Here is a 57,671-nt window from a genome sequence, read left to right as displayed (position 1 = left end):
CGCACTGGACCCCGACGGGCGCACGGTGGCGGTGAAGGTCCTGCATCCCCACGTCGCCTCCGACGGGTTCGCCATCACCCGCCTCGCCCGCGAGGTGGAGACCATGCGCCGGGTGCGCGGGGCCCACGTCGCCGAGGTGCTGGACGCCTCCCTGTCGGGGGAGCGGCCCTACATCGTCACCCGGTACGTCCAGGGCAGGCCGCTCAGCGCGGTCGTGGCCAACGACGGTCCGGTCGCGGGGGCCGACCTGCTGCGGCTCGCCCTGGGGCTGGCGGAGGCGCTGGAGTCCGTCCACGCGGCCGGGGTCGTCCACCGCGACCTCAAACCGGCCAACGTGATCGTCTCCGAGCGCGAGCCGTACGTGATCGACTTCGGCATCGCCTGCGCGCTGGAGTCGGCCTCGGTCACCGCCTCGGGCGCCGTCGTCGGCACGCCCGGCTATCTGGCCCCCGAGGTGCTGGAAGGCCGGGAGGCCGGACCGGAGGCCGACGTGTTCGCCTGGGGGGCGACGCTGGCCTACGCCGCCTCGGGGCGGCAGCCGTACGGGACCGGGCCGGCCGCGGCGATCGCCTACCGGGTCGTCCACCGCGAGCCCGACCTGACGGGCGTGCCGTCGTGGCTCGTCCCGATCGTGGAGCGCTGCCTGAGCACCGATCCGGTGGACCGCCCGGAGACGGCCGAGCTGGCCGGGCTCCTCAAGGAGGCCGCGCCGGTGCTGGACGGGATCGAGCCGGCGCGGCCCGCGCTGTCGGAGGCGCCCACCCAGCAGTGGCGGCCCGGAGACCGGCGGGAGCGCCGGCCCGCGCGGGAGAGCCGCAGGGGAGAGGTGGACGACCCGCGCGCCGCGCACCGCGAGAAGCTGCACCGCCGCTGGGTGATCGGCTCCGCGGTGGTGGTCGGCCTGTTCGCCGCCGCGGCGCGGGCCAACCTGCCCGAGGTGTCGCTCCTGCTGCTGGTGCTCTACGGCATCGCGCTGCTCGTGGACGCGGGGTTCGGGCTGCTGGGCAGGTCGCGGCGGCGGCTCGTGGTGGATCTCGCGGGCGGCGTCGGGGCCGTCGCGGTGTGGGCGCTGCTCAGCACGCTGTTCAGCACTGTGACGCTCCTCATGGCCGTCGGCACGGTGGTGTTCTTGCTCGTCATGCTGGTGGTCGCGAGCTAGGAGAACCAGTCGGCGCCGACCTCCTGGATGGTCCGGCTGCCCCGGGGCACCACCAGCGCCTCGCTCAGCACCTGGTTGACGTGGTGGGGGTTGTTGACCATGCCGAACAGGAAGAACGAGCCGCCGTCCGACGTACGGAAGCCGAAGACCGCCCCGTGCCCCTCGAAGGCGACGTACGCCCCCTTGTTGACGGCGGGGAACGCCTTGCGGCTGTAGCTGTCCTTGGCCAGGCGATAGCCGGAGGCGCCCTCTTTCTTCTCGTTGTTCCAGAAGTTCAGATATTCCTGGGTCACGGCGCGCGCCATGTCGTTGTCCATGTCGGTGATGTAGCCGTCGGCGTCGAGCCGCGGCTTGGGCATCCGCCGGCCCCAGTGGAGCGGGGTCGCGACGGCCAGCTTGAACGGCTGCCCGGGTGAGCGGAAGAACGCGAGCACGTGGGGGCGGGCGTGGCCCTCGGTGTCCTTGTAGGTCGCCTGCGCGATGAACCAGTCGCCGATCGACGGCTGCAGCTCCGGCCGGGGCAGGTAGATCCTCGGCGTGCCGATCACGTGGATCGGCCTGTGCCCCGGCTTCGAGCCGAAGATCTCGTGGTTGCGTTCGAGCACGCCCTCGTGCAGCGCCGCCTCGATGAACAGCGCGTCGAGCAGGTCGTTCTTGTTCCACCATTTGCGCTTGCGCAGCGTCGCGTTGTATTCGCCCACCCACTTCGTCATGGCCTGCCTCGCCTCGGGGAGCGTCAGCCCCGTCCCGGCGGTGGCGGTGTTAGCGGGGGTGGCAGAGGAGGTGGGGCCGGCGGACGAAGTGCGGGCGGTGCTCGACGCCGGCCGTGGTGACGCGGGCGGGCTGGGCGCGTCGGCGCGGTGCGCGATCATGTCGGTGACCACGCCGCAGCCGGACAGGCTCACGACCATGGCCACGATCACCCACATCCTGCGCACCGGCGGCACCCCCCCAAGATCGGCCCGCAGAAATGCCAACATATCGGACACCGGAGCGGGGGTGAGTTCCGGCCGTGGGGCCTCCGCGATGCTTCCGGAACATAGTTCGGTAGGGTGGCAGTGGGCGTGACCGGGTTCTGGGTGATTCCTCAGCCGAAGGACGCGGCCGTAAAAACCTGGAGGTTTGCACCTAAGCTACCGATGGGTAACATACGCCTGGGGGGACCAGGGTCAGCTCGACACCCGGGCCACCTGCACAGGCGCGCCCGCTAGCACCTGGCAGTCTTGCATCACGTGCGCGTACCCCGCGCCACGTACCGAGAACCGCGGCGTCAGCCGTACGGAAAGGGGAGGTCGGCCACCGGCCATGAACATCGTCGTCTGCGTGAAGCAGGTCCCCGACACGGCGACCGAGCGCAAGCTGAGGTCCGATGACAAGACGCTCGACCGCGACGCCGCCGACGGCGTCGTGAACGAGCTCGACGAGTACGCGGTCGAGGAGGCGCTGCGGCTCAAGGAGGCCCATGGAGGCGAGGTCACCGTCCTCAGCATGGGCCCCGCCAAGGCGACCGAGACCATCCGCAAGGCCCTGGCGATGGGCGCCGACAAGGCGGTGCACCTGCACGACGACGCGCTGCACGGGTCGGACGCCCTGGGCACCTCCTACGCCATCTCCCAGGCACTGAAGAAGATCGGCTTCGACCTGGTCATCCTGGGGTCGGAGTCGACCGACGCCCGCACCGGCATGCTCGCCGCGATGCTGGCCGAGCGGCTCGGCGCGCCGCAGCTCACGCTCGCCCGCAAGGTCGAGGTCGAGGGCACGGCCATCCGGGTCGAGCGGATCACCGACTACGGCTACGACAAGGTCGAGGCGTCGCTGCCGGCCGTCGTGTCGGTGGTCGAGAAGATCAACGAGCCGCGCTACCCGTCGTTCAAGGGCATCATGGCCGCCAAGAAGAAGCCGGTCGAGACCCTCGGGGTCGCCGACGCGGAGATCGCGGCCGACCAGGTGGGCCTCGCGAACTCCTGGAGCGAGGTCGTGGACTTCGCCGCCGCCCCGCCGCGTGCCGCGGGCACCGTGATCAAGGATGAGGGCGACGGCGGAGCCAAGGCCGCCGAGTTCCTCGCGTCGAAGAAGTTCATCTGAGGGGCCCCGTGATGAGTGAGATTCTGGTTCTCGTCGAGCACGTCGACGGTGACGTCAAGAAGGTCACCCTCGAACTGCTGACCCTGGCCCGGTCGCTGGGCACCCCCGCCGCCGTGTGGGCAGGCCCCGGCTACTCCGACGCCGCGAAGGCCAGGCTCGCCGAGTATGGCGCCGAGAAGATCTACGTGGCGAACGCCGACGAGATCGGCGACTACGTGGCGGCCCCCAAGGCCGAGGTGCTGGCGCACCTGGTGACCGAGCGGTCCCCGGCAGCCGTCTTCGTCGCCGCGACCGGTGAGGGCAAGGAGATCGCCGGCCGCCTGGCGATCAAGACGGACTCCGGTGTGATCTCCGACGCGGTGGGCGTCGGCGAGGGCTTCGTCGCCGAGCAGTCCATCTTCGGCGGCGGCGTCAACGTCCACAGCCGCGTGACCAAGGGCACGCCGATCATCACGGTCCGCCCGAACAGCACCGCCCCCGTCGCCGCCCCCGCGGCCGGCGCCGAGGAGAAGGTGGAGGTCGCGCTGTCGGACGCCGCCCGCGCGGCCAGGATCGTCGAGCGGGTCGTCCAGGAGAAGGGCGCCCGTCCGGAGCTGACCGAGGCCGCGATCGTGGTCTCCGGCGGCCGGGGCGTGGGCTCGGGCGAGAACTTCGCGATCATCGAGAAGCTCGCCGACGCGCTCGGCGCGGCGGTGGGCGCCTCGCGGGCCGCGACCGACGCGGGCTGGTATCCGCACCAGTTCCAGGTCGGGCAGACGGGCAAGACCGTCTCCCCGCAGCTCTACATCGCGGCCGGCATCTCCGGAGCCATCCAGCACCGGGCCGGCATGCAGACCTCCAAGACCATCGTCGTGATCAACAAGGACGCCGAGGCGCCCCTGTTCGAGATCGCCGACTTCGGTGTCGTGGGCGACCTGTTCCAGGTCGTCCCGCAGCTCACCGAGGAGATCGAGAAGCGCAAGTGACGCGCCCGGCCCGTGCCGTGTGAACGCGCGGCACGGGCCGGAAGCCGGCCGTTCTCAGGGGCGCAGCAGCACCTTGACGGCCCGGCGCTCGTCCATGGCCCGGTAGCCTTCGGCGGCCTGCTCCAGCGGCAGTTCGAGGTCGAAGACCCTGCCGGGCCTGATCGTGCGGTCCCAGATCAGCCGGATGAGGTCGGGCAGGAAACGGCGCACCGGGGCCGGGCCGCCGTGCAGGTGCACGGCGGCGTAGAACAGCTCCAGGCCGGGCAGCGCGACGCCGTGGGCGACCCCGACGTAGCCGATGTGCCCGCCGGGGCGAGTGGAGCGGACGGCCTGCATCATCGACTCCTGGGTGCCGACCGCTTCGATGACCGAGTGCGCGCCCAGCCCGCCGGTCATTTCCTTGATCTTGGCCACGCCCTCGTCGCCGCGTTCGGTGACGATGTCGGTGGCGCCGAACTCGACGGCGAGCCTCTGCCGGTCGGCGTGCCGGCTGAAGGCGACGATCCGCTCCGCGCCGAGCTGCTTGGCGGCCAGCACGCCGAGCAGGCCGACGGCGCCGTCGCCGACGACCGCGACGGTCTTGCCGGGGCCCGCTTCCGCGGCGACCGCCGCGAACCAGCCGGTGCCCAGCACGTCGGAGGCGGCCAGCAGATCCGGGATCAGGTCCGCCCGGGGCATGCCGGGGGTGGCGACCAGGGTGCCGTCGGCCAGGGGAACGCGGGCCCGCTGCGCCTGCGTGCCGATGGAGGCCATCGGCACCGCGTTGACGCAGCGGGACTGGTAGCCGGCCCGGCAGATCTCGCAGGTGTTGTCGGAGGCGAAGAACGAGCCGACCACGAACTGGCCCGGCTCGACCGACGTGACCTCGTCGCCGATCTCCTCGACCACGCCGGCGTACTCGTGGCCCATCGGGACCGGCCCGTCGCGCTTCTCGACGCCGCGGTAGGGCCACAGGTCCGAGCCGCAGACGCAGGTCGCGGGCAGCCGGATGATCGCGTCGGTCGGCGCGAGGATCTCCGGGTCCTCGCGCTGCTCCACCCGGACGTCCCCGGGGGCGTACATCACTACGGCTCGCATCTCGTGCACTCCTTCGCGAGTCCTTCCCGGCGGCCCGCGCCTTCCGGCGGAAAAGCGCCCTGGCATCTCCAATGCCCACCGGGCCGGGGTCATGGCCCGCCGTCCGGGTAAAACCCCTGGCCCGGTGGTGGAGGCGCGGTGTGGAGATGTGAGTGCGAGGGTGCGGTGTGGAGGTGCGGTGCGCGGGCCGTGGGCGTCAGGCCGCCGCGCGGAGGCGCACCTCCTCGTCCGTCTCCTCGCGCGCCGGCCGCACCGGCAGCGGGATGATCTCCGTACGCGACGCGGGCAGGAGCCGTGCGGCCACGGCGATGACGACGCCGAGGACGACCGCCACGCCCATCGCGACCCGCAGCGAGGCCGCGCTGGACAGGAAGCCGATGACCACGGGCCCGAGCAGCAGGCCCGCGTAGCCCATCGCGCTCGCCTGGGCGATCGCCGGGCCGGGCTCGCGGGTCGCGGTCCCCGCCAGAGACAGCGCCATCGGCGAGATCGTCGCCACCGACAGCCCGATGAAGAACAGCCCGGCCACGGCGGCCATGGTGACCGGCGCGGCGATGACCGCGAGGAACGCGAGCGCGGTGGCGGCGCCGGAGAACATGATCAGCCCGCGGGCGCCGTAGCGGCCGCGCAGCCGGTCGCCGGCCAGGCGCGCGAGCAGCATGCCCGCCTCGAACACCGGGTAGCCGAGCGCGGCGACCGCCTCGGAGGCGTGCAGCGTGTCCATCAGGTAGAGGCCGTTCCAGTCGGCGACGACGCCCTCCGCCATGAACCCGGCGAAGGTGACCGCGCCCAGCAGGTAGACGACTCCGGGCAGCCTGCGCCGGGGCCGGGACGAGGACCGGCCCGCCTCGCCCGCCTCGGGCGCCGGGTCGGGCAGGTGCATGCGGCCGAGCGCCAGCGCCGCCGGCACCGAGAGCAGGGCGACGACCAGGATGTGGGCGGTGAGGGACAGCCCCAGGGCGATGGCCGCCGTGCCGACCAGGCCCGCCGAGATCGCGCCGACGCACCATCCCGCGTGCATGCCGCTCATGACCGGCCGGCCGTACGCGCGCTCGACGGCCGAGCCCTGGGCGTTCATGCCGACGTCGACCGCGCCGAACGCCATGCCGAACAGGGCGGCGGCCAGGGCCAGCACGGGGAAGGACGGCGCGAACGCGACGAGGACCAGTGACGCCGCGCACAGGGGAGCGGCCGCGCGCAGGACGCCACGGCTGCCGATCCTGGCCAGCACGACGCGCATGAGCTGCATGGTGAGCAGCGCGCCGATCCCCCAGCTCAGCAGGGTGAGCCCGACGGCCGACTCCGGCAGGTGGAGCCGGTCGGCCAGGGCGGGGAGGCGCACGGTGAAGGTTCCGCACATCAGGCCGGCCAGGACGAAGGTGAGGACTGCCCCGTGACGGGCCTTCCTCAAAGCGCGGGTCATCACAGCTTCCTTTCCAGGTGAGTCAAGTGGGTTTCCAGGCCCGGATTTACGGGCAGACACCAGCAGGTCGCCCTTTCACGGCAGAGCCGGAAGGAAGGGCGACCACCAGGTGAAGGTCAGAGAGCCGCGAGCGGCGCGTTACAACAGGGCGAGCAGCTTGGCGCGGATCGCGGTGTAGTCGATGATCCCCGCGCAGTGGGTGGCGACCTCCCAGACGCCCTCACAGGCCAGCCGTACGACCTGAGAGGTCAGGGGGTCGGGCTCGTCCTCCAGGCCCTGCCGCATCCAGCGGTTCATCGCCCCGCGCAGCGGCGCGAGCAGTTCGGGGTCGCCGGCCGCGCCCGTCACCACGGCCCATCGTCGCAGCCGGCCGGTCTCCAGGGCCTCGAACGTCGCGGCGACGTACGCCCGGGTGTAGGTGCTCTCCGACTGCGCCTCGATGAGGGCGTCGAAGTCGGCGATCAGGCGCTCGATCATGCCTTTGACGAGCGCGTCCTTGCTCGCGAAGTGATAGAGGAGACCGCCCTTGCTGACCCCGGCGCGCTCGGCCACCGCCGCCAGGGTCAGGGCCTGGGCGCCCTGATCCTGCAGCAGGCCCTCGGCCGCGTCCAGCAGTTCATCTCTCCTCACGGCGTCTACTGTACCGTCTGGACGGTTAAGTTGCGACTCGTGCCCGGGATCTCCGCCCGCCCGGATACGCTTGGTGGGCTGGATCACGTGTTTGGGAGGGGTCGTGGGAGCTGCTTATCTGGACCATGCCTCGACCACGCCGATGCTGCCCGAGGCGATCGAGGCGATGACCGCCCAGCTCGGTCAGGTCGGCAATCCCTCGTCCCTGCACGCGGCGGGCCGCCGGGCCCGCCGGGTCGTCGAGGAGTCGCGCGAGACGATCGCGTGCGCGCTCGGCGCCCGGCCCAGCGAGGTCGTGTTCACGGCCGGCGGCACCGAGGCCGACAACCTCGCCATCAAGGGCCTGTTCTGGGCGAGGAAGCGGCCCAGGATCCTCATCAGCTCGGTCGAGCACCACGCCGCCCTCGATCCCGCCCACTGGCTCGGCGACAACCACGGCGCCCGGGTCGAGCTGCTGGAGGTGGACGAGCGGGGCCGGGTGCATCCGGAGACGCTGCGCGAGGCCATCGCCCGCGACCCGGACGACGTGGCCCTGGTGAGCGTCATGTGGGCCAACAACGAGGTGGGCACCGTGCAGCCGGTGCGCGTGCTGGCCGGCATCGCCCACGAATACGGCATCCCCTTCCACACCGACGCGGTGCAGGCGGTCGGCCAGCTCCCGGTGTCGTTCGCCGAGTCCGGCGTGGACGCCATGACCGTCTCCGGTCACAAGGTCGGCGGTCCCGTGGGCGTCGGGGCGCTGCTGCTGGCCCGGGGCGTCGATCCGGTGCCCGTCCTGCACGGCGGCGGGCAGGAGCGCGACATCCGCTCCGGCACCCTGGACGCGCCGGCCATCGCCGGGTTCGCCACGGCGGTCGAGACGGCCGTCGCGCGGCAGCCCGCCACGGCCGAGCGGCTGTCGGCGCTGCGCGACGACCTGATCGAGCGCGTACGGCTGGCCGTGCCCGACGTCGTGCTGAACGGCGACCCGGTGAACCGGCTGCCCGGCAACGCCCACTTCTCGTTCCCCGGCTGCGAGGGGGACGCCCTGCTCATGCTGCTCGACGCCAAGGGCGTCGAGTGCTCCACGGGCTCGGCCTGCTCGGCCGGGGTCGCCCAGCCGTCCCACGTGTTGCTCGCCATGGGCCAGGACGGCGCGCGCGCCCGCGGCTCGCTGCGTTTCTCCCTCGGTCACACCTCGGTGAAGGAGGACGTCGACCGGGTCGCGGGGGTCATCGGGCACGTGGTCGAGCGCGCCCGCCGCGCCGGCCTGTCATAACCCGCCCTGATCGTCCCTTGATGCCCGCGCCTCGACGGCTTCCCCGGCAGCGCGTACGAGGCGACTCGCGGGGCGTTCGTCCCGCCGGTCAGCGAGCAGCGGCCGCGGGCCTCGGCGCTGCGGGCCGTCGTGCGCAGACCTCCATCTCGAACTTCATGCGGGGATCGGAGAGTCCGCACACGAGCATCGTCGCGGCTGGGCGGACGTCGCCGAAGCAGCGGCGCAGGGTCGGCCAGCACGGCGCGAAGTCCGCACGGTCGGGCAGCAGATATCTGACCCGGACGACGTCGGCGAACGAGCAACCCGCCTCGGCCAGCGCCGATTCGACGTTGCGCAGGCACTGCTCGGCCTGCTCGACCACGTCGGCGGAGATCGTCATGGTCGCGTAGTCGAACCCGGTCGTCCCGGACACGTGCACCCAGTCGCCGTCGATCACCGCCCGCGCGTAGCCGATCTCCTCTTCGAAGGTGGATCCACTCATGATCATGCGTCGCTCGGTATCCTCGACGTGTGCCGCAGCGCGGGTTTCGAACCCCGCCTCGGCCGGCAGGCGATCGAATGGCAGACGGTCTGCGCGCTCGTCGAGGCAGGACTGGGAGTGTCGCTCGCCCCGGCGAGCATCCGCCGGATCCGCCTCAAAGGTGTCGCCTACCGCCGGATCGAGCCGAACGACGCACGCACCGCCGTCGCGGCGGCCTGGCGTCGCGACGACCGGAACCCCCTGGTCACAAGATTCCTCGAGGTCGCCCGCGGCGAAATCCCGACCGGCCGGAGCGAGGCCGACCCGTGATCACGCCCGGCTATCGGGCCGTACGGCGCAGCAGCGCCCGCTCCAGGCGGAGGAACGCGCGGATGCGCTGTGACGAGCGCAGTTGGTCCAGGCGGGTCTGGAGGCTGTCGCCCACGTCGACGAGCAGTTCCTCGTCCGCGAAGCGCTCGACCTCGGGGAACATCCGGAGTTCCTCGTCCAGGTGGGCGTGTGACACCAGCACGTCGTGCAGCACGCCCAGCTCCCGGTCGAACCGCTCGCTGCTCGGGTCGGCCCGCACGAGCGCCGCGAGCTGGTCGGTGAGTTGGCGGTGCTCGGACCACGCCGCCGCGATGGCCGGAGTGATGTCGCGCACGGCGGGATAGAAGACGTCCTCCTCGATCCGTTCGTGCATCCACAGCTCGTCGAACAGCTCGTCGGTGAGCGCCCGCCGCCGTCCGGGCTCGGAGCGCGGCGTCTCCGCCAGCTCCCGCAGGAGGCCGCGCAGCACCTCGTGGTGCTCCACGAGCACCCGCGTCGCCGTCTTCCGCTCCTGCAGGGAGGGCGCCTCACGCACCTCCGTGAGCGCCGATGACCTTCTCCTCACGGCTGCACCTCCTGCTGGTGGACCAGCGCGCTGCCGGGCGGCGCGGTGGCCACGACCGGCGCGCGGCGCACCTCGATCCACCCGTGGCGTACGCGGGTCTGGAAGCACGGCGCCGGTGCGGTGGCCGGGCCGTTCAGGCTCTCCCCGCTGGACAGCTCGAACTGGCTGCCGTGCCAGGGACAGGTGAGGGCGCCGTCCCGGAGCCAGCCGTCCGACAGCGGGCCGCGCAGGTGCGGGCAGGCGTTCTCCAGGGCGTGGATGCGGCCGTCCGCGCGGACCAGGACGACCTCCACGTCGCCCGCCCGCACCCGGCGGGGGCTGCCGTCGGCCAGGTCGCGCTCGGCCAGCACGCGGGTGAAGCGACGTGGTTCGTGCTGCCCGACGCTCTGGTCGACCCCGATCCGGTGGCGGAAGACGAGCGTGCCGCCCAGGAACCCGCTGGCCATGATCAGGGGATAGCCGAGCAGGGTGGCGAGCCGTCCCCGCAGGTGGTGTCCCCGGCCCCGCTGCAGCCACGACCAGCCGTACAGGCCGAGGGCGACCGTGTTGAGCGCGCCGTGGACCATGCCGATGCGCCGGGCGTTGTCGTGCGTGTACTGCCAGTCGTGCAGGCCGGTCGCCATCGCGGCCAGCGCACCCGCGATGCCGACTCCCACGGCCGTGCGCGCCGCGCGCTTCTGCCCGGTGAGGTCCAGGACCAGCGCCGTCGTCCAGGACCCGATCGGGATGTCGGTGAGCGCCGGGTGGAGCGGGTGCCCCAGCCAGACGCCGTGCAGGAGGCCGCGGGCGCGGCCTTGGGTGACCCCGAGAAGGTTCTCGGCGAAGCCGAGGCCTTGTTCCAGCCGATGACCGGGCCGGTCGAGGCGGCCGTCGCCTTCGATCGCGTTCAGCAACCGGTCCAGTGTGCGCTGAGCCATGTCCGACCCCAATCCCTCGCCGGATCGGCCCCGCAGCCTGCGGGGAACGGGCGGAACGCGGGCGCTCGCCCGCGCGTCGCGTCTTATCGCGGGGTGCCCGCCCGTTATGGCGTGAAACGCGCTCTATTCCCGGTTCAGGTCAGGAAGTGGGCCACCGCGCTCCAGGAGGGGTCCTCGGCCACGTCGACGTGGGCGCGCCCCTCCTTCCACCCGGCGGCGACCTCCTCGACGACGGACGGCACGGCCGCCGCGGGGTCGGCGTAGAGGTGCATCACCCGGCTGCGGTCGGCGCTCAGGTGGGCCACCAGGACGGCCGAGCCGAGCGCGGCCAGCCGTTCGTTCAGCCGCTCCTCGAACTCGCCCAGCGCGTCCAGGGAGGCCCCTGCCGGCAGCCCGTCGCCGTCGGCCTCCCGGTAGGGCAGGGTGACGGTGATGTGCTGGTCGAACAGCGGGAAGTCGACCGGCCTGAGGGGATAGCGGGCGGTCGCGGTCAGCCGTCCGCCGGTGGCGGTGCGGCCTTCGAGGAGCGCCCACTGCTCCTCCTTGAACTCCTCCGCCACCTCGGCGACGACCGAGGGCAGGTGGATCGCGGGGAGCGCGTCGATCGGCTCGAACTCGGCGGCCACGATCTCGCCGACCCAGCGGGCCACCTCGTCCTCGCCCAGCAGCCAGTCGAGCGCGAGGAAGGCCGCCTCCGTCCGGGTGTCGTCGTCCACGTCGGGGAAGATCGGGTGGAACGCGGTGACGTCCACGCGCGGCGAGCCCGGCGGCACGCGCAAGGCCACCACCAGCCGGTCGAGCCCGAACTCCCGCCCGCCGACGTCGACCGTCAGATCGGCGGCCTGCGGGTTCGCCTGCCGCGACGGATAGAACTCCCACATCGCGTCCGCGGGCGGCGCGGCCAGGGCCCACCGGTGGGCGAACGGCCGCAGCTCCGGGTCGTTCGACGCGCTGACGACCAGGGCGTTCACGGCCATGCGGCCGGGAGCGATCTCCCAGACGAGGGAGGGGTGAAGGGCGGTGACGGCGGGGCCGATCATCTCGAACAGGGCCTCGGGGTCCTCCGCCTCGACGTGCGCGTCGATCTGGGGACGTGCCTCGTCCCACCAGGTCCAGAAGGCCGCGATGGCCTCGGCGGGGTCGGCGGACTCGCTCTTGCGCCCGAACAGTCGCATGACCCCGCATCCTCCCAGCCCGCCCGCCCCGATGCCAACGCGGGCGCGGCTCCGCGGGCGGTAACCTCGAACTGTTATGGGTTCCACACGAAAGCTTCGCGTCCTCGCGGCCATGTCCGGCGGGGTCGACTCCGCGGTGGCCGCCGCTCGGATCGCCGAGGCGGGGCACGACGTGACCGGCGTCCATCTGGCGCTGTCGTCCAACCCGCAGTCCTATCGCACCGGCGCGCGCGGGTGCTGCACCCTGGAGGACGCCCGCGACGCGCGCCGGGCGGCCGACGTCATCGGCATCCCCTTCTACGTGTGGGACATGGCGGAACGCTTCCATCGCGACGTGGTCGACGACTTCGTCAGCGAGTACGCCGCCGGGCGCACCCCCAACCCCTGCCTGCGCTGCAACGAGAAGATCAAGTTCGAGGCGGTGCTCGACCGGGCGCTCGCGCTCGGCTTCGACGCCGTCGCCACCGGCCACCACGCGCGGCTGGAGGACGGCGTGCTGCGGCGCAGCGTCGACGACGCCAAGGACCAGTCGTACGTGCTGGGCGTGCTCACCCGCGAGCAGCTCGCGCACGCGATCTTCCCGCTGGGCGGCTCGACCAAGGCGCAGGTGCGCGAGGAGGCGGCGCGGCGCGGGCTGACCGTCGCCGACAAGCCCGACAGCCACGACATCTGCTTCATCGCCGACGGCGACACCCGGGCGTTCCTCGCCGAGCGGCTCGGCGCGGCCGAGGGGCCGATCGTCGACGCGCTCACCGGCCGGGTGGTCGGCAGCCACCAGGGGGCGTACGGCTTCACGATCGGGCAGCGCAAGGGCCTGCACATCGACCAGCCGGCCGCCGACGGCAGGCCCCGTTACGTGCTGTCGATCGAGCCGGTGTCCAACACGGTCACCGTCGGGCCGCGTTCCTCCCTGGAGGTGACCTCCATCGTGGGGGAGCGGCCGGTGTGGAACGGGCGGCTGCCGGAGCCGCTCGCCCCGATCACCTGCACGGTGCAGCTTCGGGCGCACGGCGAGGTGTACGGCTGCCGTGCCCAGGTGTCCGGCGGCGAGCTGCACATCCAGCTCGACCGCCCGGCGACCGGCGTCGCGGCGGGGCAGGGGGCCGTTCTGTATGACGGGGATGCCGTCATCGGCTCCGCCACGATCGCCTCGGCCGTCTGAGCTCAGGAGATCTCGACGGACTCCCCGACGGGGATCCGGCGGAAGTCGGCCTTCTGCCGGCCGGCCTCCATGCCGAGCCAGTTGTCGATCAGCGTCGCGCCGATGTCGTTGACGAGCCCGTCGTGGGTCGAGTACGCCCGCGCGGGCCGGACGTAGCGCAGATACATGATCATCTCCGCGCCCTTCAGCCACGGCGCGTTGGTCGGCACGAGCAGCGTGGGCACGTCCGCGCCCGGAGGCGTGAGCGCGTCACCGGGATAGAACACCTCGTCGTCCACGAAGAAACCGACGTTCTGCACGGGCGGGACGTCGGGCAGGTTGACCGCGTGCCACTCGCCGACCGCCCGCACATGGAATCCCGCCGTGTCGAAGGCGTCCCCATGGGTGACCACCTGGACCTTGCCCGGGACCTGACCGAGCTGGTCGGCGACGGCCTGGCAGGTGTACACCTCCAGGTCAGGGCTCGCGTTCTTGAACAGGTTGACGTCCACGTGGTCGAAGTGCTCGTGAGTGATCAGCACGGCGTCCGCGCCGTCGAGGAGCCCTTGACCGCTGAACGAGCCGGGGTCGATGACGAGGGTCCGCCCGTCCTTCTCCAGCCGCCAGCACGCGTGACCGAGTTTGGTGAGTTTCATAATCCATAAGCTAGTCACCGTGAGCGAGTATCCGTGGAGCGAGGCCACGGCAACAGGGGTGGGGTCCTATCCGGGCGAGGACCACCTGGAGGCGGTCAGAACGGCCTTCGGCGAGCTGCCCATGCCCTACCTGCCCGAGCTGCCCGCCCGTGGCGTCGGCGCCGACATGATCGGCCGTACGGCGTCGCTGCTGGTCGAGCTGCCCGTCGAGGTGCAGCCGTCCGGCTGGCGGCTCACCGACCGGCCGGGGCGGGATTTCAAGCGGGCCAGAGACCATCTCGTTCGCGACCTCGACGGGCTGGAGGAGGTCTCCCAGGGCTACGAGGGGCCGTTCAAGATCCAGGCGTGCGGGCCGTTGACGCTGGCCGGGGCGATCGAGCTCAGGCATGGCGACAAGGTGCTCGCCGACGCGGGAGCCGTACGCGACCTGACCGAGTCGCTGGCCGAGGGGCTGGCGCAGCACGTTGCGGACGTGCGGCGGCGGATTCCGGGAGCCGACGTCGTCGTCCAGATCGACGAGCCGGGGCTGCCCGGGGTGCTCGCGGGCACGGTGCCGACCGCGTCGGGCTTCGGGCGGCTGCCCGCCGTCGAGTCCCCGATCGCGGCCGAGCGGCTGAAGGCCGTGCTGTCCGCGCTCGCGCCGGCCTTTCCCGTCGTGCACTGCTGCGCGCCGGACGTGCCGTACGAGGTCATCCGTACGGCGGGGGCGCGGGGCGTGTCCGTGGACGCCGCGCTGCTGCGCCGTCGCGACGAGGACCACATCGGGGAGACGATCGAGAAGGGGCTCGCGATGTTCCTCGGCGTCGTGCCGGGGATCGACACCCGGCTCGCCGATGTCGGGGTGGTGGCCAAGCCGGCGGTGGAGCTGTGGCGGCGGCTCGGCTTCCCGCCCGCCCGGCTCGCCGAGCAGGTCGTGCTCACCCCCGCCTGCGGCCTGGCCGGGGCCTCGCCCGCGTACGCCAAGGCGGCGCTGGCCCGGTGCCGGGACGCGGCCCGGGTGCTCCGGGAGGACCCCGGCGAGTGACGTCGGCGGTGGCGACCGGTCCGAGTACAGCGGACAAAAGGGAATGAAAGTGGGCTGCAAGCGGTCTACCGTAATTCTCGATCGCTCTTGCAGCGAGGGGCCGCGGGGTCTGGAGCGGCACCTCGGCGAGCGGTCCGGCGGGAGTCGCCCACGTCCTCGGTGCGGCTCCCGCCCCCTGCCCATCGCGCACTGCCCATCGCGCACTGCCCATCGCGCACTGTCGGTCGCCGGAGATACGGTTGCCCTGGGTGTCTGACGAGGGGAGACGTGCGACGTGACCGACAGGGCTGACGAGGCTGGCGGGTTCGACGGCGTCGCGCCCGGGGACGCGTCCGGAGACACGGCGAACGGGCACGCGGAGGCCGCACGCAAGGTCGAGCGCGTGACGAACGCCGCCGAGAGCGCCAGCGGGGAACCACAGAGCGCCAGCGGGGAACCACAGAGCGCCAGCGGGGAACCACAGAGCGCCACTAGGGAGACACAGGGCGCCACCGGAGAGGCGCAGAGCGCGAGCGGGGAAGCATCGAGCGCCGGCGGAGAGAGACAGAGCGCGCCGGCCGAGGCACGGGAGCGGCACGCCGAGCTCGCCGAGCTGATCGAGGAAGCCAACTGGCGCTACTACGTGCTCGACTCGCCGACGGTGAGCGACGCCGAATACGACCGCTGGATGCGGGAGATCCGGGCGCTGGAAGAGGCCTATCCCGACCTGCGCACGCCCGACTCGCCCACGCAGAAGGTGGGAGCGCAGATCTCCACCGACTTCGCCCCCGTCACCCATCTCACGCGGATGGAGAGCCTCGACAACGCCTTCAACGACGCCGACCTCGCCGCCTGGCAGGCCAGGGCGGAGCGGCTGATCGAGGCCGACCCCGGGCCCTACCTGTGCGAGCTGAAGATCGACGGCCTGGCCGTGGCCCTGGTGTACGAGAAGGGCCGCCTGGTGCGCGGCGCGACCCGGGGCGACGGGCGCACCGGCGAGGACGTCACCCCCAACATCCGCACGCTCGCCGACGTGCCGCACCGGCTGCGCGGAGACGACGTGCCCGACCTGCTGGAGGTGCGTGGCGAGGTCTTCCTGCCGGTCGAGGGCTTCAAGAAGCTCAACGAGCAGCTCATGGACGCGGGCAAACCGCCGTTCGCCAACCCGCGCAACTCCGCGGCCGGATCGCTGCGGCAGAAGGACCCGCGGGTCACCGCGCAGCGCCCGCTGCGGATGATCGTGCACGGCGTCGGCAAGTGGGAGGGCGACGGTCCGCTGCCCGCCACCCAGTCGGCCGTCTACGAGCGGCTGCGTGAGTTCGGGCTCCCCGTCAGCGACCGCTACAAGGTGGTCAAGAGCCTCGACGAGATCCGCGAGTTCATCGCCTACTACGACGAGCACCGCCACGATCCGGAGTACGAGATCGACGGTGTGGTGGTCAAGATCGACCGTATTGCCGTTCAGCGGCAGCTCGGGTCCACCAGCCGGGCCCCGCGCTGGGCGATCGCGTTCAAATACCCGCCCGAGGAGGTCACCACCAAGCTCCTCGACATTCAGGTCGGGGTGGGCCGGACGGGCCGGGTCACGCCGTTCGGCGTGATGAAGCCGGTGACGGTGGCCGGGTCCACCGTGGAGCGCGCGACGCTGCACAACGCCGCGGAGGTGGCGCGCAAGGGTGTGCTGATCGGCGACACCGTGGTGCTGCGCAAGGCGGGCGACGTCATCCCCGAGATCGTCGGGCCCGTTGTGGAGCTGCGGCAGGGCAACGAGCGGGAGTTCGTGATGCCCACGCACTGCCCCGAGTGCGGCACCGAGTTGGCCCGCGAGCGCGAGGGCGACGCCGACCTGCGCTGCCCGAACGCCCGCTCCTGCCCCGCGCAGCTTCGTGAGCGGGTTTACTTCGCCGCCGGGCGCAACGCGTTCGACATCGAAGGGCTGGGCTATGTCGCGGCGACCGCGCTGACCCAGCCGCTGCCGCCGCAGGAGCCGCCGCTCCGCACGGAGGCCGACCTGTTCGACCTGACCATCGAGAAAATGCTGCCGATCAGGACGGTTGTCCGCGACCCCGACACGGGCCTGCCGAAGACCGACCCGGAGACCGGCGAGCCGAAGGTCGTCGCGCTGTTCGCCACCGTCTCCGGCGAGCCGAGCAAGAACGCCGAGCTGATCCTCCAGCAACTGCAGGAGAAGAAGGACCAGCCGCTGTGGCGGGTGCTCGTGGCGCTGTCGATCCGGCACGTCGGCCCGCCCACGGCCCGCGCGCTCGCCGCGGAGTTCCGCTCGATCGACGCCATCGCCAACGCGTCCGAGGAGGAGCTGGCGGCGGTCGAGGGCATCGGCCCGAGGGTCGCCGCGACCATCAAGGAGTGGTTCGCGGTCGACTGGCACCAGGAGATCATCGAGAAGTGGCGGGCCGCAGGGGTCCGGATGGCCGACGAGTCGCCCGAGGACGAGGGCCCGCGTCCGCTGGAGGGGCTCACCTTCGTCGTCACCGGCACGCTGTCGGACTTCAGCCGCGACGAGGCGAGCGAGGCCATCAGCGCCAGGGGCGGCAAGGTCACCTCGTCGGTGTCGAAGAAGACGAGCTTCCTGGTGGTGGGTGACAACCCCGGCTCGAAGTACGACAAGGCGGTCAAGGCCGGCGTCCCGATCCTCAACGAGGAGGGCTTCCACGTCCTCCTCGACAAGGGCCCCGACGCCGCCCGCGCCGTCGCCCTCACCCCCGAGGAGTGAGCCGCACCTTATTGAGCCGCACCTTGTAGAGCCACTGAGGCAGGGCCGACGGGACCGAGGGGCGTCCTCCGGATCCGGGCCTCGCGGGCACCTGGACGACCGGCCTCGCCTTGAGGATCACCGTTCCGGTGTGTCCAGGCACTCCCCGAGAGGCAGTTCAACGCCATCACTCAGGGGAACATGGCCAACTGCTCTGCCGTTGGCCGAGACATGCCGAGTTCTGCGATGCCGATAGCCGAAGTCATGCACTACGCGGCCTTCACCACCGATCCCGCCGGCGGCAACATGGCCGGAGTGGTGCTCGACGCCGCAGGTCTGGACGACGCGGACATGCTCGCCGTCGCCGCAGAGGTGGGCCACCCGGAGACGGCCTTTCTGAGCGAGGCTCCCGCGCGTCTCACCGAGGCCGGCCGGACGTTCGCCGTCCGTTATTTCAGCCCGAAGCGGGAGGTGCCGTTCTGCGGGCACGCCACGGTGGCGTCCGCGGTCGCGCTGGCCGAGCGGATCGGCCCGGGTGGCCTGGTCTTCGAGACGAAGGCGGGAACCGTACCCGTCGACGTGGCGGCGGACGACGACGGCGTGCTGTGGGCGACGCTGACCAGTGTGGATCCGTACGTCGAGCCGGTCGGCGAGGACGACGTGGCACAGGCGCTCGACGCGCTGAGGTGGCGGATCGACGAGCTCGATCCCGAGCTGCCCCCGCGGATCGCGTACGCCGGGTCGCGCCATCTCGTCCTGGCCGCCGCCACCCGCGAGCGCCTGGCCGATCTGGACTACGACTTCCCGGGGCTGGCGCGCTACATGACCGAACGGGATCTCATCACCCTGCAACTGGTGTGGCGCGAGTCGGCGGACACCTTCCAGGTGCGTGATCCGTTCCCCGTCGGCGGGATCGTGGAGGACCCGGCCACCGGGGCCGCCGCGGCCGCTTTCGGCGCGTACCTGCGGGAGCTCGGCAAGGCCGGTCCCGGCGCCGTGCTGACCCTGCACCAGGGTGTGGACATGGGACGGCCCGGCCTGCTGCGGGTGGAGTTGCGGGACGGGGACACCAGGGTTCGGGTGTCCGGCGCCGCGGTGCCTGTTCCGGCCGGCGACTGATCTGCGCATGCCCCCGGAAGACTGCGGCCGCGAACCGGTGGCAGCCCTCGCGGACGAAGCCCATCCGGCCCACGGCGAAGCGGTGGCATGGTTCGGCGTGACTGGGACGCCGCGGCGATCGGTGGGACCGTCGCCGGTGATCCCGCCGAGTCGTCCGAGACTCAACCGTTCAGGCTTCGTTCCGCCGTGGGCCGCCGGGGACGTTCCTGCGGATTGTGAAGGAGGCCTGGAGGAGGGCGGCGGAGCAGGGAGAATGCAGGCGTGCAGCGTGACTTCGTCATCGTCCGCAATCCAGACCCCGACTCCCGCCTGCCGTACCTGATTCGCGTGCCGTTGGGCGCGGCGGGTCTGGTGCTGCGCGCGGGCGGGACATGGCCCCGCGAGAGGGCGATCTACTGCTACCCGGCCGGCGATGACGAGTGGCCGGCCGAGCCGGAGGTGATCGAGCGCGTGCCGGTCCGCCAGTGCGTACGGCGGGGCGCCGCGATCGACCTGGTTCTCGACCGCGGCAGGGAGAACCGGTCGCAGATCGTCTACACCACCGCCCGGGGGCGGGACGCGATCTTCTGGCAGACGGCCCGGGTGCGCAAGCAGGCCAGGCCGGGCGTCCGCACTCCGACCGCGCGGGCCTCCGGCATCGCCGCTCTGCCGATCGTCGTGGACAGTGGTGAGCGGTACGGTTACCGCTTCGCCTCGCAGCAGGTCCAGATCGACAAGCGCCGCCTGCCCGCCGGTGACTACGCGGTCGAGAGAGACGGCCGGGTATGGGCCGCCGTCGAGCGCAAGAGCCTGCCCGACCTCGTGGCCAGCCTCCTCAACTCACGGTTGAAATTCCAGCTCACCGAGTTGGCCGCGCTGCCGCGCGCCGCCGTCGTGGTCGAGGACCGCTACTCGGAGGTGTTCAAACTCGACCGTGTCCGGCCCGCGGTGGTGGCCGACGGCATCGCCGAACTGCAAGTGACCTTCCCCGGTGTCCCGATCGTGTTCTGCGAGACCAGGAAACTCGCCGAGGAATGGACCTATCGCTTCCTGGCCGCCGCGTACGCGCTGGCCATCATGCCTGCGGAAGACGGCGAGGCGTACGAGACGCCGGGGGCGGGCCCATCGCGGCGGCCGGCTTCTGAGACGCCGGCTTCGGACCTTCGGCGGCACACGCCGTCCGCGACCGATGCGCAGGCTCCGGACCTTCGGCGGCACACGCCGTCCGCGAGCAACGGCCCGACGACAGCGGAGATCCGGAGATGGGCCCGGAACAACGGCCTGGACGTGTCCGATCGCGGCAGGCTCCGCCCCGAGATCCGGCTCGCCTACGAGCGCGCCCACGAGGAATGACCCGCCTGTAGGTCCGGCCAGGAGCCGAGCCGACGCGTCAGCAACGCGTGCCCGGCCCCCGGCGCCTTGGGAGACGGCGGCCTGGACACGGAACCCACGAAGGCGTGCCGTACGGGTGGGGAGTCCGTACGGCACGCCTGGACTATGCGGCTGGACTATGCGGCGGGGATCAGGCCGTGGTGCAGACCAGCGGAGACGGGGTGGACGGGGTCCCGCTGGAGCTGCCGAGGAAGCCGAACGCGGTGCTCGCGCCGGGGGCGAGGTTGCCGTTCCAGCTCAGGTTCGAGGCCGTGACATTGGTGCTGCCGGTCAGGTTGGCGTTCCACGACTGGGTGATGGACTGCCCGCCGGGCATCGTCCAGCTCACGGTCCAGTTGTTGATCGCCGAAGATCCCGCGTTGGTCACGGTGATCTCACCCTGGAAGCCGCCCTGCCACGAGCTGATGACCTTGTAGGTCGCCGTGCAGCCGCCGTTGCCGGGGAAGGTCGGCGAGGCCGACGGAGAAGGAGACGGCGACGGAGACGGCGACGGGGACGGCGAGGGGGACGGCGACGGGGACGGGGACGGGGAGGGCGACGGCGACCGGGTCGGCGACGGCGACGGAGACGGCGAGGGGGTGTACGGGGCGGCTATCGCCAGGTCGTAGGCCCGCTGAGGCACGAACTGCCCCGCGGGGGCGATGCAGCCGTCGGACTCGCCCGGAGGCTTGACCCAGAGGAAGGCGGCGATCGCCGAGTCGCCGGTGTTCGTGGTGCTCCAGGTCCCGGTGGCGCGGCCGGCCGGGTCACACCACTCGGTGCCGACCGGGCCGTTGCCGTTGCGGCTGGTGTCGATCACGGCCTTCAGCCAGGAGTAGCCGGTGGCCGAGATGACGCTCTTGGCGTAGGAGACAGCGCCCGAGGTGAAGCGGTAGTTGGAGACGTTGAGGGCGATGCCGTCCGCGCTGTTGGCGATGTCGGCGCCGCGCAGCCGGTTGGCCATGTCGGAGGCGCCCACCCAGGCGTCGTTCCCCGCGTCGAAGAAGACCTTGACGTTCGGGGAGGTGGCCTTGAACTTCTTCCCGGCGTACGCCATGGAGGCCTGGACCTCGGCCTGCTGCGAGGAGTTCATGCAGTTCGGCATGATCGCCAGGGCGTCGGGCTCCAGGATGATGTAGGCGGGCCGCCCACCGAGCCCCGCGGCGACCTGATCGATCCAGGCGCGGTACGACGAGTGGTCGGGCGCGCCGCCCGCGCTCGCGCCGCCGCAGTCGCGGTTCGGCATCTCGTACACGACCATGATCGGGATCTTGCCGGCGGAGGCGGCGGCTCCGACGTACGCGTCGACCTGGCTGCGTACGGTCGAGGGGTTGTAGCTGGCGAACCATCGGCCCTGCGGGACGGCGGCGATGCGGTCCCTGATCACCGGGGTGCGGCTGTCACCGGGGTTGGCGGCCACCCACTTGGCCGCGTTGGTCGTCGGGTCGACGTAGAACTCGGAGTCGGCGGCTTGCGCGGCGGAGGAGGTGAGCACGGACGCTCCCACCGCGGCCGTGGCGACCGCTGTGAGTACAGCTGCCGTCAATCTGCGAGACATGGAAATACTCCGTCCGGTAGAGTGGGAGCGCTCCCACATGTCTCTGGATGGTAGGGAGCAGACAGCGGGTCCAAGAAGGGTCGCTCAGGGTTTGTTTGGACGGCCAACCTAGTAGGCGCAGGCGGGCGGGGGAGTGGACCTGTGGAGCAGTTGAAACTTTCACCCCAACTCCGGCCAGACCGTGATATCTCCAGAAATCATGGTGACGGAGTGTGCCCAAGCGGTTTCGCGAAGTGGCCCAGAGGTCGTACCCTCCCATAGTGACCTCTTGGGGGGTTTCTTACCGATGACGCTTTCACGCGGTCTTATGCCGCTTGCCGGGGTGCCACGTGTCCTCCTGCCCGCCGTCGACCTGGGCGAAATGTCCACGCCCGTCGACACCCGGGACACCGGACCGCGCCCGGGCTCGCCCCTGTGGGCCTACCTCACGGCGGTCACCGCCGTCGGCGTCACCGCGCTGGTGATCGCGCAGGTGCGGCTCGGCTTCGGCGAACTGGGTGAGGTGGCCCGCACTCCGCTGTTCTGGATGCTGACGGTCCTGGTCGTGCTGGGCGAGCTGCGCCCGGTCATGTTCAGCTCCTCGACGCTCGTCGGGGGCACGCCGGCATCGACGATGTTCACCTTCGCCGTGCTGATGTACCAGGGCCTGCCGACGGCGGCGCTGATGCAGGCGGTCGCCGTGGTGGTCAGCGGGCTGGTGCATCGCAGGGCCTGGCACCGGGTGCTGTTCAACCTCTCCCAGGTGACCCTGGCCTGCATGGCGGCCGCGGGGGCCTTCGCCGCGTTCGGCGCGCATGCGGCGCCCCTCACGCCCCGGACGCCCGACGGCGCGGACATCCCGGCCATCGCGGTGGCCGCCACGGCGTACTTCGCGGTCCGCGCGATCCTGGTCTGCCAGGCGGTGGCGCTGCACGAGCGCCGGCCGCTGGCCCGGGTGATGAAGGCGTCGATCGGCCCGCAGGCCCTCGTCTACGGGGCGCTGCTCGGGCTCGCGCCCCTTGTCGTGGTCGTGATGGCGCACTCCACGGCCCTGGTGCCGCTCTTCGTCGCGCCGCTGGCCGCGGTCTACTTCACCGCGACGCTCTCGCTCCGCCGCGACCACCAGGCCACCCATGACGGGCTCACCGGCCTGCCGAACCGCAAGATGCTCATCCTGCGCACTGAGGAAGCCCTGGCCGAGGCGCGCGAGCACGAGCGGGTGGGGCTGCTCCTGCTCGACCTCGACCGCTTCAAGGAGGTCAACGACACGCTCGGCCATCCGGTCGGCGACCGGCTGCTGCAGATCGTGGCCCACCGGCTCACCCACAGCGTGCGGCCGGGCGACGTGGTCGCCCGGCTCGGCGGGGACGAGTTCGCGGTGCTGCTGCCGTCGATCAGGGACGCCCACGCGGCCAGGGAGGTCGCCTCGCGGCTGCGGGTCGCGCTGACCGAGCCGGTACGCCTTGAGGGGATGACATTCGATCTCGACGCGTCGATCGGCATCGCGCTCTATCCCGACCACGCGCCGGACTTCGAACTGCTCATGCAGCGCTCCGACGTGGCGATGTACCTCGCCAAGGAGGGCCGTACGGGCGTCGAGTTCTACCTGCCGGGCAAGGACCGCAACTCGCCGGAACGGCTCAGCCTGCTCGGCGACCTGCGCCGGGCGATCGACGCCGACGAGCTGGAGCTCCACTATCAGCCCAAGGTGAGCCTGGAGGACGGCAGGGTCGAGAGCGTCGAGGCGCTGCTGCGCTGGTGGCACCCGGTGCGCGGGCCGATCTCACCCGCCGAGTTCATCCCGCTGGCCGAGCAGTCCTACCTGATGCGCGAGCTCACCCAGCACGTCATCGGCCACGCGCTGCAGCAGGCGGCCCGCTGGTGGCACGCGGGGATCGACGTGCCGGTCTCCGTCAACGTGTCGGCCCGCGACCTGCTGGATTCGAGCCTGCCCGAGCAACTGGAGTCCGGGCTGGAGAAGCTGGACCTGCCCCCGGAGGCCATCCGGCTGGAGGTCACCGAACGCATTCTCATGACCGATCAGGCCTATAGCGCCGACACGATCCGCACCCTGGCCGGTCTCGGCATCCAGCTGGCCCTGGACGACTTCGGCACCGGCTACTCCTCGCTGGTACGGCTCCAGCGGCTCCCGGTCTCCGAGGTCAAGATCGACGCGTCGTTCGTACGCCGGCTCGGGGAGTCGCCGGACGACGAGCGGATCGTTCGCTCGATCATCGACCTCGTACGGTCCCTCGGGCTGAGGTCGGTGGCCGAGGGGGTCGAGTCGCCGGAGGTCGCGACGCTGCTGCGCGAGATGGGCTGCCACGCGGGCCAGGGCTGGTGGCTGGCCAAGCCCATGCCCGCGAGCGAGGCGACCACATGGCTGCGCGGCCGGCTCAGCGCGGCCTTCCGCGACCGCGAGACCGGCGGAGCCCGCCTCGCGCCCCACTGAACCGCCACACCGAGCCGCCACACCGAACCGCCACACCGAGCTTCCACACTGGGTCTCCGGGCAGCCGTGCTGGGCGGCAGCACCGAGCCGCCACACCGAGCCGCCACACCGAACCGCCACACCGAGCTTCCACACTGGGTCTCCGGGCAGCCGCGCTGGGCGGCAGCACCGAACCGCCATGCCGCGTGATCGCGTTTTGCCGTCGCGCTGAACCCGTCGCGCTGGACAGCCGCGCTGAACAGCCGCGCTGGGCGGCCACAGTGGGTCTCCACAGTGGGCAGCCGCGCTGATCCGTCGTGCCGGGCCGTCGGCGCCGCGCCGCCCGCGCCGGCCCGCCCGCGCTGGGGAGGGCGCGGCAGGGCGTCGGCCTCGGCGCGGGAGTCGCGTTAAGAGGATGTGACGCGCCGTCGCCGGTTCGGCCGCGCTCGGCGACGAGCCCTAGGATGGGTAGGTCCAATCTCCATCATGAAACGGGTTCGACGACTCATGTCCGCCATAACCCGCGATGAGGTCGCTCACCTCGCCCGGCTGTCCCGGCTGGCACTGGCCGACGACGAGCTCGACCACTTCGCCGCCCAGCTCGACCAGATCGTCGGCGCCGTCGCCCGTGTCGCGGAGGTGGCGGCCGACGACATCCCGCCGTCCTCGCACGCGCTTCCGCTGACCAACGTGTTCCGGCCCGACGTCGTACGGCCCGGCCTCACGCCGGAGGGCGCCCTGTCCGGCGCGCCCGCGGTGGAGGACGACCGATTCCGCGTGCCGCGGATCCTCGGGGAGGAAGAATGAGCTTGATTCGCAAGACCGCCGCCGAGCTCGGCGCGCTGGTCGCCTCCCGAGAGGTCACCGCGGTCGAGGTCACCCAGGCCCATCTCGACCGGATCGCCGAGGTCGACGGCCGGGTCAACGCCTTCCTGCACGTGGACGCCGAGTCCGCGCTGGCGCAGGCGCGCTCGGTCGACGAGCGCATCGCCGCCGGCGAGACGCTCGGGCCGCTGGCCGGGGTGCCGATCGCGCACAAGGACGTGTTCACCACGACCGACATGCCGACGACCGCAGGCTCGAAGATCCTCGAAGGCTGGCGCCCACCGTACGACGCGACCGTGACCCGCCGCCTGCGCGAGGCCGGCCTGGTGATCCTCGGCAAGACCAACCTGGACGAGTTCGCCATGGGGTCGTCCACGGAGAACTCGGCGTACGGGCCGACGCACAACCCCTGGGACCTGTCCCGGATTCCGGGCGGTTCTTCCGGAGGTTCGTCGGCCGCGGTGTCCGCCTACGAGGCGCCGCTGTCCACCGGCACCGACACGGGCGGCTCGATCCGCCAGCCCGCCGCGGTGACCGGCATCGTCGGCATGAAGCCGACGTACGGCGGCTCGTCCCGCTATGGGCTGATCGCGTTCGCGTCCTCGCTCGACACGCCCGGGCCGTTCGCCCGCAACGTGCTCGACGCGGCGCTGCTGCACGAGGCCTTCTCCGGCCACGACCCGCTCGACTCGACCTCGATCGACGCGCCGGTCCCGCCGGTGGTCGAGGCCGCGCGGCACGCCGACGTGGCGGGCATGCGGGTCGGCGTGGTCAAGGAGTTCGGCGGGGAGGGCTACCAGCCCGGCGTGCTCGCCCGGTTCAACGAGGCCGTCGAGCTGCTTGAGTCGCTCGGGGCCAAGGTCGTCGAGGTCTCCTGCCCGACGTTCTCCTACGCGCTGCCCGCGTACTACCTGATCGCGCCCTCGGAGTGCTCGTCCAACCTGGCCCGCTTCGACGCCATGCGGTACGGCCTGCGCGTCGGCGACGACGGCACCCGCAGCGCCGAGGAGGTCATGGCCCTGACCCGGGCGGCCGGTTTCGGGCCCGAGGTCAAGCGGCGCATCATGCTCGGCACCTACGCCCTGTCGTCCGGCTACTACGACGCCTACTACGGGCAGGCCCAGAAGGTCCGCACGCTGATCATGCGGGACTTCGAGGCGGCCTTCCAGCAGGTGGACGTGCTGGTATCGCCGACCACGCCGACCACCGCCTTCCCGATCGGTGAGCGGGCCGACGACCCGATGGCGATGTACCTCGCCGACCTGTGCACGATCCCGACCAACCTGGCCGGCAACGCGGCGATCTCGGTGCCGTGCGGCCTGGCCGACGAGGACGGCCTGCCGGTCGGACTGCAGGTCATGGCACCGGTCCTGGCCGACGACCGCTGCTACCGGGTCGGCGCCGCCGTGGAGAAGGCATTCGAGAGCCGGTGGGGCGGCCCGCTGCTGTCCCGCGCGCCCGCGCTCTAGTCGCCGAGAGGAGGGGAACGGCGGCATGATCACCCGCATCGAGATCGACGGCTTCAAGTCCTTCCTGGACTTCCGGCTCGACGTGCCGCCGTTCCTTGCCCTCGTCGGCCCCAACTCCAGCGGCAAGTCCAACCTGCTGGACGCGTTCCTGTATCTGCGCGATTCCGCGTGGGGTCCCGAGGCGCTTCTGACCCCCTCCAGGGGAAGGCCCCATGAGCTGTTCCATCGGGTGAGCAAAGGCCGGCCGGTGACCGAGTTCACGATCCGAGCATGGACTTTGACCCACATCGGCGACGGCATCCTGCCGTTTCTCTACTACAGCGGTGCTGATCTCGGCGACGACGGCGTTCCCCGGCCTTGGGCGCTCTCGGCCGGGCCGCTACGAGAGTCTTTCTTCCCAGTGCTTCCCCCGTGGCTTCCGCACGAGCCCGAGAAGGCGCAGAAGGCGCTGAGCCGGGAGATGTCCAATCCGAGCCGCTATGTGCAGCTTCTGAATTCCGAGGTCGATGCCTGGAATATGCACCAGGTGGAGCCGGATTGTTTGCGCTCCTGGTCGTCGGCGGCGGATCACGGACCACTGCGGGCGGATGGCGGCAATCTGGCTTCCGTTCTCGGGCGGCTCAAGGCGGAGGGAGCGCTCGAAGAACTCCTCGTGGACATGGTGGCGCTCATCCCGGACATCACCGGGATCGAGCCGATCCTGGACGAACGGCGTCAGGAGTGGACGTTCGACGTCATCGTGGACGGCCAGGGGGCGATACCCAGCACACTGCTGTCCGACGGGACGCTCAGGGTCATCGCGCTGCTGGCCGCGCTGCATGATCCGGCTCACGCCGGAGTGCTGCTCATCGAGGAGATCGAGAACGGGCTGCACCCCAGCCGCCTCGCGGAGCTACTCCGCAGGATCCAGGGCAGGGTCACCGATCTCAACGACCCGGAGAGCGCCAAACGACCGTTGCGGCAGGTGATCCTCACCACGCACTCGCCGGTGGTCGTCTCCGAGCTGTACCGGCTCCGGCCGGACGCGCTGGTCTTCCTCGACACCGCCGTACGCGTCGATCCCGACAACGACAGGATCTCCCGGGTCACGGTCGCCAAGCCGGTGCGGTCGGAGGGGGAGCCGGGCACGTTCGTCTCTCCGCGCCAGGTGAGGAAGTATCTGAGCGCGGTGGGCGAGGTGCCATGAGCAGGCCGCTGGTGCCCGGGCTGATCGCCGAGGGGGAGACCGACGAGGTCTTCCTCGGTGTCGTGATCTCCCGGCAGCTCCGTGAGCTCACCGCGCAGTCATCCCGGTGCGCCGTCGACGTGGAGAGCACCGAAATCGGCGCGTGCCGATCGATCTACGACCACGGCAGGATGACCGGCGCGCTGCGTGAGCTGGCGAGCGACTGCCACCTGCTTTTCGTCCACAACGACCACAGGGAGCGGGACAAGGCGGACCGGGTCGTGCGGGACTCGGGACTGCCCACACCGGTGATCGCGCTGGTACCGGTTCAGGAGACCGAGGCGTGGCTTCTCGCGGACGCGGGCGTGTGGCGCCGGTTGAGCGGGAGCGACCACGGACGGTTGCCCGCCCGCCCGCGGGACGTCGAGAAGATCGCGGACCCCAAGAAAACACTCGCCGAGGTGGCGCCGCGCCGCGGAAAACCCGTTCGTGACTACTTCGAATACATCGCTCGTAACATCGACCTCGACGTTCTCGCCCAGGTGCCCGCGTACGCGGACTGGGTCTCCGACGCGAGGAACGCATTGAAGGGACTTGGTTACCTGTGAGCAGCACTGAGACGCTCATGCCGTACGACGAGGCGCTGGAGCGCTTCGAGCCGGTGCTGGGGCTGGAGACGCACGTCGAGCTGGGCACCGAATCGAAGATGTTCTGCGGCTGCCCGACGACCTTCGGCGCGCCGCCGAACACGCAGGTCTGCCCGGTGTGCCTGGCACTGCCCGGCTCGCTGCCGACGGCCAACGAGAAGGCGATCGAGTCGACGATCCGGATCGGCCTCGCGCTCAACTGCACCATCGCCGAGTGGTGCAGGTTCGCCCGGAAGAACTACTTCTATCCGGACATGCCGAAGAACTACCAGATCAGCCAGTACGACGAGCCGCTGTGCACGGACGGCTACCTGGACGTCGAGGTGGACGGGAAGACCGTCCGCGTGGAGATCGAGCGGGTCCACCTGGAGGAGGACACCGGCAAGTCCACCCACGTGGGCGGCGCGACCGGGCGCATCCACGGCGCCGACTACTCGATCGTCGACTACAACCGCGCCGGCATCCCGCTCGTGGAGATCGTGACCAAGCCGATCGCCGGCACCGACAGGCTCGCCCCCGAGGTCGCCCGCGCGTACGTCACCGAGCTGCGCGAGGTGATGCGCTCGCTCGGCGTGTCCGACGTGCGGATGGAGCAGGGCTCGCTGCGCTGCGACGTGAACGTCTCGCTGATGCCGCGCGGCTCGTCGGAGTGGGGCACCCGTACGGAGACCAAGAACGTCAACTCGCTGCGCAGCGTCGAGCGGGCGGTGCGGGGCGAGATCGAGCGCCAGGCGGCCATCCTCGCCGAGGGCGGCCGGATCGTGCAGGAGACCCGCCACTTCCACGAGGACACCGGCCAGACGACCTCCGGGCGGTCCAAGGAAGAGGCGCAGGACTACCGCTACTTCCCCGAGCCCGACCTGCTGCCGATGGCGCCCGACCCGGCCTGGGTCGAGTCGCTGAAGGCGGCGCTGCCCGAGCTGCCGTCGGCGCGGCGCAAGCGGCTCCAGCAGGAGTGGGGCGTGTCCGACCTGGACATGGCCGCCATGCACAACGCCGACGCGATCGACCTGGTCGAGGCGACGGTGGCCGCGGGCGCGCCCGCGGCCGACGCGCGCAAGTGGTGGATGGGCGAGCTGGCCCGCAGGGCCAACGAGACGGCCACGGCGCTCGCCGACCTGCCGATCACCCCGGCGCAGGTCGCCCGGGTGACCGAGCTGGTCGCCTCCGGCGCGCTGAACGACAAGCTGGCCCGCCAGGTGCTGGAGGGCGTGCTCGCCGGCGAGGGCGGCCCGGACGAGGTCGTGGCCAAGCGCGGGCTCCAGGTCGTCAGCGACGAGGGCGAGCTGTCGGCGATCATCGATCAGGTGCTGGCCGACAACGCCGACGCCGCGGAGAAGGTGCGCGGCGGGAAGATCGCGGCCGTGGGCGCGCTGGTCGGCGGCGTGATGAAAGCCAGCCGGGGCAAGGCGGACGCGGGCCGGGCCCGCGAGCTGATCCTCGAGAAGCTGGGCGTGCAGGGCTGACGGGCCTCGCGCACGTCGGTCACTGTGGCGGTCATCGCAAAGCCTGACCGACGCGTCCACCCACCTCGGGCACGTCGGTCACTGCGCCGGAAAGGAAGCGCCGGTCCTCGCGAAGCCCGCACCGCTGGACCCTCGCTGCGGTCCTGGCTCCCTCCACTCCGGTGAACGTCGCCGGACGCCGCCTCGGCGGGGGTCGCACGGCAAGGTGAGAACGGCCGGTCACGGTTTCGCGTGGCCGGCCGTTGGCCTTTTCCTTTGTTGGGTTTGTTCCGGTTTGTTCCGAATCGTGCTTCCGGCGAAAGTGGCGTCGGTGAAAATCGCGTCTTCTGCACGGAAAGCGACCTTTCTGGCGAGTGCGGAAGGTGTTGCTTCGGGACATATCCAGCGGAGGGCGTTTAGGGTTAACTGATCGCGAGTTGACCTTGAGCTGGAGGAGTCTGAGGCGTGCGCAACGCCGGAGCGTCCGTCGACCCGCCCACGGATCCGTCCGGGGCGGCGTCCGCTCCTCCGCACAAACATCCCGTGCGCCGCGTCACCTCACTGCCCCGCGGGGTCTCGGCCCTCCCCCGAGGGGTGTCGGCCGACATCTTCGCCGAACCTCCCGCTCCCGCCGCACCGGCCGCCAAGCCGTCCGGTGGCGGGAGCATCCCGCCGCCTGCCGCGCCGGTCGAGCCGTGGCGGGTGCCGGAGCGCCCGGCGCGTGAGGAACCCGCCGTCGTCCCGTCGCAGGATCCCGACGACCTTTACGACCCCGTCCCGCAGGGCCGTACGCTCCGCCGTACGCTGATCGGCCTGGCGGTGTTGCTCCTGCTGCTCTATCTCGTGCCGGCCGTCTTCATGGCGGGGAAGGTCCTGCCCGGCACGACGGTGCTCGGCGTCGACATCGGCGGGCAGAGCAGGCCGGAGGCAGTCGCCACCTTGCGCGAACGGCTGTACGCCCAGGCCAGGACGCCGGTGATCGTACGGCAGGGCACGCGGCGGCTGACCGTGGACCCGCAGCAGGCCGGTCTGATGCTCGATGCCGAGGCCACGGTCACGGCCGCGCCGGGCGGCTTTCCCAACCCCCTGGAGGTGTGGAACGCGCTGACCGGCACCCGTGAGGTGAAGCCCGTCGTGTCGGTGGACCGCCGCAAACTCGACGAGGCGGTGGCCAGGTTCGTCGCCGCGCCGCTGGAACGCCCGGGGCGCGAGGGAGACGTCTCGTTCGAGGGGGTCACCCCGGTCCCGATCTATCCCCGGGTCGGCTACGTCATCGACAGGAAGGCGACGGCCGACCAGATCGTCCGGGGATACCTCGACCCCGTGGCCGTCGTCGTGGCGCCCACGTCGCGTGATCTGCCGCACATCACCCGGGCCGAGGTGCGGCGCGCCCTGCAGTGGGCGCGACGCGCGGTGGCCGCGCCGCTCACGCTGACCAACGGGACCGCGTCGGTCAGCCTGTCACCCGCCACACTGGCGCGATATCTCACGTTCGCGCCCGACGGAGCGGTCCTGCGGCCGCACTTCGACGCCGTGGCTGCGGTCAGGAGCGTCGAGCCCACGCTGGTCGGCCCCTCGCGGGTGGCCCGCGACGCCGCCTTCACGGTGAAGGACGGCCGGCCGGTCCTGGTGCCCGGCAGGCCGGGCGACCGGGTGGACACGGACCGTCTCGCCGCGGACGTGCTGGCCGCCCTCGACGGCAGCGACCGTACGGTGGCCGTGTCGGTCGTGAACGGCCCGCCACGGATCACCGACACCGCGGCGCAGCGGATGGGGATCCGGGAGGAGATCGGCCGTTTCACCACCTCCTACGCCTGCTGTCCCCAGAGCGCGGCCAACATCCGCACCGCCGCCGCGCTCCTCGACGGCCGTCTCGTGGAGCCGGGGGAGACGTTCTCGTTCAACGGGGTCGTCGGCCCGCGCACGGCGGCCGCGGGGTTCGACGGCATCACCCCCACCATGATCCACGGCCGGGCCGGCACGGAGGCGGCGGGGATGACCCAGGTCGCGACCACCCTGCTGAACGCCGTGATCCGCGCCGGGCTCCGGGTCGGCGAGCACACCCCGCCCGAGGTCCACGCCTCCCAGCTGCCGGCCGGCACCGAGGCCGCCGTGTCCTTCCCCGGCCCCGACCTGCGCTGGAGGAACGACTCGCAATACGGCGTGCTCGTCCACGCGTCCACGAGCGGCACCTCGCTGACCGTGACGCTGTGGAGCACCAAGCGGTACGACGTGGAGGTGCAGGAGCCGGTCGTCGGGCAGCGGGTCGAGGTGCCCGCCGTGACCGGTCAGGGACCGGGCTGCGTGACGACGCAGGGGCAGCCCGGTTTCACCGCCGCGGTGACGCGGGTGCTGCGGCAGAACGGCGAGGTGGTCTCCCGGCAGACCTTCCGCACCTCCTACCACGCCCAGGCCGCGGTCATCTGCCGCTGATCAGGAAGGCCGCACCACCAGGATCCGGTCGTCGCCGTCCCTGGGGGAGCCGCGCCCGTCCCGGTTGCTGGTGCCCACCCACAGCGTGCCGTCGGACGCGGTGGCCACCGCGCGCAGCCTGCCGTACTCGCCCGTGTAGAGCGCGGCGGGACGTCCGGCGCGGCCCGAGGCGTCCACCGGAACGCGCCACAGGCGCTCGCCGCGCAGCGCCGCGGCCCACAGCGCCCCCGAGGCGTACGCGAGACCGGACGGCGACGCCTCGTCGGTCGACCAGGTGAGCAGGGGGTCGGTGTATCCGGACCGGTGGCCCACCCCTTCGACCTCCGGCCAGCCGTAGTTGTGGCCCTTCTCGATGAGGTTGATCTCGTCGTAGGTGTTCTGGCCGAACTCGGTGGCGTACATGTGTCCCCGGTCGTCCCAGGCCATCCCCTGCACGTTGCGGTGCCCATAGGTCCACACGAGGGTGCCGAAGGGGTTGCCGGGGGCGGGCCGGCCGTCCGCCGTCATGCGCAGGATCTTGCCGCCCAGCGAGTTCCTGTCCTGGGCCATGCCGCGTTCGCCGGTCTCCCCGGTCGAGGCGTACAGGTAGCCGTCGGGGCCGAAGGCGAGGCGGCCCCCGTTGTGGATGGCACCCTTCGGGATGCCACTGACGATCACCTTCCGGTCGGAGAGCCCTCCGTCGTAGCGGTAGCGGACGATCCGGTTGTCGTCCTGGGCGGTGAAGTAGACGAAGACATAGTGGTCGTCGGCATAGCGGGGCGAGACGGCCACGCCCAGCAGGCCGCCCTCGCCGCTCGCGGCCACCCCCTCGATCACGCCGGCCTCGTGGACCTGGCCGCCCGGGGTGACCCGCAGCAGCCGCGCCGACTCGCGCTCGGTCACCAGCGCGTCGCCGCCGGGCAGGAACGCGATCGCCCAGGGCACGCTCAGGCCGGTGACCAGCGTGCGCGGTGCGGCGGGGGCGACGCTCGTCTCACCGCCGGCGGGAGTCGCGCCCGCGCCACCGGCGGTGGCGGCGTCGCTCGCGGCGGACAGGGGCGGGGGAGTCCTGCCCCCGCCCTCCTCACCCGGCGCGCACGCCGCGGTCGCCGTCAGAAGGGCCGCCCCCAGCAGCGCCGCGCCCACCCCGTGCCTGTTCGCCATCCCTGATGACCTCCTCATGCACCCCATACTCGCTGGCCGGGCCGATGGTTCCCTAGGTTTGTTCCTGTGAAGATCTGGGTCGCATCACAGGACATCGCCGACGCGCTCACAGAGCTGCCCGAAGGCCTCCCCTCCCTTGACTGCGTCGTGTACGACGGGCGGACGCCGTTGCCCGGCCCGCCCGAGGACGTGGAGATCTGGGTGCCTCCGCTGGTCCCGCTGCCGGACACCCCCGGCCTCCTGGGCCGCATGACCAGCCTCCGCCTGCTGCAGACCGTGACGGCGGGGGTCGAGCCCTACCTTCCGCACGTGCCGCCGAAGGCGGTCCTGTGCAACGCGCGCGGCGTCCACGACGCGGGCACGGCCGAGTGGGCGGTGGGCGCGATGATCGCGATGCTGCGGGAGTTCCCCGATTTCGCGGCCGCCCAGGCCAGGCGGGAGTGGACCTACCACCACACCGGCGTCCTCGCCGACAGCACCGTGCTGATCGTCGGGTACGGCTCGATCGGCGAGGCGCTCGAACGGCGTCTTGCCGGATTCGAGGTGGACATCGTGCGGGTGGCGCGCACGGCCCGCGACAGCGCCCACGGCCGTGTCCATGGTGAGAGCGAACTGCCCGCGCTGCTGCCCGAGGCGGACGTGGTCGTGCTCCTGGTGCCCGCCACCCCGGGGACGGCCGGCCTGGTGGACGCCGGGTTCCTCGCCCGGATGAAGGACGGCGCGCTGCTGGTGAACGCCGCGCGCGGGTCGGTCGTGGACGCCGACGCGCTGCTGGCCGAGTTGCTGACGGGCAGGCTGCGGGCGGCGCTCGATGTCACGCCCGTCGAGCCGTTGCCGTCCGACCACCCGCTGTGGACCGCGCCGGGGGTCTTCATCACCCCGCACATCGCCGGCAGCACGCCCGCGTCGGTGCGGCGTACGCGGAGGCTGGTGCGGGAACAGGTGATCCGTCATCTGACGGGCCGTCCACTCGATAACATGATCACCGGGCATTACTGACCGCTCCGTTAAGGATTCCGGAACGTGGCTGCCTCGTGACCTGGGGTGCGTACGGTGAAGCTCAGCGTGCGCGGCTGGTTATCAGATCGGTGACGACTCGCTCGTTGTCCCCCTCTCGATCAGCGGGAGTGCGCACACTGGCCATGTGACAGGGAGAGTAAAGCCGAGTCGAGAACGGGAGGGGCAGTGATGGCACACCCCACCGAATCCGGCGACGCTGACACAACTCCGGACTCGGCCGAAACCCCGGCGGACACGACAACCGGAGACGAATCGGCGACAGGTGCAGAGGCGACGCGCGTGAACGGCAGGCGTGACCCCCGGGTCCCACTCACCACGGCGGCCGGGCTCGGCGCGGTGGCGGTCGTCGTGGCCCTGGTCACCGGAGGCTCGGCACCGGTCGTGACCGCGGTCGCGGGTGTCGTCACCGGCCTGCTCGCGGCCATCTCGCTGATCATGGCCGCCTCCCGCGTCGTCCCCGTCCACCGGCGCCAGCCCGGCGCGTGGCGGTGGATGGCCGCCGGGTCGCTGACCTGGCTCCTCGGCGTCGGGGTGCGCCCCGTGGCCGACGGCACGCCGTTCGTGCTCACCTTCGCCGACCTGCTCATGCTCGTCGGGTCCGTGCTGCTCGCGATCGGCTGCGGCATGTCGGTGAAACCACCCGCGTTCACACGCGGGGTGATACGCCAGGCGGCCGACGCCTACCTGGGCGCGGCGTCGGTCTTCGCCGTGGCCTGGGTCGCCGTGCTCGGCCCGGCGTTCCGTAAGGCGGAGGACACTGGAGCGTTCTTCGTCGCGCTCGCGCTGCCCGTGGTCTGCCTGCTCGCGACCTGCGCCGTGACCCCGGCCGTGGCGGCCTCCCGGTCGGGCAACCGGGTGGTCGGGCTCGCCGGTGTGGGGCTGCTCACCGCGATAACGGCGGCGGAGCTGGCCACGGCCCTCGCCCGCCTCGACGGCGACACCCCGCCGCTCGCGGCGGGGCCCGTCGCCCCCGCCATGCTGCTGGTCCTCGCCGTCGCCCCGTGGGGGCACGAGGACCGGCCGGTCAGGGCGTTGCCCGCCGCGCTGACGGCCGCCACCCCGCTCGTGCTGGTCGCCGCGGCCACGCTGGTCGCCACCCTGTACGCGATCGGGAACAGCCGCGACGCCGCCCTGGTGATCGTGGCGGCCTCGGTCGTCCTCGTCCTGCTCGGCCGCCTGTTCGTGCTCCTGGTCGAGACCGCGGGCATGCGCCGCCTGGTCGACGTCGGAGAGCAGCAACTGCGCAGGCTCGCCGAGAACACCGGCGACGTCGTGCTGGTGTGCGATCCCCGCGGGATCATCCAGGAGGTCGGCCCCGGCCTGGAGACGACGTACGGCTACTGCCCCGACGACCTCGCCTTCCGGCCGATCTTCGACTACATCCACCCCGAGGACGTGCCTGCCGTACAGGCCCTCCTCGACCGCATGATGGACGACGAGGACGACGGGCCGGATCAGGAGGGTGAGCCGGCGCAGGAGGGCGGCACCCGCATCTCCTGCCGGTTCCGCGCCTCCGACGGCACCTGGCGTCCCACCGAGTCCGTCGCCGCCCGGCACGTACGCGACGACGACCTCGTCCTGGTCACGATCCGCGACCTCAGCGACCAGGTGGCCCTGCGCAACCAGGTCACCCACCTGACCTTCCACGACGGGGTCACCGGGCTGCCCAACCGGGCCTACTTCGAGGAGCGCGCCCGGGACGTGCTCACCCGCCGGGGAGCCGGCGGGACCGCGGTGATCTTCCTGGACCTCGACGGCTTCACCTCCGTCAACGACTCCGTCGGCCACGCCAGCGGCGACCACCTGCTCGGCCAGGCCGCCCGCCGCCTGCGCTCGGCCGTACGCGCCGACGACACGCTCGCCCGGTGGGGCGGGGACGAGTTCGCGGTGCTGCTGGAGGGCGGCGCGTCCGGAGGCACCGACGCGCAGACCGCCATCGACCTGGCCGAACGGCTCGTCCGCGCGGTCTCCAACGAGCCGTTCCGGGTGGCCGACCGCGACATCGCGCTGACGGCCAGCGTCGGCGTGGCCTTCGCCGAGGAGGACCTGCCGCCCGGAGACCTGCTGCGCAACGCCGACGTGGCGATGTCGCGGGCCAAGGAGCTCGGCGGGCGCCGGGTGGAGGTCTTCGCCACCCACATGCACGCCGACGTCCTGCGCCGCCTGGAGATCGCCTCCGACCTGCAGCGGGCGCTGCTGGAGAACCAGTTCGCGATCGAGTATCAGCCCGTGGTCGACCTGGCCACGTCGCAGGTGACCGCCGTCGAGGCGCTGGTGCGCTGGTGGCGGGGCAGCACGTTCGTGCCGCCCGAGCAGTTCCTCGGGCCCGCCGAGGACACCGGGATCATCGTGCCGCTCAGCGAGTGGATCCTGCGCGAGGCGTGCCGCGAGGTGGCGGCCTGGCGCGCGTCGTCGTGGGACATCGGGCTGGCGCTGAACCTGTCCGCGCGGCAGATCATGGCCCCGCGCTTCGTGGAGACCGTGGCGGAGGCGCTGAGCGAGAGCGGGCTGCCCGCCAGCAAGCTGACCCTCGAAGTCATCGAGGAGATGCTGGTCGAGGACGCCGGCGAGATGATCAGCAGGCTGTCGGAGCTGAGGACACTCGGCGTACGGCTGGCCATCGACGACTTCGGCACCGGCTACGCGTCGCTCGCGTTCCTGCGGCAACTGCCGGTCGACATGATCAAGATCGACCCGTCGTTCGTCTCCGGACTCGGCCGCGACGACACGCTGACCCTGCTGACGAAGACGATCGTGCAGCTCGGCAACGACCTCGGGCTGATCGTCGTCGCCGAGGGCATCGAGCGGCCCGAGCAACTCGACCTCCTGCGCAAGATGGGCTGCACGCGCGGCCAGGGCTATCTGGTGGCCCGTCCCATGACCGCACGGGGCGTCGACTCCCTGATGCCGAGCACGACCCTCCAGAACACCGCCTGAGCCGCGCCGAAGGCGCGCCGTGAGCACAGCGTCATGCCGGAGGCGCGCCAGGGGGCAGCGTCGATCGTCTGGGCGCTTTGATCGGCTGGGCCGTGCCTGCGGCACGCAAGGAGCGCGTCCCTCGTCGCGCGTGGTCGCTTCGCACCCGCGCGCCTCAGTCCAGAACGGTGGCGCGGACACGCGGCGTCGTGCCGGCCGCGCTGCGGGTCGCATAGCCTGGGAGTCCGTTGTGGGTGTCTTGGATGGCGAGACGGGCGTCCCACATGATTTGACGTGGAGGCGCTCCATCGGACATCGTTGTAGCCATGCATAGCGGTGGGATTCTCGTAGTACTTCGCAGGCGCGCAGCCTGACGAAGCACTAGGTCCTGCGCGCGCCCCAGCTCCGCTCAGCGGATGGGGCATTTTTTATGCCAGGAGCCACGCCAAGCAGCCCAGCCAGAAGCAAGCTCAGCCACAAGGAACGAGCCGATGACCGAGAAAATGACAGGTGCCCAGGCCCTCGTGCGGGCGCTGGAGCAGGTCGGGGTCGACACGGTGTTCGGGATCCCCGGCGGGGCCATTCTCCCCGCCTACGATCCCCTCTACGACTCGACCAAGGTCCGGCACGTGCTTGTACGGCACGAGCAGGGCGCCGGCCACGCGGCCGAGGGCTATGCGCAGGCGACCGGCAGGGTCGGGGTGTGCATGGCCACCAGCGGCCCGGGGGCGACCAATCTGGTGACCCCGATCGCCGACGCCTACATGGACTCGGTGCCGATCGTCGCGATCACCGGGCAGGTCTCCACCCCGCTCATCGGGACCGACGCGTTCCAGGAAGCCGACATCTCCGGCATCACGATGCCGATCACCAAGCACAACTTCCTCGTCACCAAGGCCGAGGACATCCCGCGGACCATCGCCGAGGCGTTCCACATCGCCGCGACCGGCCGTCCGGGGCCGGTGCTGGTGGACATCGCCAAGGACGCCCTGCAGGCGACCACCACCTTCTCCTGGCCGCCGGTCATGCAGCTTCCCGGCTACCGTCCGGTGACCCGGCCGCATTCCAAGCAGATTCGCGAGGCCGCCCGGCTGATGACCGAGGCCAAGCGGCCGGTGTTCTATGTCGGCGGCGGCGTGCACAAGGCGCGCGCCTCGGCCGAGCTGCTGGAGCTGGCCGAGCTGACCGGCATCCCGGTGGTCACCACGCTGATGGCGCGGGGCACCTTCCCCGACAGCCACCCCCAGCACATGGGCATGCCCGGCATGCACGGCAGCGTCTCGGCCGTCGGCGCCCTGCAGCGCTCCGACCTGCTGATCGCGCTCGGCACCCGGTTCGACGACCGGGTCACCGGCCAGCTGTCCAGCTTCGCTCCGCACGCCAAGGTCATCCACGCCGACATCGACCCCGCGGAGATCTCCAAGAACCGCCACGCCGACGTCCCGATCGTGGGCGACTGCCGCGAGGTGATCGGCGACCTGATCACGGCGGTGCGGACCGAGCAGGCCGAGGGCCGCAAGGGCGACTACAGCGAGTGGTGGCGGCTGCTCAACGGCTACAAGGAGACCTACCCGCTGGGCTACGAGGAGTTCGCCGACGGCTCGCTGGCCCCGCAGTACGTCATGGAGCGGCTGAGCGCGCTGGTCGGAGCGGACGCGATCTACGCGGCGGGCGTCGGCCAGCACCAGATGTGGGCCGCCCAGTTCATCAAGTACGAGCACCCGGGGACGTTCATCAACTCCGGCGGCGCGGGCACGATGGGGTACGCCGTGCCGGCCGCCATGGGCGCCAAGATGGGCCGCCCGGACAAGGTCGTGTGGGCCGTCGACGGCGACGGATGCTTCCAGATGACCAACCAGGAGCTGGCGACCTGCGCGATCGAGGGTGTGCCGATCAAGGTGGCGGTCATCAACAACGGCAACCTCGGCATGGTCCGCCAGTGGCAGACCCTGTTCTACGACGAGCGCTACTCCAACACCGATCTGCAGCGGCCCAAGCGCATTCCCGACTTCGTGAAGCTCGCCGAAGCGTACGGTTGCGTCGGCCTGCGGTGTGAGCGTCCCGAGGACGTGGACGACACGATCCGCAAGGCCATGGAGATCAACGACGTGCCGGTGGTGGTCGATTTCGTCGTGCACCAGGACGCGATGGTCTGGCCGATGGTCGCGGCCGGCACGAGCAACGACGACATCAAGTACGCCCGTGACATGGCGCCGAACTGGGAGGGTGGAGAATGAGCCCCGCCCAGGCCCGACCCGTTCACGACCAGCAGCGCGAGGAGATGGAGCAAGCATGAGTCGCCACACGCTGTCCGTGCTGGTGGAGAACAAGCCGGGCGTGCTGGCCCGGGTCGCCGCCCTGTTCAGCCGCCGCGGGTTCAACATCGACTCGCTGGCGGTCGGGCCCACGGAGCACGACGACATCTCGCGGATGACCATCGTCGTCAACGTGGAGGACCTCCCGCTGGAGCAGGTCACCAAACAGCTCAACAAGCTGGTCAACGTCATCAAGATCGTCGAGCTCGACAACAGCCAGTCGGTGCAGCGCGAGCTGATGTTGATCAAGGTGCGGACCGACTCGGAGAGCCGGTCGCACGTCCTCGAACTCGTGAACCTCTTCCGGGCACGCTGCGTTGACGTGGCTCCGGACGCGGTGACGATCGAGGTCACCGGGACGACCGACAAGCTGGAGGCGTTCGTCCGGGTCCTTGAGCCGTACGGCATCAAGGAGCTCGTGCAGTCGGGCATGGTGGCCATCGGCCGCGGCGCCCGTTCCATCACCGACCGCTCGCTTCGCGCCCTCGACCGCAGCGCATAGCTCCCATGGCAGGCACGTCGCGACGGACAACCCGTGAAAGGCAAGCAAGTGACTGAGATCTTCTACGACGACGACGCCGACCTGTCGATCATCCAGGGCCGCCACGTCGCGGTGCTGGGTTACGGCAGCCAGGGCCACGCGCACGCCCTGAGCCTGCGCGACTCGGGTGTGGACGTCCGGGTCGGCCTGCCCGAGGGCTCCAAGAGCCGGGAGAAGGCCGAGGCCGACGGGCTGCGCGTGCTGTCGCCGGGCGAGGCCGTCGAAGAGGCCGACCTCACGATGATCCTCGCGCCGGACCACATCCAGCGGCACCTGTACGCCGAGCACGTCGCGCCGAACCTCGTCGAGGGCGACGCGCTGTTCTTCGGCCACGGCCTCAACATCCGCTACGGCCTCATCGAGGCCCCGGCGGGCGTCGACGTCGCGATGGTGGCGCCGAAGGGCCCGGGTCACCTGGTCCGCCGCCAGTACTCGGCCGGTCGCGGCGTGCCCTGTCTGGTCGCCGTCGAGCGCGACGCCACCGGCAACGCCTGGCCGCTCGTGCTGTCGTACGCCAAGGGCATCGGCGGCACCCGCGCCGGCGCGCTGAAGACGACCTTCACCGAGGAGACCGAGACCGACCTGTTCGGCGAGCAGGCCGTGCTGTGCGGCGGCGTCTCCGAGCTGATCAAGGCCGGTTTCGAGACGCTGATCGAGGCCGGCTACCAGCCGGAGGTCGCCTACTTCGAGTGCCTCCACGAGATGAAGCTGATCGTGGACCTCATGTACGAGGGCGGCATCTCCAAGATGTACTGGTCGGTGTCCGACACCGCCGAGTACGGCGGCTACACCCGTGGCCCGCGCGTGGTCAACGCGGAGACCAAGAAGGAGATGCGCCGCATCCTCGACGAGATCCAGGACGGCCGCTTCGCCCGCGAGCTGGTCGAGGAGTTCGACTCCGGCCAGACCAACTTCAAGCGCTACCGCGAGGAGCTGGCGGGCCACTCCATCGAGCAGACCGGCGGCAAGCTCCGCCCGATGATGAGCTGGCTCAAGGGCGAGCAGGCCTGAGGCTCGCGAACGCTCGCGTGACCGCGGCGCCGCTCCCCGCCCGGAAGGGCGGGGCGCGGCGCCGCGTCGCGTTTCACGCCTCCCGCCGACCGGCACCGGCCCCCGCCGACCGGCACTGCCCCCCCACCGGTTTCCGGCAGCTCCCACCAGCCCCCGCCGCCCCCGCCGACCCCGCCGGTCAGCGCTGGGACCCGAACGGCCCGGCACCGTCGCAGCCGGTAGGCGGACCTCAGAGCACTGTCGCCGCCGGTGCAGCGGCCGGGGCCGGACGGGGTCAGCACCGGGCGGGCTTGAGCCAGGAGCATTCGAGGTCACCGGCCGAGGGCCGCCGCGACGCCTGGCCGGTCTCCTGCGGCGTCGGCTCCGGAGCCACACCGCGCGCGTCCGCCGAGACGCCCGCCGCCTCATCGACCGTCTCATCGACCGTCTCATCGACCGGGGCGTTCCTGGTGAACTGCGCCAGCCTGACGGCGATCCGGTCCTCCAGGTCGCGCGGCGGGCCGGACAGGTAGCCGTTGCTGATGACCGAGAAGACCAGCGGCTCGCCGTCCGCGCTGGTCACGTAGCCCGACAGCGCGGTCACGCCGGTCAGCGAGCCGGTCTTGGCGTGCACGTTCCCGGCCGCCGCCGTGCCGCCCATCCTGCTGCGCAGTGTCCCGCCGACCATGCGCTCCGCCTCTCCCGCGATCGGCAGGGCGGCGTACCAGGTGGGGAACCAGGGCTTGCCGCGCACCGCCGCGAGCAGGGCGGTGATCCCGCCGGGCGTCAGGGCGTCCACCCGGGACAGGCCCGAGCCGTCCCGCAGCCGCAGCGTCTTCACACCGTTGGCCTGCGCGAACGCGGTCGTCACGGCGAGCCCGGCCGCCCATGTTCCCGCGCCGGAGACCTTGCGTCCCATCGCCTTGGTGAGGATCTCCGCGTGCATGTTGTTGCTCAGCTTCAGGAACGGCACGAGCAGGTCGCCGAGAGGCATCGACCGGCGTGCGGCGACCGTGACCGCCTTCGCGGTGGCGGTCCCGCGCACGGTCGGCCCGAGCACCTTCACGCCGTGCCGGGCCAGCCCCTCACGGAACAGGGTGGCCGCGTAGAGCGTGGGGTCCCACACCGCGACCCACTCGTCGTACGGCTCGGCGACCGTGCCGCTGACCACGACGGTGTTGGTGCCGTGCTGCCGCTCGACGAGCACGTCCGTCTCGTCGCCGGTGACGGCCCTGTTCACGATCGTCACGTAGCCGGTGGCCGGGGTGGTGGACACCTTGGCGGCCTTGCCGGGTCCGCTTCCGGGCGCGACCGAGACGATCACCGAGCCCGCGTCGTAGTCGGTGTCGGGTGCCGCGGTCAGCGCCGAGATCTGCCCGGCGTAGTAGTACGGCTCGTCGTCCCAGGCCCAGTCGGTGCCGAGCCGTACGTCGTCGAACCAGGTGTCGTCGGCGACCAGCCGTCCCGTGACGACCTTGACCCCGGCCGCCGCGACCTTGGCGGCGAGCGCGTCGTAGTCGGCGGCGAGCATGGTCGGGTCGCCCGTGCCCCGCAGCGTGAGGTCGCCCACGACCGTACGGCCCGCCTTGGACGCGGCGAGCACGTCGGTCGTGAACCGGAAGTCCGCGCCGAGCGTGTCGAGAGCGGCGGCGGAGGTGAGCAGCTTGGTGTTGGATGCGGGGGCGAACAGCTTGTCCGCGTCGAGGGAGTAGAGGTCCTCGCCGCTGGCGGCGGCACGTACGGCGACGCCCGCCCGCGCGGGGGCCAGCCGGGAGTCGGCGAGGATCTGGTCGAGGTCGCGGGTCAGGTCCGCGATGCCGGGGGCCGGACCCCGCGCTCCGGCGGGGACGCCGGACCCGGCGATTCCGGTGGCCAGGACGGCACCGGCCAGCATGATCGTGATACGTCGTGACAATCGCACGGTCCGCTCCCGGGTGAGTGGCTTTCCGCGATCGTCGGCGAGCCGTGCCGGGGCGGCAATACGGAAATGTACGTATAACGATCAGGCGGGCATCGAGACCAGGAACACGCAGTCGCCGAAGGCCACCTCGTCGCCTGCCCGTACGGACGCGGGGCCGACCAGGCGCCAGCCGTTCAGCCGGGTGCCGTTCATCGAGCCGAGGTCGACGAGCAGCCAGGAGTCCTGCTCCCGCCGCAGTTCGGCGTGCACCCGCGAGACGGTCAGGTCGGCGAGGACGAGGTCACAGGAGGAGCCGCGGCCGACCAGATAGCGGGCCCGGCCGTCGGCGGGCAGGGCGAGCCGGGGCAGCCGGGGACGCCGCCAGGCGGACTCGATCCGGCTGCTCAGCTCCGACACGGAGGCGACGGCGTCGGTGATCCTTCTGCGCCAGCGCCCGCGGTGCGGGAGGTCGGAGACCAGCTCGTCCAACTCGTTGCGACTGCGAGCACGGAGCGCGAGGTCCACCCGGCCGACGAAGGTCTCCATGGACAGGCGTCCTTCGGCGGCCCGGTCGCGGAGCTCGCTGAGCGCACGCTCGCGGTCCCCGTCCGATGCGCGAACCGGGGGAGAGCTCATGAAAGGAGTATCCGTCGCAGTGGTCCGAGGTGTCCAGAAGACCGCCGTATTCCCCGTCGATCCCGGGGTGGGAGCGGGGGCGCCGGGCATGGCGTCCCCGCTCCCTGCGCCGTCGGCGCGTCTCTACCGTCGGCTCTACTGCCGGCCGAAGTCCTGGGTCCAGTACGGGCCGCCCGCGGCGACGTACCCGACCCCGATGTCGGTGTAGGTGCAGTTGAGGATGTTCTGCCGGTGCCCGGGGCTGTTCATCCAGCCCTGGACCACGGCCTGGGCCGTGCCGTAGCCCTTGGCGATGTTCTCCGCCGCGGCCCGCCAGGTGTAGCCGGCGGCCGTGATGCGGTCGGCGAAGGAACGGCCGTCCTTCGAGGTGTGGTCAAAGTAGTTCTTCGCGGACATGTCGGCCGAGTGGGCGTACGCGGCGGCGCGCAGGCGCGCGTCGTGCTTCAGCGGGCCGCAGCCCGCCTTGGCCCGCTCGACGTTGGTGAGGCGCACCACCTCGTTCTCGATGGCGGTGCCCACGGCCGAGCCGCTCGTCGGAGAGGCGCTGGGCGCGGCGGGGGGGGGGGGGCTCGGGGCGGGGGGCGGGCTTGGGGTGGTGCTTGGGGTGGTGCTTGGGGTGGTGCTGGGAGTGGTGGTGGGGATGGTGGAGGGGGTGCCGCTGGGGCGTGGGGAGGAGGTGGCGGTGGGAACCGTGGTGGGGATGTCGCAGTCGAGGCGCACCGGCTTCGAGCGCGAGACGTGGCCGCGATAGTCGGTGACGACGCTGTAGTACGCGCCGTTCACGCAGGTCAGCGCCACGGTGACGCGCGCGTTCCTGACCACCTTGGAGCCGCTCTTGACCACGCGGTCGGGGCCCGGCCTGCTCTTCACGATCCGGACCCGGAAACGGGCGTTGTCGACGCAACCGGCCCGCGAGCCCGCCGCGCGGATCTTGCCGTCCACGCTGACGTACGGCTTCGCGGCGGCGACCCGGCAGCCCGCGTGCCAGGCCTCGGCCTGAGCCGGCACCGCCGTCATGCCGGCGGCCGTGACGCTCCCGAGGCACAGGACCGCTCCGAGCGCTCTGTTCACGATCATTCCTCCAGTGGGGGTTAGACGCTGGGGAAGTCGTCATTATGGTGCGCTAGAGACCGACATGTGGTGATAAATCGGTCCAAGGAGGAAAGTATCTACCTTCTCTTAAACTTCCTTTATGCCGCGCAATGCCTTGGATGCCCGATAATCCGCAGGTCAGCGGCGTGATCAGCGCAGAGACCGGCTTGAGGCGCGTTTAAGGTCGTCCGCGGCCTCCCGCGCCACCCGTTCCAGCCGCTCGCGGCAGCGCTCCCACCACGGCGGACGGCCGGCCGTCACCAGGTCGTCGCCCTCCCGGCATCCGGCGCCGCCGTCGACCGGCCCGCGGACGACGTGAGCGTGGCAGGCCGGGCCCCTGTCCGGACGCCGGCCTCGGCCCGGCGGGGCGCCGCCGGCGGCGCGAGGCCGCCCGATCACCTCATTCTTCGGTGCGGAGCACTTCTCCGGGTTCGGGCCGCCCGCCGTCCTGCGTGCGGTCCTGTCCGCCGTGCTGCCCGTCGCTCCCGGAGACGGGAGCCGCGGAGGGCGTGCTCCCGCCGGTGACGGCGGCGAGGCGGTCGGCGGTGAGGTCGTACCTGAGGGTCATCAGCACGCCCGCGAACGTGATCAGGGCGGGCACCACGGTCACGCCGATCACCACGGCGACGTGGGCGCTGTCCGGCTGGGTCACCGGATGCTCGGGGTCGGAGGAGGCGAAGCTGCCCAGGCTCAGCACCCATCCGTACGCGGTCGCCCCGAGCGCCTGGACCGCGTTCTCCACCGCGGTCCACAGGCCGGTGAAGATCCCGCCCCTGCGCTCGCCGCTGAGCATGCCGTCGTACGCGATGACGTCGGCGAGCATGGAGAACTGCAGCAGCTGGGTGCCCGCGTAGCCGAAGCCCACGATCATCACGCACAGGTGCGCGTACAGCTCGCCGAACGCGGGCGTCGCGAGGAGCAGCAGCGCGCCGATCGTGAACAGCGCACCACAGAGGATCATGGCACCGCGCTTGTCCAGCTTGCGGGCCAGCCACACCCACAGCGGCATCGTGATCAGCATCGGCCCCACGAGCGCCGCGAAGAGCGTGGTGGTGGCGGCGGTGTCGTCGAGCGCGTACGCGGCGAAATAGGGCGCCCCGGCGAGCATCACGCCGGCCCCGAGCGTCTGCGCGGAGCTGAGCCCGAGGAGCCACAGGAACTGCTTGCTGGTGCGGGCGGCGGCGAGCTGCTCCCGGAGCGTCCCCTCGGACTTGCGCGGTGCGGTGAAGGGCGCGCGGGCGGTGCCGAAGAACGAGCCCAGCATCGCGACCAGAAGGATCACGCCGAAGGTGACGCCCATGACGCGGTAGCCGTCGGCCGTCTCGCCGGCGAGCGTCGGCGCGAGGATGCCGCTCATGGCGATCGAGACCGCGATGAGCGCCATGCGCCACTGCAGCAGCGAGGTCCGCTCGTGATAGTCGGTCGTCATCTCCGCGGGCATCGCCTTGTACGGCACCTCGTACAGGGCGTATCCGGTCGCGGCGGCCAGGAAGGTGACGCCGACGTACACGGCGGCGGGGACGCCGGTGATCGGCGGGCCGGCGAACATGAGGGCGAACGACACCGGCAGCACCGCGGCCCCGGCGAGCAGCCAGGGGCGGCGTGGTCCCCACCGCGAGACCGTGCGGTCCGACCATCGGCCGACCAGCGTGTTGGCGATCAGGTCCCAGGCCTTGGGCACGAAGAGCACGACGCCCGCGAGCGCGGCGGGGACCGCGAGCACGTTGGTCATGTAGAAGAGCAGCAGCAGCCCGGGGATCGTGGAGAAGTTGGCCGTGCAGAACGAGCCGACGGCGTACCCGAGGCGAACCCCGAGGGAGACCTTCGACGGGGACGGCGTCGCCGTGGAAACCATGGTCGCCATTCAAGCCGAGCAAGCGTCCGTTAGGAAGGACTGATCGGCAACGGTTCGGCGGCTGCCCGGTGTCCCGCCGATCTCCGCCGGGGCGGCCCCGGCGGAGATCGGTGACGGGCCCGCGGGCTCAGTCGCGTACGTCGGGGAAGACGACGTGCGCGCCGATCTCGATCAGGCGGCGTTCGGTGTGGGCGTCGGCGACCCGGGCCATGAGCACCGGCGCCTCGCTGGCCGCCAGTTGCGGCAGCCGGCTGCGCACCCGCCGGTGCAGCTCCTTCACGATGTCGTCGGCGCCCGAGATGTGCACCTTGACGTGCAGCATGATCCCCCACAGCCCGGCGGCCGTACGCGCCTCGGAGATCCAGACGTGGTGGACGTAGGGATACTCCGGCAGCAGCTCGGCGACCGCCACTCGCAGCGCCGGCAGGATCGGATGGCGCGTCCTGCGATAGCCGGGGTCCACGACCTGCATCGCCCCCGACAGGTGCTGCCGGGGAGCGGGGACCCACTGCGGGAGCGCGGAGGCCGCCTCCGGGACAGGGGCGGGCATGGGAGGGACGGGCGTGGGCGGCGGTGGAGCCTGCCGCGCCGCCTGCGCGCGGGTCACGGTCGCCATCGCGCCCGTGGCGTACGCCGTGGGGGCGGCCGAGCCCAGGGCCGACAGCGCCGGAGCGGGACCGGTGCGGTTCTGCTCCAGATATCGGCGCAGGTCGTCGATCGGCACGGCGGCGGCGGCGGGGCCGGCCGCGTCGATCACGATCTCGCGCACGCCCGTGACGCGCTGGATGTCGAGGATGGTGTCGGCGTCGCACGCCGACAGGGAGTGGCTCCCACGGTGCCGGGCATAGGTCGCCGGTCCCGTGTAGCCGAGCAGAACGCGTTCGCCGTTCTGCGTAGTGCCGAGCACCACGGAGCGGTCGGGGCGGACCGCCACCAGGATGCCCCACTCCGCGAGGGCCGCCAGGAGTTGCCGGGGGCTGCCATGCCGCGCGAGAACGTCGCCCAGGGAGGGGTTCCCGATGCTCATAGCCTGAACGATAGGGACTGGACCATGGCGAATCAGGCTAATCCCCAAGATTAGGTGCGATCAATACCGAGATGGGTGGCAGTCTGGATGGATCAGGCTAAGCCGGGGTACATCCATCGGCTGGGCCCGTACGTGAGCGAGTCTCACGAATCCCCTGAGCCCCACCGGAACCTCCCGGCAGCCGGGCTGCGTGGAGTCGCCCGGAGCCGCCGGGAGCCGCCCGGAGCCGCGCGGACCGCGATTCCGAGACCAGGTCGTCGTGCCGCCGCGACACCGCCGAGACCTTGCGTCGTCTCGTATGCCGGGCGCTCGTGAGAGCCTTCACAAGGCCCGGATAGACTCACGTCGTCCGCGCTGTCGCACTTCACGAAGGACTCAACCCAGTGAACAAGCCCGTCGTACTTGTCGCAGAAGAGCTCTCAGAAGCGGGTCTCGCCGTGCTCGGCGCGGACTTCGAGGTCCGGCACACCGACGGCGCCGACCGGTCGCAGCTCCTGCCCGCCCTCGCCGACGTGGACGCCCTGATCGTACGCAGCGCCACCCAGGTCGACGCGGAGGCCATCGCGGCGGCGCCCAAGCTGCGCGTCGTCGCCCGGGCCGGCGTGGGCCTGGACAACGTCGACGTCGAGGCGGCGACCAAGGCCGGCGTCATGGTCGTGAACGCCCCGACCTCCAACATCACCAGCGCCGCCGAGCACACGGTCGCGCTGATCCTCGCCAGCGCCCGCAACGTCGCTCAGGCGCACTCCGCGCTCAAGAGCGGCGAGTGGAAGCGCTCGAAGTACACCGGCGTCGAGCTCGACGAGAAGGTCATCGGCATCCTCGGCCTCGGCAAGATCGGCCAGCTTGTCGCGCAGCGCCTGCAGCCGTTCGGCGTCGAGCTCATCGCGTACGACCCCTACCTGCAGCCGGCCCGCGCGGCGGCGATGGGCGTGCGGCTGGCGTCGCTGGAGGAGGTGCTCCAGCAGTCCGACTTCATCACGGTCCACCTGCCCAAGTCGAAGGAGACCATCGGCCTCATCGGCGACCGCGAGCTGCACATGGTCAAGCCGACGGTCCGGCTGATCAACGTCGCGCGTGGCGGGATCATCGACGAGAACGCCCTCTACGCCGCTCTCAAGGAGGGCCGCGTCGCGGGCGCGGGCATCGACGTGTTCGCCAAGGAGCCCTGCACCGACAGCCCGCTGTTCGAGTTCGACCAGGTTGTGGTGACGCCGCACCTCGGCGCCTCCACTCACGAGGCCCAGGAGAAGGCCGGCACGCAGGTCGCCCGCAGCGTCAAGCTGGCGCTCGCCGGCGAGTTCGTGCCCGACGCGGTGAACGTCCAGGGCGGCGCGGTCGCCGAGGACGTCAAGCCGGGCCTGCCGCTCACCGAGAAGCTCGGCCGCATCTTCACCGCGCTCGCGGGCGAGGTGGCCACCCGCCTCGACGTCGAGGTCCGCGGCGAGATCGCCGCGCAGGACGTCCGGGTCCTGGAACTGGCCGCCCTCAAGGGCGTCTTCACCGACGTCGTCGAGGACGCGGTGACCTACGTCAACGCGCCGCTGCTGGCCAAGGACCGCGGCGTCGTGGTCGAGCTGGTCACCAGCGCGGAGAGCCCCGACTGGCGCAACGTCGTCACGGTGCGCGGCGTGCTCGCCGACGGCCGCACGGTCTCGGTCTCCGGCACCCTGTCGGGCCCGCGGCAGATCACCAAGATCGTCGAGGTCAACGGCTACGCGATGGAGATCGAGCCGACCGAGCACCTGGCGTTCTTCACCTACGCCGACCGTCCCGGCATCGTCGGCATCGTCGGCCGCCTGCTCGGCGAGCAGAACGTGAACATCGCCTCCATGCAGGTCTCCCGGGACGTGAAGGGCGGCAAGGCGCTCATCGCGCTGACGGTCGACACGGCGATCCCGTCCGACGTCGTCGAGCAGATCGCGGGGGAGATCGGCGCCGACAGCGGCCGCACGGTCGACCTGGAGGACTGACCCTCCGATACCGCCTCATCGAACGGCCCGGCGCCTCGTGCGCCGGGCCGTTCGTTTTCTCCCGTCCGTTTCCCGATTCATGGACGGCGTCTCACCAGGTGAGATACTAGGTCGTCCTACGAGATTGTGGGGTACTCTTGCGATGACGAGGCGCCCCGCGCTTCCACCTGCCGCGACGGGGCCTGATCAGGGCAGGCCGGCCCGTCGCGGAGCGCCGCGCAGCCGGCCTTCGGCCCGCCCGTGACGCGTGACCCGCGTTCCATCGGCGGCCGACGCACGACGCATTGGACCCGCGACAGCCGGGTCCCGCTCTCCGCATTTCTCCGTCGAAGAGAGAATCGCCATGTACGAGATGTATCCCTGGGGTCGTTCCGAGGACGCCGAGGACGAGGCGGCGGCGGCGCTGCAGATCGCGCTCGACCGTCGCGACAACGGGGGCGTACCGCAGCGCTGACCTGGCCGGAAAGCCGGTCTGGCCGGAAATGGGCGGGAACGGCCACCCTCCGGATGTGTCAATCTTGAGTGCGTGGTGAGCATCGGCGGTGGGGCCGCGAACACGACGAGCCTGCTCCGGTTGATCAACCAGCGGGCGGTGTTCACCGAGATCTTCCGCCTCGGCAAGGCCTCGCGCCCCGAGCTCGCCCAGGTGACCGGCCTGTCGAAGCCGACGATCTCGATGGCGCTTGCCGACCTGGAGCGTGCCAGGCTCGTCCGTCCTGTCGGGTTGCGTACCGGCGGCACCGGCCGTGCCGCGCTGCTCTACGAGATCAGGCCGGAGGCGGGCTGGGTGCTCGCGGCCGACATCGGCCGCACCACCGTGCGGCTCGCGCTCGCCGATCTCGTGGGCGACGTCGTCGTCCGCAGGCAGGAGCCCTCGGCGGCGCGGTCGTACGACGGCCTGGTGGGGCAGCTGGAGCGGCTGGCCGCCGAGGTCGTCGCCGAGGCCGGCCTGGCATCCGGTGACGTCACCGTCACCGTGTTCGGCACTCCCGGAATCCACGACAAGGAGAGCGGGGCGCTCCGGCTCGCGCCCGGCCTGCCCGGCTGGGAACGCCCCGGCGCGGTGGACGCGCTGGCCGGTGTGACCGGCTCGTCCTACACCGTGGAGAACGACGTCGACCTCGCGGCGGTGGGGGAGGGCGCGTACGGCCTGGGCAAGGGCGTCTCCCACTTCGTCCTCGTGTCCATCGGGACGGGCGTCGGCATGGGTGTGATGATCGACGGCGGTCTCTACCGGGGTGCCCGGGGAGCGGCCGGCGAGATCTCCCACCTGCCGATGGGCGTTCCGGAAAGCGCGGACGGCCCGGGAGCCGGGCGCGGTGAGTTCGAGTCGGTCGCGTCCGCCGACGGCATCGTGGCGGCGGCGGCGCGTCTCGGCATGACGGCGGCCACGGCCGGTGAGGTCGTCGCCGCGGCGCGCCGCGGCGACCCGGCCGGGCGCGAGGTGCTGGCCGCCGAGGCCGGTCACGTCGCCCGCGCTCTCGCCGGGGTGATCGCCGTGCTCGATCCCGAGCTGATCGTGCTCGGCGGCGGCATCGGCGCACAGGCCGGCGACCTGCTCGCCGACGCGGTGGCCGAGCGGCTGGAGACGCTGGTGGCCCTCGCGCCACCGCGGATCGAGGTGTCCACGCTAGGGCCGGACGCCGTGATCCTCGGGGCGCTGGCGGTCGGGCTGTCCACGGCGCGCGACCTCGTTTTCGAACGTGCCGTCGCGTCTGGACCCGCCTGACCGGCAGGTGCGCCCGGGTATGGACCGAATAGTGAGATCGTGTTTCGATCCACGAGACAACCGGTAAGGTACACGCATGGAGTCGAGCAACATCCGCCTGGCAGTCATCCCCGGTGACGGTATCGGCACCGAGGTCGTCGCCGAAGGCCTCAAGGTCCTCAACGCCGCGGGCGTCAAGTCCGAGACCACCGAGTATGACCTCGGCGCCAGGCGCTATCACGCGACCGGGCAGACGCTTCCCGACGAGGTGCTCGACGAGCTGCGCGGCTACGACGCGATCCTGCTCGGCGCCGTCGGCGACCCGAGCGTCCCGCCCGGTGTCCTGGAGCGCGACCTGCTGCTGCGCCTGCGCTTCGAGCTCGACCACTACGTCAACCTCCGCCCGGTCAAGCTGTTCCCCGGCGTGACGACCCCGCTCGGACAGGCCCGTCCCGAGGACATCGACATGGTCGTCGTCCGTGAGGGCACCGAGGGGCCGTACGCCGGAGCCGGTGGCGCGATGCGCCGCGGCACGCCGCACGAGATCGCCACCCAGGAGTCCCTGAACACGGCCTACGGGGTCGAGCGCGTGGTGCGCTACGCCTTCGAGAAGGCCATGACCCGGCCGCGCCGCAAGCTGACGCTGGTCCACAAGACCAACGTGCTCACCTACGCGGGCGACCTGTGGGCGCGCACCGTCGACCGGCTCGGCCTGGAGTTCCCCGAGGTCGAGACCGACTACTGCCACGTCGACGCGGCCTCCATGTTCTTCATCACCCAGCCGCAGCGGTTCGACGTGATCGTCACCGACAACCTGTTCGGCGACATCCTGACCGACATCGGCGCGGCGGTCGCCGGCGGCATCGGCCTCGCGGCCAGCGGCAACGTCAACCCGGCCCGCACGGCGCCGTCCATGTTCGAGCCCGTCCACGGCAGCGCGCCCGACATCGCGGGCCAGGGCAAGGCCGACCCGACCGCCACGATCCTGTCGGTCGCCATGCTCCTCGACCACCTCGGCCACGCCCAGGCGGCGGCCCGTGTCGAGCAGGCCGTGGCCGACGACCTGATCGAGCGCCAGAGCGCGTGGACGGCACGCTCCACCCGCGAGATCGGCGACGACATCGCCGCCCGAGTAGCCGGCTGATTCCGGCCGCTCATCCCGACATCACGCGCATGGCGGCCCGGTATGGGCCGCCATGCGCTTTTTCATATCTGTGAAATGCCCTAGTTTTCCCTTAGCCGACTCGTCGCACAATTACTACGACGACGTAGAGAGAAGGACCCCGCATGACCACCCACCTCAGGTTCGACGTGCAGCTCAATCCGCAGGCCCGCTCTGCGGCCGAGCGCGAGCAGCTGCTGGCGAGCCCCGGCTTCGGTCAGGTCTTCACCGACCACATGATCTCCATCGACTGGACCGAGGGGGAGGGCTGGCACGACGCGAAGCTCCAGCCGTACGGTCCGCTCGTGCTGGACCCGGCGACGTCGGTGTTCCACTACGCCCAGGAGCTGTTCGAGGGGCTCAAGGCCTACCGGCAGCCGAACGGCTCCATCGTCGCCTTCCGGCCGTACGCGAACGCGGCGCGGTTCAACCAGTCGGCGCAGCGCATGGCGATGCCGGAGCTTCCCGAGGAGACGTTCGTCGAGTCGCTCGAACTCCTCGTGCAGACCGACCGCGACTGGGTGCCGACCGCCGAGGGGCACAGCCTCTACCTGCGTCCCTTCATGATCGCCACGCAGCAGGCCCTCGGGGTGAACCACCCCTCGCGGAACTACAAGTACATGGTGATCGCCTCGCCCGCCGCGTCGTACTTCACCGGTGGCCTCAAGCCGGTCTCGGTCTGGCTGTCCACGGAGTACACCCGCGCGGCGCCCGGGGGCACCGGGTTCGCCAAGTGCGGCGGCAACTACGCGGCGGCGTTCGTGGCCCAGCGGCAGGCCGTCGAGGAGGGCTGCGACCAGGTCGTCTGGCTCGACGCCTTCGAGCACCGGTGGGTCGAGGAGATGGGCGGGATGAACCTGTTCTTCGTCTTCGGCGACCGCCTCGTCACCCCGGCGCTCACCGGGACGCTGCTGCCCGGCATCACCCGCGACTCGATCCTCAGCCTGGCCGGCGAGCTGGGATACAAGGCGGAGGAGGGCAAGATCTCCATCGAGGAGTGGCAGGCGGGCTGCGAGTCCGGCGAGCTCACCGAGGTCTTCGCCTGCGGCACCGCCGCCGTCGTCACCCCCGTCGGCTCCGTCAAGGGCGTCGACCGGAGCTGGACCGTCGGCGACGGCACGCCCGGTCCGGTCACGATGAAGATCCGCGAGGAGCTCGTGGGCATCCAGTACGGCAGCCGCCCCGACACCCACCACTGGATCCACAAGATCTGCTGACGGTCGCCGCACCGGCCCGCCTCTCTCCGGGTGGTGGCCGGTGCGCGGTCGGAACGTGCGCCGGGCAGGGCTGAACGGCCGACGCGCAAGGGGCCGTGCTCAAGGGGCCGGGCTTGAGGAACGGGGCTTGAGGAACGAGGCTTGAGGAACGGGGCTCGGAGGCAGGGTGCAAGCGGTCGTTCAGCCGATGGCGCCCGGGCAGGGCCTGGCCACCGCGAGGACGGACAGCGACACCAGTCCGTGGAGCAGGCCGGTGCCGCTCACTCCGGCCCTCGCGTCGACACTGATCAGGGGCCGCGCGACCGGGCACGGCCTGGGCGCCGGAGCGGGAGCCGGCGCCGGAGCCGACACGACGCGCGGAGCGGGGGGCGGCGGCGCGACGGGAGACGGCGTGGGCGTCACGGTCACCGTGACGGTGACCGTGGGCACCGGAGTGGGCCTGGCACTGGGCGCCGGAGCAGAGGGCGCCGGGCTCGCGGTCGGGCCGACGACCGTCACGTGCTGGGTGATGTTGCAGACCCGGGCGCGCCGGCACAGCGCGTTCTGCACGTTCGAGGAGCCGCCCGCGGTGTTGGTGGACGTGTGCTGATAGCCGTGGTTGCGCGTGTCGCCGGACACCGACAGCCTGTCCCCGGGCCGGTCCTGCGGGTCCTTCCCCTGGGTGGACGTGACGTTGCGCACGGCGCGATCGCCACGGCCGTGCCCGTTGTCGGCGGCGGCCCCGAGCGGGACGACACCGGCGATGAACGCGGTCGAAGCCGATGTTCCGGCGAGAAGGAGACCGGCGATCCTGCCGGTGAGAAACGCCCTGCTGCCGCGCCGACAAGTCATCCGCCGCCCCCTGTTCGGATCAGACGCCTGGTCGCACCAGACGCCGGGTGATAAAGACGAGCTCCGGGCAAAGCGATCCGCCAATGCGAATCGCTTCGCGAGCGTACTCATCGAGGGGACGGCGATCATGCGTCCCGCGCCTCTATGGCGCGTTATTACCCGGTCATTGCCCTACGTCCATCGAGATCCAGGATTCAGTTCTTCCTGATGAGCGTGAGGCCGTCGGCGACGGTCAGGAGCACGCTCGTCACCCGGGAGTCGCGGGCGACGAGGTCGTTGAACTCCCGCATCACGGGCACGGTGCCGCCGGCGGCGGGATCGGTGATGTCGCCGTGCTGGAGCGTGTTGTCCACGGCGATCAGGCCGCCGGGCCTCAGCCGGGGCAGGATCTCCTCGTAGTAGACCGGGTATCCCGCCTTGTCGGCGTCGATGAAGGCGAAGTCGATGCTCTCCCCCGCCGGCATGGCCCGCAGCGTGTCCGCGGCCGGGCCGAGGCGCAGCTCGATGCGGTCGTCGAGACCCGCCTTCCGCCAGTAGCGGCGCGCCACCGCCGTCCACTCCTCGCTCACGTCGCAGGCGATCAGGCGCCCGTCGGCGGGCAGCCCCCTGGCGATGCAGATCGACGAGTAGCCGGTGAAGGTCCCCACCTCCACGGCGCTGCGGGCGCCGCTCAGCCGGACCAGCATGGTCAGCAGGGTGCCCTGCTCCGGCGCGATCTGCATGGTGATCCGGTCGCCCACCAGCCGGTGGGTCTCCTCGGCCAGGTCGGTGAGCAGATCGTCCGGCGGGCTCGTGTGCGCCGCGGCGTACTCGGCGACGGCAGGGGTGATGAAATTGGCGGCCTTCATGGCTTCACACTAGATCGTCAGCCCGCTGACCTGCGCGAACACTCTCGGATATCTCGTACTATGAGATCGATGTGCCAGAGGGTGACCGGCTGTGGCAAACTGCTCAGCACCATGTTCTACGGTCTGCTCATTATCGGCAGGCGCGCCGGCTAAAAGGACACCGCCGGCGCGCAGACCTCTCACGTCCGTGAGGGGTCTTTTTGTTTGGGCCCCAAGCGGAACCACAGGCCGATGAGCGCGCGGCGAGACGCAACCCGCGAAGGAGACACAGAGATGGCCGACGATCGTTTCCACGTGTACGACACGACGCTCCGTGACGGTGCCCAGCAGGAGGGGCTGAACCTCACGGTCGCCGACAAGCTCGCTATCGCACGTCACCTGGACGGCCTCGGCGTCGGCTTCATCGAGGGTGGCTGGCCGGGCGCGAACCCCAAGGACACCGAGTTCTTCCGGCGGGCTCAGACCGAGCTCGACCTGAAGCACGCGCAGCTCGCCGCGTTCGGCGCGACCCGCCGGGCGGGCGTGAAGGCCGCCGACGACCCACTGGTGGCCGCGCTGCGCGAATCCGGCGCGCCGATCGTGACGCTCGTGGCCAAGAGTCACGACCGTCACGTGGAACTGGCCCTCCGCACGACGCTGGAGGAGAACCTCGCGATGATCCGCGACACGGTCTCCCACCTGACCGCGGAGGGCCAGCGCGTCTTCCTCGACGCCGAGCACTTCTTCGACGGCTACCGCTCCAACCCGGCGTACGCGCTGGAGGTGCTGCGCACGGCCGCGGAGGCGGGGGCGTCGGTGGTCGCGCTGTGCGACACCAACGGCGGCATGCTGCCCGACGAGCTGGCCGACGTGGTGCACGAGGCGGCCGGCACCGGGGCCCGCATCGGCATCCACTGCCACGACGACACCGGCTGCGCGGTCGCCAACACGCTGGCCGCGGTCAAGGCCGGCGCCACACACGTGCAGGGCTGCGCCAACGGCTACGGCGAGCGCTCCGGCAACGCCAACCTCTTCACGGTGGTGGCGAACCTCCAGCTCAAGCGGGGATTCGACCTCGTGCCGCCGCAGTCGCTGCGCGACATGACCCGCATCGCCCACGCGATCACCGAGGTCACCAACGTCACGCCGAACTCCCACCAGCCGTACGTCGGGACGTCGGCCTTCGCGCACAAGGCGGGCCTGCACGCGTCGGCGATCAAGGTGGACCCGAACCTCTACCAGCACATCGACCCCGCCGAGGTCGGCAACGACATGCGCATGCTGGTCTCCGACATGGCCGGCCGCGCCTCGGTCGAGCTGAAGGGCCGCGAGCTGGGCTACGAGCTCACCGGCGAGCAGTCCAGGCAGCTGGTCGAGCGGGTCAAGGACCTGGAGGCCAGGGGGCACACGTTCGAGGCGGCCGACGCGTCGTTCGAGCTGCTGCTGCGCGACACGGTCGACGGCGAGCTCCGGCGCTACTTCACGGTCGAGTCGTGGCGGGTGATCGTCGAGCGCCGCCCCGGCGGCGACGTGGTCAGCGAGGCGACCGTCAAGCTCCACGCGAAGGGCGAGCGGATCATCGCGACGGGCGAGGGGAACGGCCCGGTCAACGCGCTCGACAAGGCGGTGCGGCTGGCGCTGGAGAAGCTCTACCCCGAGCTGGCCGCGGTCGAGCTGATCGACTTCAAGGTCCGCATCCTGGAGGGCACGCACGGCACGGACGCGGTGACCCGCGTGCTGATCACGTCGAGTGACGCGACCGGCGAGTGGGCCACGGTCGGGGTGGGCGAGAACATCATCGAGGCGTCCTGGCAGGCGCTCGAGCAGGCGGTCACGTACGGCCTGCTGCGGGCCGGGCACAGCGCCTGAGCAGCGCCTCGCCGAAGCCGGAGCGAGGCCTTGCCGGCGCGTCGCCGAAGCCGGAGCGGGGCCTTGCCGGCGCCTCGTCAAAACCCGGAACAGCGCCTCGCCGGCGCCTCGTCTGCAACTCGGCAGGGCCTGAGCAAAACGGTGCCTGACCAGGGCCTGACCAGGGCCTGACCAGGGCCTGAGTGGTGCCAGGCCCTCCTCAAGGGATGGTGCGAGTGGTGCTCACGATGCGCTCGTGAATGTTGTGGTTTTAGTGACATTTAGTCTAGTTGGTGCTTAGATAGGCGAAGCTCCTGAGGCGGTCATCGCCACGATCGGCGATCCGGCCACGGTTCCAGCCTCAGCGCCCCGCTCTGGCTCAACGGAGGGTGAAGGCAAGAAGTAGCTGCGCACCGAACCCCGTGCTGTCGCGGTGCCTGCCGCCATGCTTCTGATCGTTTTTTCGGAGGCGGCCGGTGCCGTGAGAGCCGAGCGACCGTCTGTCACCATGACCAGCCACGTGACTGCGTGGAGTCCGAAAATTTTCGGCTCGCAGTCATCCCCCTCGCTGGTGCACCCGGAATGGGAGGGTCCAGGGCTGAAGCGTTCTCAGGTTGTGAGACCGAGTAGCTGAAGTGCATCGGTGGGGTGGCTGCGGTAGTGGTCGGTGGCGGCGGCGATGTTGGTCCAGC

The 57,671-nt window shown here is 71.3% G+C and carries 45 protein-coding genes (1 of these 45 running past the window's edge); 27 read left to right on the top strand and 18 right to left on the bottom strand.

Going from position 1 to position 57,671, the window contains the following annotated elements:
- Positions 1 to 1,159, top strand: partial view of a serine/threonine-protein kinase gene (locus FLV34_RS10100; RefSeq protein ID WP_142646176.1) — the 3' portion only. The gene continues 77 nt to the left of window position 1, outside the view; only the last 1,159 of its 1,236 coding nucleotides appear in the window; its start codon lies off the left edge, out of view; its stop codon occupies positions 1,157 to 1,159.
- On the opposite strand, the gene FLV34_RS10095 is transcribed toward FLV34_RS10100, so the two are convergent.
- Positions 1,156 to 2,097 carry a hypothetical protein gene (locus FLV34_RS10095; RefSeq protein ID WP_147942961.1) on the bottom strand — a complete coding sequence of 314 codons (942 nt, stop codon included), beginning with the start codon at positions 2,095 to 2,097 and terminating at the stop codon, positions 1,156 to 1,158. The two genes, FLV34_RS10100 and FLV34_RS10095, sit on opposite strands and share 4 nt — an antisense overlap.
- Positions 2,098 to 2,464: 367 nt before the next feature.
- On the opposite strand from FLV34_RS10095, the gene FLV34_RS10090 reads away from it, so the two are divergent.
- Both FLV34_RS10090 and FLV34_RS10085 read left to right on the top strand, forming a co-directional pair.
- A complete protein-coding gene (locus FLV34_RS10090; protein WP_142646170.1) occupies positions 2,465 to 3,244 on the top strand; it encodes an electron transfer flavoprotein subunit beta/FixA family protein in 780 nt (259 codons plus the stop codon).
- A gap of 11 nt (positions 3,245 to 3,255) precedes the next feature.
- Complete coding sequence (locus FLV34_RS10085) at positions 3,256 to 4,209, top strand: electron transfer flavoprotein subunit alpha/FixB family protein (protein ID WP_142646168.1); 954 nt, start codon at positions 3,256 to 3,258, stop codon at positions 4,207 to 4,209.
- A 54-nt stretch (positions 4,210 to 4,263) separates the two neighbouring features.
- Here the strand turns inward: FLV34_RS10085 and FLV34_RS10080 are convergent, their stop codons facing one another.
- The 3 genes from FLV34_RS10080 to FLV34_RS10070 form a co-directional block, all read right to left on the bottom strand.
- Positions 4,264 to 5,286, bottom strand: coding sequence for a zinc-dependent alcohol dehydrogenase family protein (locus FLV34_RS10080; protein WP_142646166.1), 1,023 nt, complete (start codon positions 5,284 to 5,286; stop codon positions 4,264 to 4,266).
- Between the two features lie 196 nt (positions 5,287 to 5,482).
- Positions 5,483 to 6,709, bottom strand: a complete 1,227-nt coding sequence (locus tag FLV34_RS10075) for an MFS transporter (protein WP_147942960.1) — start codon at positions 6,707 to 6,709, stop codon at positions 5,483 to 5,485.
- Between the two features lie 138 nt (positions 6,710 to 6,847).
- Positions 6,848 to 7,339: a TetR/AcrR family transcriptional regulator gene (locus FLV34_RS10070; protein ID WP_142646162.1), complete on the bottom strand. Its 492-nt coding sequence runs from the start codon at positions 7,337 to 7,339 to the stop codon at positions 6,848 to 6,850.
- A 103-nt stretch (positions 7,340 to 7,442) separates the two neighbouring features.
- Between FLV34_RS10070 and FLV34_RS10065 the strand changes: the two genes are divergently transcribed.
- Positions 7,443 to 8,597 carry a cysteine desulfurase family protein gene (locus tag FLV34_RS10065; protein ID WP_142646160.1) on the top strand — a complete coding sequence of 385 codons (1,155 nt, stop codon included), beginning with the start codon at positions 7,443 to 7,445 and terminating at the stop codon, positions 8,595 to 8,597.
- Positions 8,598 to 8,685: 88 nt separating this feature from the next.
- Here the strand turns inward: FLV34_RS10065 and FLV34_RS10060 are convergent, their stop codons facing one another.
- The gene (locus tag FLV34_RS10060; RefSeq protein ID WP_142646158.1) at positions 8,686 to 9,084 is read right to left on the bottom strand and encodes a RidA family protein; all 399 of its coding nucleotides are present in this window, start codon (positions 9,082 to 9,084) and stop codon (positions 8,686 to 8,688) included.
- A gap of 21 nt (positions 9,085 to 9,105) precedes the next feature.
- On the opposite strand from FLV34_RS10060, the gene FLV34_RS10055 reads away from it, so the two are divergent.
- Positions 9,106 to 9,387, top strand: coding sequence for a LysR family substrate-binding domain-containing protein (locus FLV34_RS10055; RefSeq protein ID WP_260617152.1), 282 nt, complete (start codon positions 9,106 to 9,108; stop codon positions 9,385 to 9,387).
- Positions 9,388 to 9,397: 10 nt separating this feature from the next.
- Here FLV34_RS10055 and FLV34_RS10050 read toward each other — a convergent pair whose 3' ends face one another.
- The 3 genes from FLV34_RS10050 to FLV34_RS10040 all read right to left on the bottom strand — a co-directional run bounded on the left by FLV34_RS10050 (position 9,398) and on the right by FLV34_RS10040 (position 12,044).
- The gene (locus tag FLV34_RS10050) at positions 9,398 to 9,952 is read right to left on the bottom strand and encodes a hemerythrin domain-containing protein (RefSeq protein ID WP_168065708.1); all 555 of its coding nucleotides are present in this window, start codon (positions 9,950 to 9,952) and stop codon (positions 9,398 to 9,400) included.
- Complete coding sequence (locus FLV34_RS10045; protein WP_142646154.1) at positions 9,949 to 10,869, bottom strand: Rieske 2Fe-2S domain-containing protein; 921 nt, start codon at positions 10,867 to 10,869, stop codon at positions 9,949 to 9,951. Before FLV34_RS10045 ends, FLV34_RS10050 begins: the two co-directional genes overlap by 4 nt.
- A 134-nt stretch (positions 10,870 to 11,003) precedes the next feature.
- Positions 11,004 to 12,044, bottom strand: a complete 1,041-nt coding sequence (locus FLV34_RS10040) for a DUF695 domain-containing protein (RefSeq protein WP_142646152.1) — start codon at positions 12,042 to 12,044, stop codon at positions 11,004 to 11,006.
- A 76-nt stretch (positions 12,045 to 12,120) separates the two neighbouring features.
- Here FLV34_RS10040 and mnmA point away from each other — a divergent pair, with 76 nt between their 5' ends.
- Positions 12,121 to 13,206 (top strand): tRNA 2-thiouridine(34) synthase MnmA, encoded by a 1,086-nt coding sequence (mnmA, locus tag FLV34_RS10035; protein WP_147942959.1) that lies wholly within the window; start codon positions 12,121 to 12,123, stop codon positions 13,204 to 13,206.
- 2 nt (positions 13,207 to 13,208) lie between these two features.
- Here the strand turns inward: mnmA and FLV34_RS10030 are convergent, their stop codons facing one another.
- Entirely contained in the window at positions 13,209 to 13,841 is a 633-nt protein-coding gene (locus FLV34_RS10030) for an MBL fold metallo-hydrolase (RefSeq protein WP_142646148.1), read from the bottom strand.
- Positions 13,842 to 13,860: 19 nt separating this feature from the next.
- On the opposite strand from FLV34_RS10030, the gene FLV34_RS10025 reads away from it, so the two are divergent.
- From FLV34_RS10025 to FLV34_RS10010, 4 genes are all read left to right on the top strand, one after another.
- On the top strand, positions 13,861 to 14,865 hold the full coding sequence (locus FLV34_RS10025) for a methionine synthase (protein WP_142646146.1): 1,005 nt from the start codon (positions 13,861 to 13,863) through the stop codon (positions 14,863 to 14,865).
- A gap of 274 nt (positions 14,866 to 15,139) precedes the next feature.
- Entirely contained in the window at positions 15,140 to 17,578 is a 2,439-nt protein-coding gene (ligA, locus tag FLV34_RS10020) for an NAD-dependent DNA ligase LigA (protein WP_261985722.1), read from the top strand.
- A 225-nt stretch (positions 17,579 to 17,803) separates the two neighbouring features.
- Positions 17,804 to 18,676, top strand: coding sequence for a PhzF family phenazine biosynthesis protein (locus FLV34_RS10015; protein ID WP_142646144.1), 873 nt, complete (start codon positions 17,804 to 17,806; stop codon positions 18,674 to 18,676).
- 261 nt (positions 18,677 to 18,937) lie between these two features.
- Positions 18,938 to 20,008 (top strand): histone-like nucleoid-structuring protein Lsr2, encoded by a 1,071-nt coding sequence (locus FLV34_RS10010; RefSeq protein ID WP_147942958.1) that lies wholly within the window; start codon positions 18,938 to 18,940, stop codon positions 20,006 to 20,008.
- Between the two features lie 169 nt (positions 20,009 to 20,177).
- On the opposite strand, the gene FLV34_RS10005 is transcribed toward FLV34_RS10010, so the two are convergent.
- Complete coding sequence (locus FLV34_RS10005; RefSeq protein WP_147942957.1) at positions 20,178 to 21,584, bottom strand: glycoside hydrolase family 6 protein; 1,407 nt, start codon at positions 21,582 to 21,584, stop codon at positions 20,178 to 20,180.
- A 361-nt stretch (positions 21,585 to 21,945) separates the two neighbouring features.
- Between FLV34_RS10005 and FLV34_RS10000 the strand changes: the two genes are divergently transcribed.
- From FLV34_RS10000 to FLV34_RS09970, 7 genes are all read left to right on the top strand, one after another.
- Positions 21,946 to 24,015, top strand: a complete 2,070-nt coding sequence (locus FLV34_RS10000; protein ID WP_147942993.1) for a bifunctional diguanylate cyclase/phosphodiesterase — start codon at positions 21,946 to 21,948, stop codon at positions 24,013 to 24,015.
- Positions 24,016 to 24,501: 486 nt separating this feature from the next.
- Positions 24,502 to 24,801: an Asp-tRNA(Asn)/Glu-tRNA(Gln) amidotransferase subunit GatC gene (gatC, locus tag FLV34_RS09995; RefSeq protein ID WP_142619286.1), complete on the top strand. Its 300-nt coding sequence runs from the start codon at positions 24,502 to 24,504 to the stop codon at positions 24,799 to 24,801.
- A complete protein-coding gene (gene gatA / locus FLV34_RS09990) occupies positions 24,798 to 26,288 on the top strand; it encodes an Asp-tRNA(Asn)/Glu-tRNA(Gln) amidotransferase subunit GatA (RefSeq protein ID WP_142646138.1) in 1,491 nt (496 codons plus the stop codon). The genes gatC and gatA overlap by 4 nt, the downstream gene beginning before the upstream one ends.
- A gap of 25 nt (positions 26,289 to 26,313) precedes the next feature.
- On the top strand, positions 26,314 to 27,474 hold the full coding sequence (locus FLV34_RS09985; protein ID WP_147942956.1) for an AAA family ATPase: 1,161 nt from the start codon (positions 26,314 to 26,316) through the stop codon (positions 27,472 to 27,474).
- Positions 27,471 to 28,061: a DUF4276 family protein gene (locus tag FLV34_RS09980; protein WP_147942955.1), complete on the top strand. Its 591-nt coding sequence runs from the start codon at positions 27,471 to 27,473 to the stop codon at positions 28,059 to 28,061. Before FLV34_RS09985 ends, FLV34_RS09980 begins: the two co-directional genes overlap by 4 nt.
- Positions 28,058 to 29,566, top strand: coding sequence for an Asp-tRNA(Asn)/Glu-tRNA(Gln) amidotransferase subunit GatB (gatB, locus tag FLV34_RS09975; RefSeq protein WP_260617150.1), 1,509 nt, complete (start codon positions 28,058 to 28,060; stop codon positions 29,564 to 29,566). Before FLV34_RS09980 ends, gatB begins: the two co-directional genes overlap by 4 nt.
- 522 nt (positions 29,567 to 30,088) lie before the next feature.
- Entirely contained in the window at positions 30,089 to 31,978 is a 1,890-nt protein-coding gene (locus FLV34_RS09970) for a VanW family protein (protein WP_142646132.1), read from the top strand.
- On the opposite strand, the gene FLV34_RS09965 is transcribed toward FLV34_RS09970, so the two are convergent.
- The gene (locus tag FLV34_RS09965) at positions 31,979 to 33,121 is read right to left on the bottom strand and encodes a sorbosone dehydrogenase family protein (RefSeq protein WP_142646131.1); all 1,143 of its coding nucleotides are present in this window, start codon (positions 33,119 to 33,121) and stop codon (positions 31,979 to 31,981) included. It lies immediately after the preceding gene.
- Between the two features lie 66 nt (positions 33,122 to 33,187).
- Between FLV34_RS09965 and FLV34_RS09960 the strand changes: the two genes are divergently transcribed.
- The 5 genes from FLV34_RS09960 (at position 33,188) to ilvC (ending at position 40,924) form a co-directional block, all read left to right on the top strand.
- Positions 33,188 to 34,120, top strand: coding sequence for a 2-hydroxyacid dehydrogenase (locus FLV34_RS09960; RefSeq protein WP_147942953.1), 933 nt, complete (start codon positions 33,188 to 33,190; stop codon positions 34,118 to 34,120).
- Positions 34,121 to 34,420: 300 nt separating this feature from the next.
- On the top strand, positions 34,421 to 37,078 hold the full coding sequence (locus tag FLV34_RS09955; RefSeq protein ID WP_261985721.1) for a bifunctional diguanylate cyclase/phosphodiesterase: 2,658 nt from the start codon (positions 34,421 to 34,423) through the stop codon (positions 37,076 to 37,078).
- Positions 37,079 to 37,473: 395 nt separating this feature from the next.
- Positions 37,474 to 39,294, top strand: coding sequence for an acetolactate synthase large subunit (locus FLV34_RS09950; protein WP_205829943.1), 1,821 nt, complete (start codon positions 37,474 to 37,476; stop codon positions 39,292 to 39,294).
- A gap of 55 nt (positions 39,295 to 39,349) precedes the next feature.
- Positions 39,350 to 39,874 (top strand): acetolactate synthase small subunit, encoded by a 525-nt coding sequence (gene ilvN, locus FLV34_RS09945; protein ID WP_030506098.1) that lies wholly within the window; start codon positions 39,350 to 39,352, stop codon positions 39,872 to 39,874.
- 57 nt (positions 39,875 to 39,931) lie between these two features.
- Positions 39,932 to 40,924, top strand: a complete 993-nt coding sequence (gene ilvC, locus FLV34_RS09940; protein ID WP_142646338.1) for a ketol-acid reductoisomerase — start codon at positions 39,932 to 39,934, stop codon at positions 40,922 to 40,924.
- Positions 40,925 to 41,198: 274 nt separating this feature from the next.
- On the opposite strand, the gene dacB is transcribed toward ilvC, so the two are convergent.
- The 5 genes from dacB to FLV34_RS09915 all read right to left on the bottom strand — a co-directional run bounded on the left by dacB (position 41,199) and on the right by FLV34_RS09915 (position 47,413).
- Positions 41,199 to 42,824: a D-alanyl-D-alanine carboxypeptidase/D-alanyl-D-alanine-endopeptidase gene (gene dacB / locus FLV34_RS09935; RefSeq protein WP_222709466.1), complete on the bottom strand. Its 1,626-nt coding sequence runs from the start codon at positions 42,822 to 42,824 to the stop codon at positions 41,199 to 41,201.
- An 81-nt stretch (positions 42,825 to 42,905) separates the two neighbouring features.
- Positions 42,906 to 43,439, bottom strand: coding sequence for a DUF1707 and FHA domain-containing protein (locus FLV34_RS09930; RefSeq protein WP_142646123.1), 534 nt, complete (start codon positions 43,437 to 43,439; stop codon positions 42,906 to 42,908).
- 135 nt (positions 43,440 to 43,574) lie between these two features.
- Positions 43,575 to 44,510, bottom strand: coding sequence for a CAP domain-containing protein (locus FLV34_RS42280; RefSeq protein ID WP_187280591.1), 936 nt, complete (start codon positions 44,508 to 44,510; stop codon positions 43,575 to 43,577).
- 421 nt (positions 44,511 to 44,931) lie between these two features.
- Positions 44,932 to 46,386, bottom strand: coding sequence for an MFS transporter (locus tag FLV34_RS09920; RefSeq protein ID WP_240971085.1), 1,455 nt, complete (start codon positions 46,384 to 46,386; stop codon positions 44,932 to 44,934).
- Positions 46,387 to 46,513: 127 nt separating this feature from the next.
- Complete coding sequence (locus FLV34_RS09915) at positions 46,514 to 47,413, bottom strand: hypothetical protein (RefSeq protein ID WP_142646117.1); 900 nt, start codon at positions 47,411 to 47,413, stop codon at positions 46,514 to 46,516.
- A gap of 383 nt (positions 47,414 to 47,796) precedes the next feature.
- Here FLV34_RS09915 and serA point away from each other — a divergent pair, with 383 nt between their 5' ends.
- The 4 genes from serA to FLV34_RS09895 all read left to right on the top strand — a co-directional run bounded on the left by serA (position 47,797) and on the right by FLV34_RS09895 (position 53,473).
- Positions 47,797 to 49,386, top strand: coding sequence for a phosphoglycerate dehydrogenase (gene serA / locus FLV34_RS09910; RefSeq protein WP_142646115.1), 1,590 nt, complete (start codon positions 47,797 to 47,799; stop codon positions 49,384 to 49,386).
- A 526-nt stretch (positions 49,387 to 49,912) separates the two neighbouring features.
- Positions 49,913 to 51,115, top strand: a complete 1,203-nt coding sequence (locus tag FLV34_RS09905) for an ROK family transcriptional regulator (RefSeq protein ID WP_147942950.1) — start codon at positions 49,913 to 49,915, stop codon at positions 51,113 to 51,115.
- A 76-nt stretch (positions 51,116 to 51,191) separates the two neighbouring features.
- The gene (locus tag FLV34_RS09900; RefSeq protein WP_142646111.1) at positions 51,192 to 52,238 is read left to right on the top strand and encodes a 3-isopropylmalate dehydrogenase; all 1,047 of its coding nucleotides are present in this window, start codon (positions 51,192 to 51,194) and stop codon (positions 52,236 to 52,238) included.
- A 143-nt stretch (positions 52,239 to 52,381) separates the two neighbouring features.
- The gene (locus FLV34_RS09895) at positions 52,382 to 53,473 is read left to right on the top strand and encodes a branched-chain amino acid aminotransferase (protein ID WP_142646109.1); all 1,092 of its coding nucleotides are present in this window, start codon (positions 52,382 to 52,384) and stop codon (positions 53,471 to 53,473) included.
- A 180-nt stretch (positions 53,474 to 53,653) separates the two neighbouring features.
- Here the strand turns inward: FLV34_RS09895 and FLV34_RS09890 are convergent, their stop codons facing one another.
- A complete protein-coding gene (locus FLV34_RS09890) occupies positions 53,654 to 54,304 on the bottom strand; it encodes a hypothetical protein (RefSeq protein WP_142646107.1) in 651 nt (216 codons plus the stop codon).
- Positions 54,305 to 54,498: 194 nt separating this feature from the next.
- Entirely contained in the window at positions 54,499 to 55,152 is a 654-nt protein-coding gene (locus FLV34_RS09885; RefSeq protein ID WP_147942949.1) for an O-methyltransferase, read from the bottom strand.
- Between the two features lie 273 nt (positions 55,153 to 55,425).
- Here FLV34_RS09885 and cimA point away from each other — a divergent pair, with 273 nt between their 5' ends.
- Positions 55,426 to 57,000 carry a citramalate synthase gene (gene cimA, locus FLV34_RS09880; RefSeq protein WP_142646103.1) on the top strand — a complete coding sequence of 525 codons (1,575 nt, stop codon included), beginning with the start codon at positions 55,426 to 55,428 and terminating at the stop codon, positions 56,998 to 57,000.
- Positions 57,001 to 57,671 lie beyond the last annotated feature (671 nt).

This window comes from Microbispora sp. CSR-4 (assembly GCF_008033685.1).
In the GTDB taxonomy this organism is placed as follows: Bacteria; Actinomycetota; Actinomycetes; order Streptosporangiales; family Streptosporangiaceae; genus Microbispora.
The sequence above is the reverse complement of the archived record's forward strand: the minus strand, read 5'-3'. Positions and strand labels throughout refer to the sequence as shown.

What these genes read in the sequence shown, in the direction of transcription:
- FLV34_RS10045 (WP_142646154.1), bottom strand. Translation starts at nt 10,869, where the DNA reads ATGGCTCAGCGCACACTGGACCGGTTGCTGAACGCGATCGAAGGCGAC.
- FLV34_RS09930 (WP_142646123.1), bottom strand. Translation starts at nt 43,439, where the DNA reads ATGAGCTCTCCCCCGGTTCGCGCATCGGACGGGGACCGCGAGCGTGCG.
- FLV34_RS09895 (WP_142646109.1), top strand. Translation starts at nt 52,382, where the DNA reads ATGACCACCCACCTCAGGTTCGACGTGCAGCTCAATCCGCAGGCCCGC.
- FLV34_RS09980 (WP_147942955.1), top strand. Translation starts at nt 27,471, where the DNA reads ATGAGCAGGCCGCTGGTGCCCGGGCTGATCGCCGAGGGGGAGACCGAC.
- FLV34_RS10090 (WP_142646170.1), top strand. Translation starts at nt 2,465, where the DNA reads ATGAACATCGTCGTCTGCGTGAAGCAGGTCCCCGACACGGCGACCGAG.
- FLV34_RS09920 (WP_240971085.1), bottom strand. Translation starts at nt 46,386, where the DNA reads ATGGTTTCCACGGCGACGCCGTCCCCGTCGAAGGTCTCCCTCGGGGTT.
- FLV34_RS09890 (WP_142646107.1), bottom strand. Translation starts at nt 54,304, where the DNA reads ATGACTTGTCGGCGCGGCAGCAGGGCGTTTCTCACCGGCAGGATCGCC.
- FLV34_RS10060 (WP_142646158.1), bottom strand. Translation starts at nt 9,084, where the DNA reads ATGATCATGAGTGGATCCACCTTCGAAGAGGAGATCGGCTACGCGCGG.
- FLV34_RS09965 (WP_142646131.1), bottom strand. Translation starts at nt 33,121, where the DNA reads ATGGCGAACAGGCACGGGGTGGGCGCGGCGCTGCTGGGGGCGGCCCTT.
- gatC (WP_142619286.1), top strand. Translation starts at nt 24,502, where the DNA reads ATGTCCGCCATAACCCGCGATGAGGTCGCTCACCTCGCCCGGCTGTCC.
- FLV34_RS10075 (WP_147942960.1), bottom strand. Translation starts at nt 6,709, where the DNA reads ATGACCCGCGCTTTGAGGAAGGCCCGTCACGGGGCAGTCCTCACCTTC.
- gatA (WP_142646138.1), top strand. Translation starts at nt 24,798, where the DNA reads ATGAGCTTGATTCGCAAGACCGCCGCCGAGCTCGGCGCGCTGGTCGCC.
- ilvN (WP_030506098.1), top strand. Translation starts at nt 39,350, where the DNA reads ATGAGTCGCCACACGCTGTCCGTGCTGGTGGAGAACAAGCCGGGCGTG.
- cimA (WP_142646103.1), top strand. Translation starts at nt 55,426, where the DNA reads ATGGCCGACGATCGTTTCCACGTGTACGACACGACGCTCCGTGACGGT.
- FLV34_RS10030 (WP_142646148.1), bottom strand. Translation starts at nt 13,841, where the DNA reads ATGAAACTCACCAAACTCGGTCACGCGTGCTGGCGGCTGGAGAAGGAC.
- FLV34_RS09900 (WP_142646111.1), top strand. Translation starts at nt 51,192, where the DNA reads ATGGAGTCGAGCAACATCCGCCTGGCAGTCATCCCCGGTGACGGTATC.
- FLV34_RS10015 (WP_142646144.1), top strand. Translation starts at nt 17,804, where the DNA reads ATGCCGATAGCCGAAGTCATGCACTACGCGGCCTTCACCACCGATCCC.
- FLV34_RS10080 (WP_142646166.1), bottom strand. Translation starts at nt 5,286, where the DNA reads ATGCGAGCCGTAGTGATGTACGCCCCCGGGGACGTCCGGGTGGAGCAG.
- FLV34_RS10040 (WP_142646152.1), bottom strand. Translation starts at nt 12,044, where the DNA reads ATGCGACTGTTCGGGCGCAAGAGCGAGTCCGCCGACCCCGCCGAGGCC.
- FLV34_RS09915 (WP_142646117.1), bottom strand. Translation starts at nt 47,413, where the DNA reads ATGAGCATCGGGAACCCCTCCCTGGGCGACGTTCTCGCGCGGCATGGC.
- FLV34_RS09985 (WP_147942956.1), top strand. Translation starts at nt 26,314, where the DNA reads ATGATCACCCGCATCGAGATCGACGGCTTCAAGTCCTTCCTGGACTTC.
- FLV34_RS10005 (WP_147942957.1), bottom strand. Translation starts at nt 21,584, where the DNA reads ATGTCTCGCAGATTGACGGCAGCTGTACTCACAGCGGTCGCCACGGCC.
- FLV34_RS10000 (WP_147942993.1), top strand. Translation starts at nt 21,946, where the DNA reads ATGTCCACGCCCGTCGACACCCGGGACACCGGACCGCGCCCGGGCTCG.
- mnmA (WP_147942959.1), top strand. Translation starts at nt 12,121, where the DNA reads ATGGGTTCCACACGAAAGCTTCGCGTCCTCGCGGCCATGTCCGGCGGG.
- FLV34_RS10085 (WP_142646168.1), top strand. Translation starts at nt 3,256, where the DNA reads ATGAGTGAGATTCTGGTTCTCGTCGAGCACGTCGACGGTGACGTCAAG.
- FLV34_RS09950 (WP_205829943.1), top strand. Translation starts at nt 37,474, where the DNA reads ATGGGGCATTTTTTATGCCAGGAGCCACGCCAAGCAGCCCAGCCAGAA.
- FLV34_RS09885 (WP_147942949.1), bottom strand. Translation starts at nt 55,152, where the DNA reads ATGAAGGCCGCCAATTTCATCACCCCTGCCGTCGCCGAGTACGCCGCG.